This window comes from Nitrospiraceae bacterium (genome assembly GCA_020632595.1).
Lineage (GTDB): Bacteria > Nitrospirota > Nitrospiria > Nitrospirales > UBA8639 > Nitrospira_E.
This window is the reverse complement of the sequence record JACKFF010000013.1, coordinates 57,672-104,145: the sequence shown is the minus strand read 5'-3', so window position 1 is coordinate 104,145 and position 46,474 is coordinate 57,672. Positions and strand designations below refer to the sequence as shown.

41 protein-coding genes and 2 tRNA genes are annotated in these 46,474 nt (G+C 50.5%); 15 read left to right on the top strand and 28 right to left on the bottom strand.

What is annotated here, in order from left to right:
* Positions 1 to 315: 315 nt before the first annotated feature.
* The 7 genes from H6750_18115 to H6750_18085 all read left to right on the top strand — a co-directional run bounded on the left by H6750_18115 (position 316) and on the right by H6750_18085 (position 8,300).
* Positions 316 to 1,290, top strand: a complete 975-nt coding sequence (locus H6750_18115) for a PhoH family protein (GenBank protein ID MCB9776222.1) — start codon at positions 316 to 318, stop codon at positions 1,288 to 1,290.
* A 6-nt stretch (positions 1,291 to 1,296) separates the two neighbouring features.
* Positions 1,297 to 1,749 carry an rRNA maturation RNase YbeY gene (gene ybeY, locus H6750_18110; GenBank protein MCB9776221.1) on the top strand — a complete coding sequence of 151 codons (453 nt, stop codon included), beginning with the start codon at positions 1,297 to 1,299 and terminating at the stop codon, positions 1,747 to 1,749.
* A 49-nt stretch (positions 1,750 to 1,798) separates the two neighbouring features.
* Positions 1,799 to 2,725 (top strand): signal recognition particle-docking protein FtsY, encoded by a 927-nt coding sequence (gene ftsY / locus H6750_18105; protein ID MCB9776220.1) that lies wholly within the window; start codon positions 1,799 to 1,801, stop codon positions 2,723 to 2,725.
* A gap of 78 nt (positions 2,726 to 2,803) precedes the next feature.
* Positions 2,804 to 4,972: a hypothetical protein gene (locus tag H6750_18100; protein ID MCB9776219.1), complete on the top strand. Its 2,169-nt coding sequence runs from the start codon at positions 2,804 to 2,806 to the stop codon at positions 4,970 to 4,972.
* 9 nt (positions 4,973 to 4,981) lie between these two features.
* Entirely contained in the window at positions 4,982 to 6,091 is a 1,110-nt protein-coding gene (locus H6750_18095) for a PD40 domain-containing protein (protein MCB9776218.1), read from the top strand.
* Between the two features lie 142 nt (positions 6,092 to 6,233).
* On the top strand, positions 6,234 to 7,346 hold the full coding sequence (locus H6750_18090; protein ID MCB9776217.1) for a phosphatase PAP2 family protein: 1,113 nt from the start codon (positions 6,234 to 6,236) through the stop codon (positions 7,344 to 7,346).
* A gap of 240 nt (positions 7,347 to 7,586) precedes the next feature.
* Positions 7,587 to 8,300 (top strand): class I SAM-dependent methyltransferase, encoded by a 714-nt coding sequence (locus H6750_18085; GenBank protein MCB9776216.1) that lies wholly within the window; start codon positions 7,587 to 7,589, stop codon positions 8,298 to 8,300.
* A gap of 403 nt (positions 8,301 to 8,703) precedes the next feature.
* Here H6750_18085 and H6750_18080 read toward each other — a convergent pair whose 3' ends face one another.
* Complete coding sequence (locus tag H6750_18080; protein MCB9776215.1) at positions 8,704 to 9,399, bottom strand: FRG domain-containing protein; 696 nt, start codon at positions 9,397 to 9,399, stop codon at positions 8,704 to 8,706.
* A gap of 398 nt (positions 9,400 to 9,797) precedes the next feature.
* Positions 9,798 to 10,097, bottom strand: coding sequence for a hypothetical protein (locus H6750_18075; GenBank protein ID MCB9776214.1), 300 nt, complete (start codon positions 10,095 to 10,097; stop codon positions 9,798 to 9,800).
* Between the two features lie 447 nt (positions 10,098 to 10,544).
* On the opposite strand from H6750_18075, the gene H6750_18070 reads away from it, so the two are divergent.
* Positions 10,545 to 11,084: a hypothetical protein gene (locus tag H6750_18070; GenBank protein ID MCB9776213.1), complete on the top strand. Its 540-nt coding sequence runs from the start codon at positions 10,545 to 10,547 to the stop codon at positions 11,082 to 11,084.
* 125 nt (positions 11,085 to 11,209) lie between these two features.
* Here the strand turns inward: H6750_18070 and H6750_18065 are convergent, their stop codons facing one another.
* The 3 genes from H6750_18065 to H6750_18055 all read right to left on the bottom strand — a co-directional run bounded on the left by H6750_18065 (position 11,210) and on the right by H6750_18055 (position 14,128).
* On the bottom strand, positions 11,210 to 12,865 hold the full coding sequence (locus H6750_18065; protein ID MCB9776212.1) for a glycosyltransferase family 39 protein: 1,656 nt from the start codon (positions 12,863 to 12,865) through the stop codon (positions 11,210 to 11,212).
* 76 nt (positions 12,866 to 12,941) lie between these two features.
* Positions 12,942 to 13,256, bottom strand: a complete 315-nt coding sequence (locus H6750_18060) for a lipid-A-disaccharide synthase N-terminal domain-containing protein (GenBank protein MCB9776211.1) — start codon at positions 13,254 to 13,256, stop codon at positions 12,942 to 12,944.
* A 113-nt stretch (positions 13,257 to 13,369) separates the two neighbouring features.
* Positions 13,370 to 14,128 carry a glycosyltransferase family 2 protein gene (locus tag H6750_18055; protein MCB9776210.1) on the bottom strand — a complete coding sequence of 253 codons (759 nt, stop codon included), beginning with the start codon at positions 14,126 to 14,128 and terminating at the stop codon, positions 13,370 to 13,372.
* Positions 14,129 to 14,366: 238 nt separating this feature from the next.
* Between H6750_18055 and H6750_18050 the strand changes: the two genes are divergently transcribed.
* Complete coding sequence (locus tag H6750_18050) at positions 14,367 to 14,621, top strand: hypothetical protein (GenBank protein ID MCB9776209.1); 255 nt, start codon at positions 14,367 to 14,369, stop codon at positions 14,619 to 14,621.
* Positions 14,622 to 14,710: 89 nt separating this feature from the next.
* On the opposite strand, the gene H6750_18045 is transcribed toward H6750_18050, so the two are convergent.
* The 9 genes from H6750_18045 to H6750_18005 form a co-directional block, all read right to left on the bottom strand.
* Positions 14,711 to 14,787: transfer RNA gene (locus H6750_18045), tRNA-Pro, on the bottom strand.
* A 49-nt stretch (positions 14,788 to 14,836) separates the two neighbouring features.
* Entirely contained in the window at positions 14,837 to 15,187 is a 351-nt protein-coding gene (locus H6750_18040) for a MerR family transcriptional regulator (protein ID MCB9776208.1), read from the bottom strand.
* A 67-nt stretch (positions 15,188 to 15,254) separates the two neighbouring features.
* Positions 15,255 to 15,530, bottom strand: coding sequence for an integration host factor subunit alpha (locus tag H6750_18035; protein ID MCB9776207.1), 276 nt, complete (start codon positions 15,528 to 15,530; stop codon positions 15,255 to 15,257).
* A 174-nt stretch (positions 15,531 to 15,704) separates the two neighbouring features.
* Positions 15,705 to 17,285 (bottom strand): citramalate synthase, encoded by a 1,581-nt coding sequence (locus tag H6750_18030; protein MCB9776206.1) that lies wholly within the window; start codon positions 17,283 to 17,285, stop codon positions 15,705 to 15,707.
* A 41-nt stretch (positions 17,286 to 17,326) separates the two neighbouring features.
* Positions 17,327 to 18,562, bottom strand: a complete 1,236-nt coding sequence (locus H6750_18025) for an aspartate kinase (protein ID MCB9776205.1) — start codon at positions 18,560 to 18,562, stop codon at positions 17,327 to 17,329.
* Positions 18,563 to 18,567: 5 nt separating this feature from the next.
* Positions 18,568 to 19,803 (bottom strand): hypothetical protein, encoded by a 1,236-nt coding sequence (locus tag H6750_18020; protein ID MCB9776204.1) that lies wholly within the window; start codon positions 19,801 to 19,803, stop codon positions 18,568 to 18,570.
* Between the two features lie 72 nt (positions 19,804 to 19,875).
* Entirely contained in the window at positions 19,876 to 20,937 is a 1,062-nt protein-coding gene (locus H6750_18015; protein MCB9776203.1) for a threonine synthase, read from the bottom strand.
* Between the two features lie 41 nt (positions 20,938 to 20,978).
* Positions 20,979 to 22,289: a homoserine dehydrogenase gene (locus H6750_18010; GenBank protein MCB9776202.1), complete on the bottom strand. Its 1,311-nt coding sequence runs from the start codon at positions 22,287 to 22,289 to the stop codon at positions 20,979 to 20,981.
* The gene (locus tag H6750_18005; protein MCB9776201.1) at positions 22,289 to 23,473 is read right to left on the bottom strand and encodes an aminotransferase class I/II-fold pyridoxal phosphate-dependent enzyme; all 1,185 of its coding nucleotides are present in this window, start codon (positions 23,471 to 23,473) and stop codon (positions 22,289 to 22,291) included. The genes H6750_18010 and H6750_18005 overlap by 1 nt, the downstream gene beginning before the upstream one ends.
* A 251-nt stretch (positions 23,474 to 23,724) precedes the next feature.
* On the opposite strand from H6750_18005, the gene H6750_18000 reads away from it, so the two are divergent.
* The 4 genes from H6750_18000 (at position 23,725) to mutS (ending at position 29,519) form a co-directional block, all read left to right on the top strand.
* A complete protein-coding gene (locus H6750_18000; GenBank protein ID MCB9776200.1) occupies positions 23,725 to 24,438 on the top strand; it encodes a pyridoxine 5'-phosphate synthase in 714 nt (237 codons plus the stop codon).
* A gap of 173 nt (positions 24,439 to 24,611) precedes the next feature.
* On the top strand, positions 24,612 to 26,165 hold the full coding sequence (locus H6750_17995; GenBank protein ID MCB9776199.1) for an NAD(P)H-hydrate dehydratase: 1,554 nt from the start codon (positions 24,612 to 24,614) through the stop codon (positions 26,163 to 26,165).
* A gap of 6 nt (positions 26,166 to 26,171) precedes the next feature.
* Entirely contained in the window at positions 26,172 to 26,702 is a 531-nt protein-coding gene (tsaE, locus tag H6750_17990) for a tRNA (adenosine(37)-N6)-threonylcarbamoyltransferase complex ATPase subunit type 1 TsaE (GenBank protein MCB9776198.1), read from the top strand.
* A 168-nt stretch (positions 26,703 to 26,870) separates the two neighbouring features.
* Entirely contained in the window at positions 26,871 to 29,519 is a 2,649-nt protein-coding gene (mutS, locus tag H6750_17985) for a DNA mismatch repair protein MutS (GenBank protein MCB9776197.1), read from the top strand.
* Positions 29,520 to 29,582: 63 nt separating this feature from the next.
* Here mutS and H6750_17980 read toward each other — a convergent pair whose 3' ends face one another.
* From H6750_17980 to H6750_17930, 11 genes are all read right to left on the bottom strand, one after another.
* Complete coding sequence (locus H6750_17980) at positions 29,583 to 30,236, bottom strand: hypothetical protein (GenBank protein ID MCB9776196.1); 654 nt, start codon at positions 30,234 to 30,236, stop codon at positions 29,583 to 29,585.
* A 45-nt stretch (positions 30,237 to 30,281) separates the two neighbouring features.
* Entirely contained in the window at positions 30,282 to 30,818 is a 537-nt protein-coding gene (locus tag H6750_17975; protein ID MCB9776195.1) for a hypothetical protein, read from the bottom strand.
* A gap of 188 nt (positions 30,819 to 31,006) precedes the next feature.
* Entirely contained in the window at positions 31,007 to 32,233 is a 1,227-nt protein-coding gene (locus H6750_17970) for an insulinase family protein (protein ID MCB9776194.1), read from the bottom strand.
* 62 nt (positions 32,234 to 32,295) lie between these two features.
* Positions 32,296 to 34,401 (bottom strand): polyribonucleotide nucleotidyltransferase, encoded by a 2,106-nt coding sequence (gene pnp, locus H6750_17965; GenBank protein MCB9776193.1) that lies wholly within the window; start codon positions 34,399 to 34,401, stop codon positions 32,296 to 32,298.
* 126 nt (positions 34,402 to 34,527) lie between these two features.
* Positions 34,528 to 34,797: a 30S ribosomal protein S15 gene (gene rpsO / locus H6750_17960; protein ID MCB9776192.1), complete on the bottom strand. Its 270-nt coding sequence runs from the start codon at positions 34,795 to 34,797 to the stop codon at positions 34,528 to 34,530.
* A 99-nt stretch (positions 34,798 to 34,896) separates the two neighbouring features.
* Positions 34,897 to 35,877 carry a tRNA pseudouridine(55) synthase TruB gene (truB, locus tag H6750_17955; protein ID MCB9776191.1) on the bottom strand — a complete coding sequence of 327 codons (981 nt, stop codon included), beginning with the start codon at positions 35,875 to 35,877 and terminating at the stop codon, positions 34,897 to 34,899.
* A 7-nt stretch (positions 35,878 to 35,884) separates the two neighbouring features.
* Positions 35,885 to 36,304, bottom strand: coding sequence for a 30S ribosome-binding factor RbfA (rbfA, locus tag H6750_17950; GenBank protein ID MCB9776190.1), 420 nt, complete (start codon positions 36,302 to 36,304; stop codon positions 35,885 to 35,887).
* Positions 36,305 to 36,326: 22 nt separating this feature from the next.
* The gene (locus H6750_17945) at positions 36,327 to 36,608 is read right to left on the bottom strand and encodes a DUF503 domain-containing protein (protein ID MCB9776189.1); all 282 of its coding nucleotides are present in this window, start codon (positions 36,606 to 36,608) and stop codon (positions 36,327 to 36,329) included.
* Positions 36,609 to 36,639: 31 nt separating this feature from the next.
* Positions 36,640 to 39,249 carry a translation initiation factor IF-2 gene (infB, locus tag H6750_17940; protein MCB9776188.1) on the bottom strand — a complete coding sequence of 870 codons (2,610 nt, stop codon included), beginning with the start codon at positions 39,247 to 39,249 and terminating at the stop codon, positions 36,640 to 36,642.
* Between the two features lie 28 nt (positions 39,250 to 39,277).
* Positions 39,278 to 40,486, bottom strand: a complete 1,209-nt coding sequence (gene nusA / locus H6750_17935) for a transcription termination/antitermination protein NusA (protein ID MCB9776187.1) — start codon at positions 40,484 to 40,486, stop codon at positions 39,278 to 39,280.
* Between the two features lie 72 nt (positions 40,487 to 40,558).
* Positions 40,559 to 41,038, bottom strand: coding sequence for a ribosome maturation factor RimP (locus H6750_17930; protein MCB9776186.1), 480 nt, complete (start codon positions 41,036 to 41,038; stop codon positions 40,559 to 40,561).
* 271 nt (positions 41,039 to 41,309) lie between these two features.
* On the opposite strand from H6750_17930, the gene H6750_17925 reads away from it, so the two are divergent.
* A complete protein-coding gene (locus tag H6750_17925; protein ID MCB9776185.1) occupies positions 41,310 to 42,239 on the top strand; it encodes a P-loop NTPase in 930 nt (309 codons plus the stop codon).
* A 147-nt stretch (positions 42,240 to 42,386) separates the two neighbouring features.
* Here H6750_17925 and H6750_17920 read toward each other — a convergent pair whose 3' ends face one another.
* Positions 42,387 to 43,148: an SWIM zinc finger family protein gene (locus H6750_17920; GenBank protein ID MCB9776184.1), complete on the bottom strand. Its 762-nt coding sequence runs from the start codon at positions 43,146 to 43,148 to the stop codon at positions 42,387 to 42,389.
* Positions 43,149 to 43,332: 184 nt separating this feature from the next.
* Between H6750_17920 and H6750_17915 the strand changes: the two genes are divergently transcribed.
* Positions 43,333 to 44,901 carry an HDOD domain-containing protein gene (locus tag H6750_17915; GenBank protein MCB9776183.1) on the top strand — a complete coding sequence of 523 codons (1,569 nt, stop codon included), beginning with the start codon at positions 43,333 to 43,335 and terminating at the stop codon, positions 44,899 to 44,901.
* Between the two features lie 187 nt (positions 44,902 to 45,088).
* Here the strand turns inward: H6750_17915 and H6750_17910 are convergent, their stop codons facing one another.
* Both H6750_17910 and H6750_17905 read right to left on the bottom strand, forming a co-directional pair.
* Positions 45,089 to 45,793 (bottom strand): hypothetical protein, encoded by a 705-nt coding sequence (locus H6750_17910; GenBank protein ID MCB9776182.1) that lies wholly within the window; start codon positions 45,791 to 45,793, stop codon positions 45,089 to 45,091.
* 527 nt (positions 45,794 to 46,320) lie between these two features.
* Positions 46,321 to 46,396 (bottom strand) — tRNA-Lys (locus tag H6750_17905).
* Positions 46,397 to 46,474: the final 78 nt, after the last annotated feature.

Below are 46,474 nucleotides of genomic sequence, written 5' to 3'. Positions count from 1 at the left end.
CCGGATGGGTCCTATGGACGGTTTCAGCAAGCACACCAGATATATCAGAAGGCAGGATTGCCTTGCTTGCATGGATGCCCCTCTCTGATCACCCGTCTACAAAGTGAACGTAGCTCGTTCTTTTGTTCAATCTGCCAAAAGAGACGGTAGCCTTTTATTTCATTCCTTGAGCCAAACTGAAACCTTTGCTAGAATCAACTTACGGGGCAATGTCAGCTAACCGGAGGTTAAGTCGAATACGACGTGCGAAAAATTAAACTACGAGAAGGGGTCGATTTAGCCAATCTTTTCGGCCCGCACGATCTGCATCTCAAAATGATCGAAGGGGAGCTCCAGGTGCGGATGGCGGCCAGGGGCGATGAAATTACCCTTCATGGTCAACCGGAATCCGTTTTGCGGGCCGAACACATTTTGCGGGAATTAGCCGATTGGACCCGAACCTATTACGAATTGAAACCCGACGATATCTCACGAGCCATTCTGGCGACAGAAGAAAAACGGGATACCCCGCTCAAACCCTATACCGTTTCAGCAAGCGCGATTCCGACCAAAAAAGGGAATGTCAATCCGAAAACTCCCAATCAACAGGCCTATCTAGAAGCCATTAACAAGTCGGATCTGGTCATAGCCATTGGCCCCGCCGGGACCGGGAAAACCTATTTGGCGATGGCCATGGCCCTCGGTGCTCTCACGCATAAACAAGTCAGTCGCATCATTCTCGCACGGCCAGCCGTGGAAGCAGGGGAACATCTCGGCTTTCTTCCGGGCGACCTCTTTGCCAAAGTGCACCCCTACTTACGACCCTTGTACGATGCGTTGTACACCATGATGGACATTGATCGGGCTAATCGGCTCATCGAACGAGGCGAAATTGAAATCGCCCCACTGGCGTTCATGCGTGGACGGACGCTTGACGATGCCTTTGTCATTCTGGACGAAGCCCAAAACGCCACCACCGAACAAATGAAAATGTTTTTGACGAGACTCGGACTGAATTCCAAGGCCATTGTGACCGGGGATATCACCCAAATCGACCTTCCCGATTCGCAGAAGTCCGGATTGGCGCAGATTGCTGACATCCTCCTCAATATTGACGGAATACAATTTGTGTATTTTTCCGAGCAAGATGTGGTTCGGCATCGATTGGTCAAAGAAATTATTAAAGCGTACGATCGGTTTGAACACCAACTGCCCAGCAACAGCCCGCACAACATATCATCCGGGCATTCGACCGTATCTCCTGGAATTCATTCGAAATCAGACACCAATGGCCAGAGGCCCACGCCGTAACACCCGATGGCTGTGTGGCTCCGTTCTCACCTCCGACGAGTATCCGTTCGTCCCCGAACTGTGTGCCGCCTGACCCAAGCCGTGTTACAACAGGCAGGGTATCCTTCAGCTAATCTGAGTCTCACCTTTGTCGGCAAGACCCGCATGCGGACACTCAACCGGACCTACCGGCAGCGGGACTATGCGACCGATGTGCTAGCCTTCCCCATGCAGGATGGCTTACAGTCGCCACTGGCATTCGTGGGAGATGTCGTGATTTGTATTCCCGTGGCACTGGCTCAAGCTCCACGCTTTGGCAATACCGCCGATAAAGAAATCCTGCGTTTACTCATTCATGGTACCCTTCATTTGCTGGGGTATGACCATGAAACAACCGATCGGGAAGCCAAACGGATGAAGCGAAAAGAACGCACGATCTTCGGTCGCCTTTCTTCGCCGGCACTCCGTCTTCTTGCATAACAAAAAACCATGCATCACTTATTTGCCGTAATCGTCGGGAACATCAGCTATGAAATGGGTTGAACGTCTTCAGAAGGGGTTAGCAAAAACACGTCAGACCGTGCAAAAGTCATTACGTCGCCTGGGGCGGGGGCACCTGGATCCCGTCGCCCTGGAAGATGTCGAATCCAGTCTCCTGGAAGCCGATGTCGGCATACACACGGTCGAGCGGTTTCTTGAGATGCTGAAAGATAAAACACGGTTATTCAGTGGGACTGATCCAACAGCGGTCCTCCATACTCTCCTGACGGACATTCTCCGAAAGGGCGAGACCGAACCGCTGGAACAACTTATTCGACGCGGCCCTCGTCCATTTGTGATCTTGATCATCGGCATCAACGGTGTCGGCAAAACCACGACCATTGCCAAACTCGGGCATCGCTTGAAGCAACAAGGATTACACACACTCTTTGTCGCCGGCGACACTTTCCGGGCTGCTGCGATTGAACAATTGGACATTTGGGGAAAGCGCACGGGTATCGAAGTGATTAAGCAGAAGCAGGGCTCCGATCCTGCCGCCGTGGTGTTTGATGGCATGGTCGCGGCGAAAGCTCGAAATGTGGACGTCGTCCTCATTGATACCGCCGGTCGTCTGCACACCAAAATTAATTTGATGGATGAGTTGAAAAAGATCAAACGAATTATTGCACGGGAAATGCCTGACGCCCCACATGAAACTCTCCTTGTCCTGGATGGCACGCTGGGGCAGAATGCTATTGCACAGGCCCGACAATTCCATGAGTCACTCGGCGTCACGGGCTTAGCCTTGACCAAACTGGATGGAACCGCAAAAGGCGGAGTGGTCGTGGCGATCGTCGACGAACTCAATCTTCCCATTCGTTTGATAGGTGTAGGGGAAGGGGAAGCGGACCTTCAGGATTTTCACGCTTCAGCATTTGTCGAGGCCTTGCTCCCGGCAGAAAATCCAGAGGACTGACACCTCCCAGCTTTCTTCCACACAGCATTCCAGCGGAGACAAACATGGTGTTCGGAAATTAACCAAGGAAATCGTCTTGTGAGTGTTATTCACCAAATCTTCCGGAAAGCCATACGTGTCCCACCGATTGTCCTCGGGGTATTGATGTGCCTGGCGATGGCGAATCCTCTCCAAGCCAAGGCGTTGATGCCTATTCACCATGAATTACATATTGAACTGAATCCTGACACCCATGCCATTGCCGGATCGGACACCCTTCATCTTTCTCCATCTCATCGTGCCAACTCGTCCGTCTCCTTCATCCTGCACCCTCAGCTCACGATCGATCGGATCGAATTCAATGGCACATTCCTTCCCATCCCCCATCCCTCAGAAGCCGTGACTCCGCCGCCATCAACCCGCCGGGTTATTGAAATTCCCTTACCTCCCCTTGACGGCCCGGACCAACCGGCTGTCCTCAACCTGACCTATCACGGGCAGATTGATGATTCTCCAAAAGCTTCAGGTGGACTTCGCTTTGTCAAACCGGATGACACCAACGGACATATTGGACCCAACGGCGTGTATTTAACATACGAAACATTCTGGCATCCCACATGGGAACAGACCCTCTCGACATATGATCTCACCCTCAGCCTCCCTTCAGAGTGGGAAGCGATCACCCAAGGCCGGGAAGTCTCCAATACCGTGACTGACCGGCGCCGAACCACCCAGTGGAAGGTGAGCCTGCCGAGTGAAGCGCTGACGCTGGCAGCCAATCATTTTGTGGTGCAAAAGCAGGAATGGAAAGGCATTCAACTTGCCACCTATCTTTTCCCGGAAGAGGCACACCTGGCTCCCCAATATATAGAAGCGACCATCGACTACCTTCACATGTATACCGATCTTTTGGGTCCATACCCGTTTACAAAATTTGCCGTCGTGGAAAACTTTTTTCCAAGCGGACTTGGGCTCCCCTCATTCACCCTCTTAGGTGAGGGGGTTATTCGGCGCGGATATACCCAACCCTATTCTCTCGGTCATGAAATCGTCCATTCCTGGTTCGGAAATTCCGTTTTCAATGACTTTGCCCAAGGCAATTGGGTAGAAGGGCTCACCACCTATCTCGCCAATTACTATTTTGACGAGGCTAAAGGGAATCGGCAGGAGGCCTTCAATACCCGACGGCGGATGGTCTACGAATATAATCTGTATGCCGAGCCGGACAAGGAATATCCCGTACGGGCATTTCACCACAAAGAATCCCGGTTGGATAATGCCATTGGCTACCAGAAAACAGCCATGGTATTTCACATGCTCAGACAAGAAATGGGAGAGGTGGCTTTTTTTAACGGGGTTCGCAGTATTATTCAGGAAGGGACGGGCACCTATCTGGAGTGGAACGATCTTCTCCGGATCTTTTCAAAGGCGGCTGAAAGAGACCTCAGTTGGTTTTTCCATCAATGGATCGATCAACCCGGCGCACCAAATTTGGACATCCAGGACATCTTGGTCCAGGAAGATCCCACGGTACAGGGACAGTTCACCCTGACCGGAACAATCCGACAGGCGGACCCGATGTTCACCATCCGCCTTCCCCTCCACCTTGATCTCCAAGGAGGACTCATGCATGACGCCGTCCTCAACGTGGCTCAGGACACACAACCGTTCACGCTGCATCTCCCGGCAAGTCCGACGACACTCGCCATTGATCCCGAGCACGATCTTCTGCTCCACCTCCTCCGTGCACACATTCCACCCATGTTAAATAGGTGGGAAACCGACACCCGTCGGATTCTCATCAGACCTCAGACCCTGACACAAGAGGAAGCTCAAAGCCTAGAAACTCTGTTTCAACGTCTTGAGGGACAACCCGGCATCGAAACGATCCAAACCGATGATCCGGTCATTTCTGAATCGGCCTCCTATCTGATCATCGGACCCTCTGCCCGTCGTCTGTTGGAATCCGGTTCCTTCCCTAGTTGCGAAAGGTTTATGGACATGCATCCGGGACACCTCTCCATCGGGGAACAGAAATTCGAGGGCCCGGAGATGGCCTTCCTGATTTCGTGCGCCCATCCCCGGGATGCAAACCATACCGTCACATTCTTTTTCGGATGGTCTCCGGAAGCCGTCAAGCCCGTTGCACGGCTGTTATTTTTCTACGGGTGGGATAGCTATCTGGTCTTCAAGCAAGGAAAAGTGATTGCCCGGGGAATGTTTCAACCCGTACACTCTACACGAGAAATTATTCGCCATTCACCGTGAGGTTCATGAATGCATCCGACCTTTCCTATCCTTCGATCCACATGTTCGATACGACACATTCTCCCGTTAACCCTGCTGCCCTTGTTGCTAGTGTGCAATACCGCCCTGGCTGCCGAACCATCCGCGAATCAGGATCAACCGGAACCTCATTTGGCCAATATCCGGCAGCTCACATTTTCGGGGAAAAATGCCGAAGCCTATTTTTCGGATGAGGGTAACCGGTTGGTATACCAGTCAACTCTGGAACCGGATGGTAAGACGCTCAGGTCCTGTTATCAAATCTATATCATGGACCTCGATGGCACAAATGTCCGGCGGGTCAGCCTGGGACTGGGCGGCACCACGTGCGGATATTTTTTCCCCGGAGGTCGGCGTGTCCTTTTTTCCTCCACACATATCAACAGTCAATTTTGTCCACCCGTCCCCGAAAAGACCGAACGTTACCGGTGGGCACTCGATGATTACGACATCTTCTCCATGAATATCGGTGGCCGGGACGTCCAACGGTTGACCTCCGCCCATGGGTACGATGCCGAAGCCACCATTTCTCCGGATGGAAAAACCATTGTCTTCACCTCCATACGCGATGGAGATTTAGATGTGTACACCATGGATATCGATGGAAAGAATCTGAAGCGACTGACGCACGAAGTCGGATATGATGGCGGGGCCTTTTTTTCTCCCGACAATAAAAGAATCGTCTATCGAGCCCATCATCCGAAAACTGACGAGGACGTGAAAGCCTACCGTGACCTGCTCAGTCAAAACCTTGTGGAACCCTCAAACCTGGAAATCTTCATCATGAATGCTGATGGCTCCAACAAGATACAGGTCACGCACAACGGGCGTTCGAATTTTGCTCCCTTCTTTGCTCACGATGGGAAACGCATCATCTATTCCTCTAACTTGTCGACACCGCCTGATCATCAGGGGCGCCCCTCTTTTCACTTGCATATGATCAATGACGATGGCACGCACCCCGAACAAATTACCTTCAAAGGGCACTTTAATAGCTTCCCGATGTTCTCCCCTGACGGAAAACAGGTGGTATGGTCATCCGATCGGAATGCCGCCAACCCAAAAGAATTCAACATCTTTCTGGCTGACTGGGTGCCCTAATCCGACGAATATTATGTCAACCGGGCCCTCCTCGTCCCCTTTACCGGCCCTGGTCCGGAGGGAGCATGGAGGAGGAGGAGATGTTCCATAAACGGAAGAAAAATTCGGCCAAGGCTGTTGATGAATCCTATTTTCCAATCCTGTGACTGACCAATCACCCGCAGCTCCTTCACCTCGACGTCCGCAGCTTCTCCTCCGCCAGAATCCCCTCCTGATATTCGGGCTATCCGGAGTCCTCCTCCTTGGCTTATTTGCTTTTCTTGCCCAGGTAGATGGTCCAACTCTCCAGATCGTTCACAGCTTCACGCATCCTGCCATCGACCACATCGGCAATGTGGGAAACCGATTAGGTGACGGGCTGACTCTGGTGCTCATATCATTGACCATTGGGGCCATAGGATTCCGATTCGGTTGGCCTACCTGGAAGTCCGCCTGCATTCATACCTTACTCGCACACGGAGTCGCCGGACTCTTTACCCAAATATTGAAACACACCATCGGCCGCCCCAGGCCAAGACTCAGACAAGGACAGGACTGGCAGATCGCCCCTTCATTTGAAAGCGGATGGGACTCTTTTCCCTCCGGTCATGCCACCGCTTCCTTTGCCGTAGCCACAGTCCTGGCCTATCATTTCCCAAAAGGCAAAATGTTGTGGTTCGGGTTAGCCGCGTTTATTGGAACCTGCCGTGTCGTCACCGGTTCCCATTTCCCTACAGATGTGCTTGGCGGTGTTCTGGTGGGAATCGGAACCGCGCTCATCATCATTCATCCTCCAGACAAGTGGAAGGAATTCTTTCAGCACACACTCACTCATGGTCTCGTCTGGATGGTCACGGCCTTTAGCATCGTATGGATCATTGTTCCCCATCCAGGTATTGAATTGGAACCATCCCTCTCACTCTTTCTCGGACTGATAGTCATAGGTGTAGGATTAGGGCTAAGACTCTGGTGGATACGGGAAATTACTTCCGGAAGCCCTTTATCTCCCGAACGATGGCTCCCTCAATGGCCGCGATTACTTATGGGCCTTGGCCTAGCAACCACCACGGGAAGTGTTGTGGTGCTGGGAGCAAGTCTGGTGGCTGGAGTCGTCTGGTGGATAGGGAATCCCCTCAATGAGTCGACTCAAAGCAAGCCAGGGGTAGAGCCGTGGCTTATTCAACACTCCATCTGGACCGAAGCAGCCCTGGGAGCCGCTATGCTCTTTATGGCTTTTCTCACGTTCGCCATCCGCTCGCAGAATCTCGTCCTTTAGTCTATTTCGCCTCAAGAAATTGTGACGTCTACAGAGGAAAATAGGAGTGCTCCCCTAGCGTTGCGGCAGATGCGGTAGTCCTCACGATTCACCAAAAACACAGGAAAACTGCAGCATTTCCCCAAGCCATGCGTTCACCTTTTACTTGAAACTTCGTCTCTTCAATCGTTATAAGAGTAAAATGTTTGCCGTTTATCCCCTATCCAAAAAAAATCAGGCATGAATGTAAGGATAATACAAATGAACGAACGATCGACGCCTCCAGTAGAACCGTCCAAAAGACCAACGATGTTCTACCTCCTGATTCTTGCAGTTCTCGCAGGCCTGACTGCAAGCTGTGCCCAAAAAACATGGGATATCAACAGATACATTCACGCTCTTGAACGCCCGGAACGTGATCAGCACCAACAGCCCGAAAAAGTCATTGAGGCTCTGAATCTCGCGCCTGGCATGATGGTGATCGATATGGGGGCAGGATCGGGTTATTTCACCCGCCGCCTGGCAAAAGCCGTGGGGGAGAAGGGACAGATCATCGCTATCGATGTCGAACAGAAAATGTTGAATTACAACAAACGCGAGTTGGAAAAACTTGGGCTCGCCGACAGAGTCCGTTTTATTTTGGCTGAAAAAGAAGGTCCCACATTTTCGGGGAACAACGCAGACATGGTGTTCCTGTGCGACGTCTATCACCACCTGGAAGACCAGATTGACTATCTGGCCAACACCAAACCCGCGCTCAAGCCAAACGGGCGTGTGGTCATCATCGACTATTACGCCGACGCGCGGTCCGGCACACTCGGCTTCTCAAAACGCCATTTGGTTCCCAAAGAACAAGTCATCAAGGATATGAAACAAGCCGGCTTTACCTTCGTCAAAGAACACACCTTTCTCCCCCGCCAATATTTCCTGGAATTTGTCCCCCAAAAAGGTGGCAGCAAGTCCGGTTCGATGTGAGGGGCTCAACTCTCAGATAACACCAGAAGGTGCGATCTCCTCCAAATATGAAATCTTTGGCTCTTGTCAGAATAAAAAATTTTCCGAATGTCCACGGCACTGACCCATTCAAGAAAGATAGCGCTTGTCTGTGCTATCAATTATCTTCCCATTTAACTTACTCTTTGTTCACTAGCCACCGGTCAGCCAAGCCTTTTCTTCGGCTTATCGGACCCGTCTAGCAAACTTGTCATAGCAGTTCGAAGTACTTCTGAATCTATATTTGCCTGTTCCGCTGCACCTTGCAAATCTGGAAACATAGTAGCTAGATCAATGTTCATCAAATCCAAATCCCGTAAGGCAGTCACTGCATCTTCATACCGAAGTTGGTAGCATTCAAGATAGTGGGCTTTTCCTCGGCTTTTTAAGTAAGCTTCAATATCAAGATGTTTACTACTGTCGAGCCTCGTAAATAGCCCGGACTGTGCCCAAAGCCTTGAACCCTTCTCTCTATTAAGTTGAACAAGTTTAAAAACTCCAGCTTCGTCCAAATTATCCCATAGACGGAGGGCCCAGACATGCACAAAACCGTCCTTAAAAGAAAAGGGAATTCCAGCCTTAAATTCAAGTTTTTTATAAAGTTCGATGAATGCAAAAAAGCAGCGACATACGGACTCATTGTCCAATCGAGCAATGGTGTCAGAAGACCATAGTGTCGTCCTAATGCAAATAGCTCATCATCTTCACGAGTAATATCGACATTGGGTATACCGGATGCATTCTGTCTGAACTTTTTCAGAATCTCAGTACACAGACTCACATACCAACCTTGACCGTTTATTTCCCTCAACCCACCTTCGACAACTTCCCCATTATTGTGTCTCCCATTAAAAACAATTGATCGTTCAAGACGAGACGATAGCTTCCATTCAGGTGAGGAATGCCCACGGTAAATAGCCCACCTACCGATAAGATTGGATCCTTCATTCTGTTCAATTGATGGAGTCTTTCGGACTTCTTGTATAAAATCGTCCCAAGTAGAGCATGGAATCTGCCTTACCTGGTTCTCTTCATAAAGCTGCCCATCTATATTGATCATAAAAATTTTTGTCAGGTCCATCACATTTTGGATGGTAGGTAAGGCACAGACCAGACAAGAATCCTTGGCATAGCCTTTAAACAGTCCATGAAACAATCGGATAAGGCAAACAAATCAGTTAACAGATATCTGTAAAAAGCCCAATTATTCTTCGTCAATCGAAAATATATGTCAAGGAGACATTCGCATTCATTGTTGAAGGTAACCCTCTTATTAAGAGGCAACGGGCGGCGAGATTGGAAAAAGGGAACATACAGCATATATGGCTTCCCGCTCTTTCATGTGAGTCCCTGAAAAGGTGGTCACCTATTGTCCGACGCTTACCGTCCGGCTCCAGGGTCGGACGCTCTTATCAACGGGCGGACCTTGTTTGAGCCCTTCGAAAACTCAGGACAGGCTCCGCGAGTTGGTCCGACCATTCAAAGATTGCGTCTGCCCCATCCGATCAAGCCAGACGGGGCGTCCATCGACATAGGTAGGCGATCACCCGCTTTCCCTGTCACACCACCGTACATACGGGTCCGTATACGGCGGTTCGGCGGGTTAAGCGACCGGCTAACCAGGAGAGACTTCTCGCAACTGATCACCTCTCGCCGGGCTTTCGACTGCGCGGTTCGCCGCAAGCGATTCGACACTTCCTCGTCAGCCCTTAGGGCTTCACCCATATCCTCTGTCGGGAAGGCCAGAGTTAACTGGTTATTCAGCCATTTGTCCCTCATGAGTTCCGCTGCCGACTCGCCACTCCTCTTACCCTGCTCATGCAGGACCGTTCAGGCCTTCATCCCACCTGGGACTACTATGCCCTCTGCTGACTCCTCCCGCCCGGTCTGGATGAATCACTCCATCCTCAGTCTTGCCGTCAAGACAGACGAGAGGCCTCCCAAGGTAAGTTCAACCGCCTTCAGCGAACGACCGCCAGATTTACAACCCGCGCCCTTGATGGAGACGGACTTCGCGAATCCAGGCTCCGACACTAGAAAGCAAATTGAGGAGATTTTCTCCTACACCCTCTTCAGTTTTTCCCATACCAACCGAAAAATTATCAAGGATTACGTGTGGCCTTGGATAAGCTTGGCGTGTCGCGAGTCCGTTTGCTGTCCAATGAATACTAATCTGGATTCCCCATTTGGCACGACTGGGGTATTTACCCAAACAGGAGAAACTCCATGTATCAAGAAAAAGTCAAACAGGGCGTTCAACAGGCGATGACCCAATGTCCCACCATCAACCACAATACGACCATCACCGCGCTTCAACAACTGAACCAGACCTTTACGACTCTCTATAATGACCTACGAGAAGGCATTCAAGAATCTACCAAAGATGAGATGGCCTCACTAATGAGGAAGCTTCATAACAATGAAGACATTACGTCTCAAGAAATCGAATTGATTCGTCTGTGGATTATTGGAGATGCCCACTCCTATATCAAAATGGAAAATAACTATGAGGAATGGATTCAGGAAGCCCAACGGTTGGTTGAGGTGGTCAAATCCCTTTCCACCAAGAAATTAACGCCAAGCCTGATGGGTGACTTACAGGGTGTGGCACGAGATGCAACGCGCACATTGTCCGACATTGCATTTTATAAGGAAAACCTGGAGCGGGCCAAAAATTTTGAAGATTCGGTCAAAAACCTCACTGCAGACAACAAATTGTTTCTTGCCGAGATGTTGAAAGCGAAAATGACCTCGGACAATGTCTAATCAATCTTTGCCCTTTTTCTTTGAAACTCCACCTTCTCATTCAATATGATTTGCCTCGACTCACTCTCCCCAAAAAATCGGGAGAGTGAAACGATCTCGTTATTTCCAACACAAGACCCTGTCGATTACAACAGCGGTTCGCTGGTGAGGAGAGAAAAACCGCCGTGGTCCAGAACGACGATCCAATGGGCCATGGCTTCGGGAAGTTGTCCTCGAAGCTGAGTTTGGATAATGGCCATTTTTCGGCCGGGAGCCGCGAGGTGTTGGGAAAGCTCTTCGTCATTCACCCCGAGAAAGTACACTTTGCGTTTGGCATAAAAACTGAGGGATGGGCGCTTCCGGCCAAATTGAATCAATCGGTCATCCGGGCCTAAGTTATAACCGGCGATGACGGCTAATTCCTGCGGTGGTCCAATGAAATACTGTTGGTAAATCGAGAGTCCTCCTCGCGCGATTAATAGGGTAAAGATCAGCATCATCCCGCACCCTACCCCAAAGGCCAGATGGCGTTTGGTGTCAGATCGCATACACTGACGCATGAGCATGGTTCCTAGGACCATGACGAGCCCGACCAGCGAGGGGAGCCACGCCAGATCCACCTGGATCGCAGCCGGAAATTCTTTGGCAATTTGCTTCATGAACAACTGAAAGACCGCCGGCACAAACATCATCGCAATGCCCAGGAGGTATCCCACCCCAATGAGGACACGAGTGGATGCGGTCAGTCCACCTGGACTTTCTTCTGTCAAGAAACGCTTCCACCACTGGGCGACCAGCAAGGCTGCGGCCGGAAACAGAGGATAAATGTAATGAGGCAGACGCGTGGCCGAGAAGGTAAAGAACAGCAACAATCCCACCACCCAGAGGCTCAGGAAACACTCCAAATGTTGCTCTTGCGTGATAGGACCCTGTCCCTGCCAGAACGCTTTCCAGCCCTTGAACGTCTGATACACCACGAAAGGGAGAAAGGCGCTCCATGGGAAAAATCCAACCAATAACACCGGCACATAAAACAAGAGCGTCCCACCATGGCCTTCCATGGGATTCATGAACCGGCCGGTGGTATTGGCCTGCGCTGCGGCCCAATAGGCTTCCCCGTGTATTTGAAACATCATCACATACCAGGGAGCCGCGACAGCGGCGACCAAAAGGATTCCGAGAAGGGGAAAGCCCCGTCGCCAGAAGGTTCCCCATTGGCGCGTGAGGGTGAGATAGGGGATTACACCCACCAGCGGAATGATGAGGCCCACGGGCCCCTTGACCAACATGCCACACCCCATGGCCAGATAAAAGACGGCGAAAAGCCATCGCCTGGTCTGTTCCTGGTGAAGTGCGTGCCAAAAACTATATCCGGCCAATGTGGTGAACACGACCAGTTCAGGATCGGTCAGCACCATCCGGTTGATGCCCAAAAACTCCAAATTCAGGAGCAATATGCAGGAAGCGAAAAGGGCCACCGTAGGACCAGCCCACTTTCGTACAAACACGTATTGGAGCAACAGCAGGCAGAGACCGGACAAAGCCGAAGGCAACCGCGCGGCGAATTCATTGATGCCAAACAGGGAATAGGACCCGCTGATGAGCCAATACACAAAAGCCGGCTTGGCATAGCGCGGTTCATAGTTGAGAGTGGGGGAAATCCAGTCACCGGTCTCCAGCATTTCCCGGGCCGCTTCGGCATTACTCCCCTCATCACGATCCGTCAGCCCCAGCGCGCCCAGATCCGGGCCAAAGAACCATCCACCATCTATGCCCAATAGCCAGGCAGCCAGGAGCAGCACACACACCACCTGAAAAAGAGGAGATTGTGTTATTGAAGAGCGGAGAAAGGACGGAGAGAGTGCTTGAGGGCGAGGGCTATCCACTCATGACTCGCTTATTGGCCTGATGGAGCAGCATGATATTGCGGACATACACCACGGTTCCAACGCTTTGGCCTGCCATGAATACCAGATCGGCGATGTGGATGGCATAGGTCAGCACAATCACACTCCCAACCAGGCTCATGTACCAGAACGACATGGGAATTTGGCTTTCCTCGTTGCGTTCCGACACCACCCATTGCACCAACCATCGTGAGAAAAAAATACCTTGCCCCAAAAAACCAAAGCCGATCCAGAGGAGTTCCTCAAACGACATGGCCAGAAAAGACTGCGTGAAGGATTCGAACATTGTCAGTAACAGGGAATCAATCGCCCAAAGGGGTCCATCAATTCAGATCCCTTCCGGTGCATAAAGGTTTGTGGCACGTCAATCGTTTCCTGCAGGTGGTCACTTCAAGAATGCTACGGTTCGGATTTCTCGGGATGGCTACCCTTCAGGGTGTAGTTCAAACAGCGTTTTTGCATCCATCTGACAGCGAAAAGATCATACAGACCGGCAAAAAGCCTGTTGCCAATTCCGTATTTGGATGTCCCATGGGCTCTTGGAAAATGCTGAACGGGGATTTCAGTCACCGTAAACCCATACATTTGGGCCAGCGCCGGAAAAAACCGGTGCATGTTTTTAAATGGAGGAAGTCGTTTGACCACAGCCTGCTTAAAGACCTTCAAGGAACAGCCGGTATCTGAAATGCCGTCATGCACAGCCCAATTACGAACCTGGTTGGCAATTTTTGACGACCATCGACGGACCAGATTGTCATGTCTGGCTTGCCGTCGCCCACACACTAAATCATACCGTTCCACAAAGGGAAGGAGTTTGGCAAAGTCATTCGGATCATACTGCAGATCACCGTCCATGGTGGCAACGAGTTCTCCTCTCGCCTCCCGAAAGCCCGCATCGAATGCCGCCGTTTGCCCGTGATTCCGGTCTAAATGAATCACCCGTATTGCAGGAAACTGTTTGGATAACTCATCCAGCAAGGGCCCACTCCCGTCCAAACTTCCATCGTCCACAAAGACCAGTTCAAATGCCGCGGAGCCACTTTCAGGCCTTGACTCAAAAAACTTGAGCAATTGGCTCGCTAATAGCGGGATGTTCTCCCGCTCATCTTTAATAGGAATAACAACGGAAATCCAATGGCGCGGCGGGTGGAGACTCATGGATTGCGCGGACTACGCTACAGATTTCAACATCATGTCGGAACACACGTTGTGGACCCTCCTAGGCGGCCACCATTTTACTGAATATCTAAAAAATCGGTCAAACGACTCTTCATCACGGGAGGTTCTCCCCGAGATCCCCTGATCGTCAGGCTACACTCCACACCGACGGTCACGGTAAGTTGACCACGGGAACAACCTTTTGTAAGGTGGAGGACATTTTGAAGGAGGAACATTCATGCAAGAAGACATTCTGCAAGCCTATTTGGAAATAGAGCAGGCCATGCAGCGCTATTCCATGTTATTACAAGAGCATGTTCGCCAGCTCGAAACACAGACCGATCCGGAATCCAAAAACCGATTCCATAGAATGAAGGCTGGCTCAAAGGCCATGAGAGACAGCAGCCAGATTTATCTCTCCTATGCGAAGTATGTGGCGTATGGAATGCCCGAGGGTGAGGAGCTGGCTGAAGAAGAGGACTTACAAGCCTAGCGAGCCTTCGTACTACCTACTACCCAATCAACTCTCCTCTTTGAACTGACCGAGGAGGCGACAAAACCCTTTCTGCTGAAAAGAAAACATGGTCGGGGCGAGAGGATTTGAACCTCCGACCTCTCGCACCCCAAGCGAGTGCGCTACCGGGCTGCGCTACGCCCCGACATTAATCTGATCTGTCGTATTCTCATTCGTCGTCATTGGTCGAAAACCTACACCGTCGTTCGCCCCAAAATTTTCAGAATACCTTGCAGTTCCACCTTTGCTTTTTCCACTCGGTCTTTTGGGACTTGGACGGCTTTTTCCGACCGTTTTTTGCGATACCAATATCGCTTCAGGCCCGCAATCGTATACCCTTCATCATAGAGCATGCGTTTTATTTCAAAGACCGTTTCAATGTCGGCTTTCGAATAGACCCGGTGTTTGCCCTGACTTTTCTTAGGTTTAAGAAAAATGAATTCCGACTCCCAAAACCGCAGGACATACGCGGGAAGATTCGTCAAATCGGCGACTTCCCCTATTTTATAAAAGGCCTTATCCTCGTATTTGGTGCCAACCCCCATACCTGCAATCACCCCACGGTGTGTCTAGCAAGAGAGTGAACGAGACCGAATGCGAGATTTTCGCCAATCAAGAATTGACATATTTCTTAAAGAGTTGGCTCGGTCGGAAGGTCACCACGCGTCTGGGCGTAATGGCAATTTCTTCTCCGGTTCTTGGGTTCCTGCCCTTCCGCTCCCCCTTGTTCCGGACAACAAAGTTTCCAAACCCCGCAATTTTGACGACTTCCCCCTGTTGAAGCATCGACTTGATCAAATCCAAGACGTGCTCCACCATTTCCATTGAGTCGGTTTTTTGGATAGCAGCAGTCTCTGTGATGATTTCGGCAATGTCAGCCTTGCGCATAAATCAAAACCCCCTCACCAGTGGTCTCCAAGACCGTACATACGGATTGTGAATTCACGCCTCCGACCGTTGTTGCTGGCAGCAACGTAACGGGCAACGGAGATGATGTCAAGAACCGGGCTCTGCAGAAGATTCCCCTTTGTCAGCCTATACTCGGAGAGACCGCTAGCACTTTTATGGCTTCTCCTTCATGAGCTTATACTCAATACTGTCGGCCAGGGCCTGCCAACTGGCTTCAATGATGTTCTCCGATACCCCGACCGTACCCCATTTTTCCTTGTGATCTCCCGACTCAATCAGGACTCGCACACGAGAACCCGTTCCATGTCGCCCCGTCAACACACGGACCTTATAATCTAGAAGTTTAACTTCCTTTAACTGCGGATAGAAATGCTCCAGCGCTTTCCGAAGGGCATGATCGAGCGCATTCACCGGCCCATTACCGACGGCCGCGGTGTGTTCAATCACTTCCCCGACTTTGACCATAATCGTGGCTTCGCAAATAGCGTCTTCATTCGTTTTCCGTTTTTCCACAATGATCCGGCACCCCAGGAATTCGAAGGATGGGGTATAGGTCCCCATGGCTTTCCGCACTAATAATTCAAAAGACCCTTCTGCGCCTTCGAATTGGTAGCCCTCATATTCCAACGTTTTGAGAGAATCCAGTAATTCGAGGACCTTGGGATTATCCTGAGGAAGATCCAGTCCGAAGGTTTCCATCTTTCCAAACACGGCACTTCGTCCGCTGCTATCGGAAATTAAGACGCGGCGATGATTGCCGACGATATCGGGATTCACATGTTCATAAGTGAGCGGGTTTTTTTGCACCGCATGAATATGCACTCCCCCTTTATGCGCAAACGCCGTATCTCCCACATAAGGCTGCCGTTTATTGGGAGTCAGATTGGCCATTTCGGCCACATAATGAGAAATCGTACGAAGGTGCGCCAAACGTCCATCCCCCAGCGCTGTTGCCTCCATTTTTAATTCCAAATTGGCCATCACGGAACACAGGTTGGCATTCCCGCACCGCTCTCCGATGCCATTGATCGTTCCCTGGACCTGGATCGCTCCCGCTTGCACGGCAATCAATGAATTGGCGACTCCTACCTCCGCATCATTGTGTGCATGGATGCCTAACGGCACAGAACAGTTCCTGCGGATTTCGGCAAAGATCTCCCCGATATCCCATGGCATCGTTCCCCCATTGGTATCACACAACACGATCCGCTCCGCCCCCGCTTCTGCCGCAACTTGAATGGTTTTCATGGCGTAGGCGGGATCCGTTTTATAACCATCGAAAAAATGTTCGGCATCGTAAAAAACCTGCCGTCCCCTCGACCGGAGATAGGAGATGGAATCGGCAATCAGTTCTAAATTGATGGCCAACGTCGTTTCCAAGGCTTCCGTCACATGGAGAGTCCAACTTTTCCCAAAGATGGTCACAATATCCGTTTCAGCGGATAAGAGGGCTTCCAGCGTCGGATCGGCCTTGGCCGTATTTTTGGCTTTTCGCGTCGAACCAAATGCCACAATTTTGGCGTGCTGCAAGGGAGTCGATTTCATGATTTGGAAAAACTCAATGTCCTTCGGGTTGGCTCCGGGCCACCCTCCTTCTATGAAATGGACCCCCAGCTCATCTAATTTAAGGGCGATGCGAACCTTATCCTCCACCGAAAAGCTGACATCTTCGGCCTGAGCTCCATCCCGGAGGGTCGTATCGTAGATTTCGATGACCGGAAATTTGGAATTCATATCACGCCTTCGTCCCATTGGTGTCGACACACATCCCCACGCTAGGCCTTTCTGCTCCCCGGAGGAACTTCTAATTCAAACTCCTGGTGCAAGGCCCGAACCGCCAACTCCATATATTTTTCTTCCACCACACAAGAGATTTTTATCTCCGAGGTACTGATCATCATGATATTAATGCCCTCACGTGAGAGGGTCTGAAACATTCTGGCTGCGACCCCGGAATGCGAACGCATGCCTACTCCCACCAACGAAACTTTGGCAATGGATTCGTTCACCTCCACCGTCCGCGCTTCCACTGATTTGGCAATGTCTCTGATGAGGCTCATGCCTCGAGGAAGGTCGGCTCTCGGCACGGTAAAGGAAATATCGGTCAGGGAATCCTGACTCACATTTTGAATAATCATATCCACATTAATGGCGGCGTCGGCAATAGAGCAGAACAACGTGGCCGCAATTCCAGGGTGATCCGGAACCCCGACCACCGTGACCTTGGCTTGATTCCGATCGCCCGTGACTCCAGAGACTAAGACTTGTTCCATATCGACATCCTCTTTGACCACGCAGGTTCCAGGCCCATCTTGAAAACTGGATCGCACTTCCACAGGGACCTGATATTTCGCCGCTAACTCCACCGAACGGGATTGTAGGACCTTTGCCCCCAGACTCGCTAACTCTAACATTTCTTCATAGGAGATTTTATCCAATCGTCTCGCGCCTGGCACAATATTGGGATCGGCCGTGTACACCCCATCTACATCGGTATAAATAAAGCAGGTGTCGGCCTTGAGCGCCGCCGCCAAGACCACTGCCGTCAAATCAGAGCCGCCGCGCCCTAACGTGGTGACATCGGATGCGGCGTTGATACCTTGAAACCCGGCTACGATGGGAACAATCCCGTCACGCAAGGCTCCCAGCACCCGGTCCGTATCAACACGGGAGACTCGGGCTTTGGTATGCGTGCTATCGGTCACAATCCCAACCTGGCGTCCCGTAAAGGATTGCGCCTTGATCCCAAGACTTTTGAGGGTCATCGCCATCAGGGCAATCGTGACCCGTTCTCCAGAAGAAAGGAGCACATCCAGCTCCCGATCATCCGGATCAATGCTCAAGGTCTTGGCCATTTTCATGAGGCGATCCGTTTCCCCGCTCATCGCGGACAATACGACCACCAGTTGATGCCCCTCCCGGTAAGTGTGTTGAATAAGCCGAGCCACGTTTTGGATCCGTTCCAGGCTCCCCACTGATGTCCCGCCGAATTTCTGAATATACAGTGCCATAGGCTTTAGTGAGTGACCATAAATCGCTCAAACAGCTTGGTAGCATCACGGAGTGGACGGTTGGCTACCTCACGTTCATTCATTGGTCCCGCATGATTTTCGGATTTTTCCCCTGGCCCCTCAAACACCAGATAAGGCGATATGGAAGACCCGCCATTCTTCTGCCAATTCGGACATGGAGTCACCAGGACGACGATGCGTATGGAGTCGGTGCTGCCGACAGACTGATGGATGGCTCCAAAGACCTGCTCGTCCACTTGCCCAAGATATTCCACTAATTGTGAGGGTGGCACCGCTTGGCCATCCTTCAAGCCCCACTCGTAAAAGGGAATGTGCAGACAAACCAGGTCATGCCTGTCCAACGCCGTCGAAGCCTGATCAGCTGCGGCCTGCAACCATGCGATATCTCCCCCTTCCACATGTTCGGCCTTGACCGTCTGGAGTCCAGCAGCCATTCCAACACCGATATACGGCCCATCGGACGAAATCACCAGACCGTTGACTGGCCACCGCTCATGTAAATGAGGTAATTCCACAGGCTTTCCCGACCCCCACAACCATAAACAATTGGCCGGTTTCAACCCGACACTCAGGCGCTCTTGATTCACAGGATGATGGCAGAGGATCACCCTGGACGCCGCCATAAGTTCACGTAAGATTTGCGATCCATCGCCGGTCGGCAGATACGCTTCGATTGACTGCCCTAAGGCCTCGTAGGGGTTGCGACAGACCACTTTCCCGCTCGCACCCACCCAGACCATAAGATGCCGATGATGGCTGCCCATGTAAAATTGAATATTTTCAGAAATCAATTGTTCGTTAACGGCATCAATAAGTTCTCGAGCCTCTTCAGTCCCGATTCCTCCGCCATAGGGATCGGCCATGAATAGATGAGGACCAAATTTTTTTTCATCCCCCCATCCATCCTGACCCCGGAGAGTCACCAAATGACAAAGATAGGCCACATCATGGGCATCCAGAACAACCTCTAATCCCCCTGCCTCAAAGGCACCAGGACCGGTATACCATTTGTGTGGGTCGTATCCCAATAAAGCCAGCAGGGCCATTTCTCCGCAAAAGGGACGGGTTTCCCGGGGAACCCCTAAGCGCCCCAGTTCGCCATGCTCCGCCAATGCATCCAGGTGCGGTGTCCGAGCCGATTCTAAGACGGTTTGGCCTCCTAATTCCTGATACGACTGTCCTGTCAATCCATCGACGTGAATCACGATCGTTTTTCGCACGACCTGAGCCTCACTGTGTTGAGTTCATGAGTAGGTGAACGAACAATCCGGGTTTTCAGAAGACCATGGGGATTATTGATTCGTTAATTGCGCCCTGACCGCTTCATGTGTTGCAGGAACCGTCACCGGTCGATAGGAAACCGAGATGGCCGTATCTGGATCCTTTAACCCGTGTCCCGTTAAGGTACACACAATATCCCCCTCTTTCGGCAACAATCCGGCGCGATGCATTTTGTCAATCCCAGCCAGAGACGCAGCGGAAGCGGGCTCGCAAAAGACCCCTTCTTCACTCGCCACCATTTGATAGGCTCGGAGAATTTCTTCGTCCGACACCATGTCCAGGTAACCGTGAGATTCCTCCACTGCTTCCAGTGCCAGGCACCAACTGGCCGGATTGCCAATCCGAATAGCTGAAGCAACGGTTTTCGGCTCCTCCACGACATGCCCCCTGACCAAGGGCGCGGCTCCTTCCGCTTGAAACCCGAACATACGAGGCACCCCTTGGGTTTGTCCGGCCTTGTGGTACTCCCGATATCCTTGCCAATACGCCGTAATATTCCCGGCGTTCCCAACCGGGAGGGCATGAATGACCGGGGCATACCCTAACTGTTCACAAATTTCCATGGCCGCCGTTTTCTGGCCCTCCAAACGAAACGGGTTAATTGAATTGACCAGTTCAATGGCGGTTTCCTCGCACAGATCTTTTACGATCGTTAAGGCCTGATCAAAGTTTCCTTCGATCTGAATGACTCGGGCCCCATGCATGAGTGCCTGCGTCAATTTACCCAATGCGATATTCCCTGCCGGCACAACGACGTATACCGGCAACCCCGCCTTCGCCCCATAGGCCGCTGCCGAAGCGGAGGTGTTGCCTGTCGAGGCGCACATGAGGCCCCTGGCCTTGTTTTCTACGGCCTTGGAAACCGCCAGTGTCATCCCCCGGTCCTTAAAGGAACCGGTTGGGTTGGCCCCTTCTATTTTTAGATACAGTCCCAGGCCAGGACAAATTTTACCGGCTAAGCGCTTTGCTGGAATAAGTGGGGTATTCCCCTCCAGTAGTGACACGATCGGAGTCTGCTCTCCCACCGGGAGGAATTTCCGATATTCCTCGATAATGCCACGCCAAGGAATCATAATGGCTTGTCCCCCTTCGTGACGCGATTTGGCCTCATGTATTATTCCACCCCTTCCATCCGTAATAACGTCGTTGGCTCTGATACCATGGGAAGTGCATTAATCTCCTGGAGTGCCGATTGAACCGCCCGCTCCACCGAGCGATGTGTCAAGATGACCAACGGCACCGTTTGTCCTTCCTTCCGCCCTTTTTGCAGGACAGACGAGATGCTGATCTCACGCTGTCCAAGAATTCCCGATATGGACGATAGAACGCCGGGTTGATCTTTGACCATGCACCGCAAATAATACCGGCTTTCAATGTCCTCCATCGGTCGTATGGCAATAGGCTCACGTGATTCCCATTTGAATGAGGTCACAGGAACGCGGCCGGCAACCCCGGCGACACGATTGCGCGCCAAATCGATGATGTCCCCCACCACGGCACTGGCTGTGGGAAGCGAACCGGCCCCTTTGCCGTAGAGCACAACATCTCCCACCGCGTCACCAATCAGATGAATGGCATTGTAGACTCCATTGACCTGTGCAATGGGAGATCCCGCCGGCACCAAGGCGGGATGTACTCGTGCCTCAATGGCATGCTCGTGAAGCTTGGCGATTCCCAGCAATTTAATCGTAAATCCGAGTTCACGGGCAAATTCAATATCTATCGTCGAAATGCGGGAAATGCCCTCAGTATAGATGGCTCCCATGGGCACGGGAGTCCCATACGCAAGATTCACCATGATAGCCAATTTATGTGCGGCGTCCACCCCATCAACATCCAGCGAGGGATCCGCTTCGGCATACCCTTCCCGCTTCGCTTCCTGTAATATTTCATCAAAATCACGGTGTTCATTGGTCATCCGGGTCAGAATATAATTTGACGTGCCATTCATAATCCCCGTAATCGACCAGATTCTGTTTGCCGCTAAGCCTTCGGTAAGCGATCGAATGATGGGAATACCTCCCCCCACACTCGCTTCAAACCCGAGATCAACGCCTGCCTTGAATGCCGCTTCAAATATCTCTTCTCCATGGTCGGCCAACAACGCTTTATTCGCCGTGACCACACACTTTTTTCGTTCAAGCGCCTGAAGAATAAATTGTTTGGCCGGTTCATGCCCGCCAATTAATTCCACCACTATGTCAATAGCCGAATCATCGAGAATGTCCCTGACATCCGTCGTGAGGACCCCTTGAGGTACCGATACTCCGCGATCGGTTTTCACATCCAAGTCCGCAATTCGCACGAGTGCCACCGGAACTCCAACACGCTTCGTGATGAGACCGGCATTTTCCTGGAGAATCTTGACGACTCCTGTTCCCACCGTTCCAAACCCGATCAGCCCAACCTGAATCGTCTTTCGCATTACACGTCTCCATCCAGCTTTAAGGCCTGACGGATTCCGCGAACGGCCTGGAAAATCCGGTGCTCATTTTCGACTAATGCAAAGCGCACATAGTCATCGCCGCCTTCGCCAAATCCTATTCCCGGGGAAACCGCCACTTTGGCATCTCGCAACAATAACTTGGAAAACTCCAACGACCCCATTCCAAGATAGGGTTGTGGGATTTTTGCCCAGGCAAACATAGTAGCGCGCGGATAGTCGATCGGCCAACCAATGCGATTGAGCCCGCGGACCAGAGCATTCCGCCGTCGCTCATATCGTCCCACAATTTCCTTTACGCAATCCTGCGGACCGTTCAGGGCAATAATACTGGCAATTTGAATAGGCTGGAACATGCCATAATCCAGATAACTTTTGATCTTGGTCAAGGCACCAATAACTTCACGATTCCCGACACAAAACCCTACCCGCCACCCCGGCATGTTATAACTCTTCGAGAGGGAGTAAAATTCCACGCCAATTCGTTTGGCCTCAGGAATTTGAAGAAGACTGGGGGCTTTGTACCCATCGAAGACAATATCGGCATAGGCCAAATCATGAATGACCCAGACTTGATGTTCCAGGGCAAACTCTACCACCTTTTTGAAAAACTCCAGATCAACCACGCGAGTGGTTGGATTATGGGGAAAACTGATAATCAACGCCCGTGGAGCCGGTTGCGTCTGCTTAAAGGCCTTTTTCAGATTTTCGAAAAAATCCGAATCCGGCCCTAGTTCAACCCCGCGGACTTCACCACCCGCGATAATCACACTGTACATATGAATCGGATATGTGGGGGTCGGTGCCAGAACCACGTCACCCGGTCCCACCATGGCCAGGGCCAGATGCGCCAACCCTTCCTTCACCCCAAGAGTCACAATCGCTTCCGTCTCCGGATCGAGACTGACCTCGTAATTTCGTTGGTACCAATCGCAAATCGCATGACGCAATTTCGTAATGCCGCGTGAAGCCGAATAGCGATGATTGCGCCCGAGTCGCGCAGTCTCAATCAATTTGTCTACAATATGACGGGGTGTGGGCTGGTCAGGATTGCCCATGCCTAAATCAATAATATCCTCTCCCCGCTTCCGGGCTTGGAGTTTTAACTCTTGAACCTGAGAGAAGACGTATCCTGGCAAACGTTGAATTCGGTAAAAAGGTTCCATTGTTTGTGAAAAATGACGAATCGTCCTTGATGGTTTGGGAAGGAAATGGATAGATAATCGTACGATTTAATAGAGTTTTTATTCTAGATGAGGTAACGCGACCAGTCAATTTCAGAGTATGGGAATTTTGAGGCAATTTTTCCCGGTTCACTCCCCCTGAACTGAAAATCCCTTTATTGCAGGAAGATTTTCCCTTTTGCCATAATGAAATCTCGTTGCTTCATCACTCGCCCGGACCTTAAAGGACTTCAATGGCACGACTCGGCGTGAATATCGACCATGTGGCGACTCTTCGCCAAGCTCGTGGAGGACATGAACCTGACCCCATTGTCGCGGCTTCGCTAGTTCACCTTGCCGGGGCCGATGGCATTGTCGTGCACCTCCGGGAGGACCGGCGGCATATTCAGGATCGGGATCTGACCATTTTGCGTGAAACCGTGCAGACGCATCTCAACTTGGAGATGGCGGCTGACGATGCCGTGGCCAAAATTGCCTTGAACATTAAACCCGATCTGGTGACCCTCGTGCCAGAACGACGCCAGGAACTCACCACAGAGGGTGGGTTGGACGTGATCGAACATCGGGACCGTATCCAGGCCATGGTGCAATTACTCCATGAAGGCGGCATTCCCGTCAGTCTGTTTATCGATCCAGATGTCAATCAACTTCGCGCCGCCCACAAGGTCCAAGCAGACTGCATAGAAATCCATACCGGTCGCTACGCGAATACCCGCCGTCAGCAAGAAGAAGATGTTGAGCTTGACGCGTTGGTTCAAACGGCCAAACTTGCGTCAAAATTGGGATTGCGTGTAAGTGCGGGACATGGGCTGAATTACCGGAATATCAGGCGACTGACCGGAATTTCAGAAATTGAAGAATTCAACATCGGCCATAGCATTATTGCTCATGCCCTCTTTGTCGGACTTGAACGAGCGGTCCGTGACATGAAACACCTCCTGGGTTAACGTCTACGAGGAGAAGCAGGTTCCCATCAGTGTGCACGGGACATGATCCGGAGACACCCGCAAGCCAATTGAAAAACAGTGCAGAACCCGGATGTCGTCCTAACCCGTTTACGCATGGCTTGCTGTGGCTCATGCATTAACCAACCATTTTTCCTTGTTCTTATGATTTGCCTATGTGGGTTGTGACTGCTGAACAGATGCAAACACTTGATCGGCGAACGATTCAAGAAACCAAGGTTCCCGCCATCACCTTAATGGAGCGGGCGGGCACCGGTGCGATGACCCACCTTATCGAAGCTTATGGTTCCCCTAAAGGCAAAAAGGTCGTCATTTTTTGTGGCAAGGGGAACAATGGTGGAGACGGTTTCGTTGTTGCCAGGCTCTTGGCAAAAAGAGGTGCAAAGTTGAAGGTAGCCTTGATGGCTCCACTCAAGGCACTCAGTCCCGATGCGAAGATTATGTATCGACGACTTAGCAAAATCATCAGACCATCCCTGTTCACCGTCAATCCCTCGGAGGAATCCCTGCATTCCCTCACTCAAGACGCAGATATTCTTATCGATGCGCTCCTTGGTACGGGTCTCTCTTCAGCAGTTCGCCCACCCTACTCATCCGCCATCGAAGCCATGAATGCCTCGCAGGCCTTTACCCTAGCCATAGATATACCGTCCGGCCTGGATAGCAACACCGGGGCCATACTGGGGACCGCGGTTCAGTCCGATCTCACCGTAACGTTCGGATGCCCGAAACTCGGCCTGTATGTGGGTTCAGCCATCGACAAAGTCGGAACCATCCAAGTCGTCGATATTGGGATTCCCCAGGAATTTGTGATGGATCTGAAGCCCCAGATTCATCTTCTGTCTCAAAAGATGGTTCGCCCCCTTATTCCTCTTCGCCCCCGGTCCTCTCATAAGGGGACCTTTGGACATGCAGGAATTGTTGGAGGTTCACAGGGGAAAACGGGGGCTCCGGCTATGGCAGGATTAGGGGCACTTCGAATTGGTGCCGGCCTGGCAACCGTGGCTACTCCTCAAAGCATCTCCCCCATTTTGGAGTCAAAGCTTCTGGAGGTGATGACTGAGCCCATGCCGGAATCATCCCAACACCTGCTGGGAATGGAAGCCTACCCGGGCCTTCTTGCTTTCGCCGCTAAAAAATCGGCTCTGGCTTTCGGACCCGGCCTGGGGACCTCTCCGGAAACAACCGAGGTCTTGCGCCATCTCCTTCCTCAACTGGAGGCACCCTGTATTCTCGATGCCGATGCTCTCAACGGATTAGCCCAACATCACCAAATATTTTCAGCCTTGAAACGACCGCCCATCCTGACCCCACATCCTGGAGAGATGGCCAGGCTTCTCGGAGCCTCCTCCAAACACGTCAATGAGGATCGCATCGGCGTCAGCAGACGGTTTGCCATGCAACATCAGGTAATCTTGGTATTAAAAGGCGCTCGAACGATCATCGCCGACCCCCAGGGACAAGTGGCCATTTGTCCGACAGGGAATCCTGGAATGGCTTCCGCCGGAATGGGAGATGTCCTGACCGGAATCATTACCGGTTTATTAGCTCAGGGCTTGAACGGTTGGGATGCGGCCCGGGCCGGCGTCTATCTGCATGGATTGGCAGGTGATCTGGCTGCCGCCACCATCGGAGAACCTGGCCTGATCGCGGGGGATGTGTTAACCACTATTCCTCATGCATTGACCCATACTCTGTCTCATTCGTAGGAGCTCATGAATCTGAATCCCTCTCACGCCACACCTCATCAGGCCTCAACCGGAAATGCGCTTCAACTACGGACGGCATCTGCCCAGGAAACCATCCGATTCGGTGAGCGGTTAGGGCAACAGTTAACAGGAGGAGACGTCCTGGCTCTGACGGGTGACCTGGGAGCAGGAAAAACCGTTCTCACCTGTGGTATCGCCCTTGGGCTAGGAATTCCAATGGATCAAGTCAGCAGTCCCACGTTTACCCTTATTCAAGAATATCCAGGGACTCTTCCGCTAATTCATGTGGATTTATATCGTCTTGAAGGGCCATCCGATATATCCACATTAGGATTAGAGGAATATTTCACTCCAAACACCATTGTCCTCATTGAATGGGCGGAGCGGTTCCCTCAGATATTACCCTCCGACCACATGGCCATTTGCTTGGAATACGGGGAGGAAGAAAACATCCGCTCCATAACCCTGTCCGGAACCGGACCCAAAACTATCCGCATAGTGACCAACATACAAAGAAACTTATCAACCCCGCATTGACTCAACTAATCGGTTCCGCATACAAATGAACCGACATATTCGTCCGGCCATCCGATCCGAATTCAATAACGGAGACACGGGATCGATCCACAAATGACATAACCTGCACTCTCATTTCAGACGATTCCTACCACACCCGAGAATTTTCAAAACGAAACAGCTCACCTGATGAAAGACCAAGAACTCTCCCCGCTCATGCGCCAATTTCAGGATGTAAAGGCTCAACATCCTGATGCCATCGTATTTTTTCGTGTTGGGGATTTTTATGAAATGTTTTTTGAGGATGCCGAAGAGGCCTCGAAACTCCTTGGCATCGTCTTAACAGCACGGGGCAAGGCTAAAGGGGAGGCCATCCCTCTTTGCGGGGTCCCCTATCACACTTCAACCGGGTATATCGCAAAGCTCTTAAAGGCTGGAAAAATAGTGGCCTTATGTGAACAAGTCGAAGACCCCAAACTGGCCAAAGGGCTCGTCCGTCGTGAAGTCGTGCGTGTCTATACCCCTGGAACCTTATACGATCATGAGTTGCTTCCTGCAGGTGAGGCCAATTTCCTGTCAGCACTGTGCTACACCCCGTTCTCCTCATCCGAGGATACGACTCTAGCCAATCGCTTCGGCCTGGCCTCACTAGACCTTTCAACCGGCGAGTTTTGGATCTCGGAGTCCTGGATGAAGCATTCGTTACAAAGCGTCATCGATGAACTGGTCCGCCTTGAGCCCAAAGAAGTCATCTTTCCTGCTGGAATACAGGAGGCCATGACATCCGCACTCCAATCCTTGCCTATCGCCCGTATCGTGCCCCGTGATGCCTCAACCTTCGACCTTGAGGAAAGCAAAGCCATCCTTACAAAAATTTTTCAGGTCAATCATATCGAAGACCTCCAGCTACCCGGCCTCCATTCCGGACTTCAGGCTGCGGGTGGCCTTTTACATTACCTGGCTGACACTCAGCCCACGCTCGTGCATGCCCATATACGGCGGCCATGGATTCGACTCCTCGAACATGAAATGCAATTGGATCAGACCACCCTGCGAAATTTAGAAATCCTCAAGCCCGTATCCGAACAACGGCAAAGCCCTACCTTACTCACGACCTTGGACATGACTAAAACTCCCATGGGCACAAGACTTTTGCGGGAGTGGATTGTCCGTCCCCTGACCCAGGTCACGGCCATACAACTGCGCCAGGAAGCCGTGAAGGAATTAGTCCTTCATCTTGGAATTCGCATGACGATTCGTGAGCATCTGAAAATGATACAAGACCTTGAACGACTGAATAGTCGAATTGTCCTGGAAGTGGCCAATCCTCGAGACCTCATGAATCTCCATCGCTCTCTGGAAAACTTGCCCGTACTGCAACAACTCTTACCGTCTCTCCAGTCTTCCATGCTGCAAACCATCCATGAGGCGTGGGATCCCCTTCAGGATGTCTCATCCTGGATTGCCGACACCATTATTCCCAATCCACCCCTTTCGGCCAAGGAAGGAGGCATCATTCAAGCAGGGGTGAATGCCGAACTGGATGAGTTGCGAATTCTGGCCAAAGAAGGCACACGGTTACTGGCCGAAATGGAAACTCGGGAACGCAACCGGACCGGAATCGACTCTCTCAAAGTGAAATTCAATCAGATCTTTGGCTATTACATAGAAGTGACGAAAGCGAATTTGTCGCGGGTTCCTGCCGATTACCACCGAAAGCAAACCCTGGTTAATGCCGAACGGTTTACCACCGGAGAGCTACAAGACCTCGAAGGTCGACTCTCGAGCGCAGACCAAAAAATGAAAAATCTGGAATGGCAGTTATTTGGTGAAATCCGTCTCCGTGTCGCATCCGCCACCATCAGAATCCAGGGAATGGCCCAGCAACTGGCCAGGCTGGACGTCCTGACGGGTTTAGCAGAGGCAGCTGCCGTCAACCGGTATCATCAGCCGACAGTCCATGAAGGGGGAACAATCCAGATCACAGAAGGTCGACATCCGGTCATTGAGCACATCCAACAGACTGAAGGATTTATTCCCAACGATACGATACTAGACTTGGACACCAACAGACTTTTATTAATAACCGGCCCCAATATGGCAGGAAAGAGTACTTACTTGCGCCAGGTTGCCCTTATCGTATTAATGGCTCAAATAGGAAGCTTTGTGCCGGCTGACTCAGCCAGAATAGGAATCGTGGACCGGATTTTTACCAGAGTGGGTGCAGCAGACGACCTCAGCGCCGGACAAAGCACATTCATGGTGGAAATGAGTGAAACAGCAAGAATTTTGGACACCGCAACTTCGCGAAGCTTATTGTTACTGGATGAAGTTGGCAGAGGAACCAGCACCTATGACGGACTGAGTATCGCATGGGCATTGGCCGAATATATCTTAGACCGTGGACATCTTGGAGCACGAACCCTTTTTGCCACCCATTACCATGAAATGACCCAATTAGAGGCCCTCCGGGAAGGAGTCAAGAACTATACGGTTCTCGTCCAGGAAAAAGGGCAGGATGTTCTATTCTTGAGAAAAATCGTCCAGGGAAAGGCCGATCGAAGCTACGGAATTCAAGTCGCCAAATTGGCAGGGATACCAAAACCGGTACTGGATCGTGCAAAAAATATTCTGGCTCAGCTTGAACAGGATACCTCGTCTACAAATGTGTCAATATGTGCGGAGTCCTTAAATTCCACTCCTCTCGAACACGTCTCACCAAAACCGCATGTTATATTAGATGAAGTCAAACAGATGGACCTCTTTTCGATGACCCCACTTGAAGCCCTCAATAGGCTTGCTGACTTTAAAGCCAGATTGAATGCGGATAATTCATAAAAAAAAAGGGCCTGTGGCTGCCCACAGACCCTTTTAAAATCCCTAATCTTTTTGAGACAGAGATTATTTCGCTGGCTCGAATTCCCCCTTGGCTGGGTCATAAATTTTCCCTAGCCCTTGATCAGAGTAGGGAATGATACCCGCAATGGCCTGCCCGTCTGGTATCAACACATCATAAACCATTTTGCGATTATTTGGCCAACTATCAGCCCGTATTGCTTCTAATACAGGCATTGAACGAAGACTATGTATATTCCGGGGTTTTTCAGGAGTTCCTGCTACTTCTTGAACTGCCTTGGCTGATGAAACCACCCGGTGGTTTTGCTCGGTCTCTTGAACAACAATCTCCACCAACCCATAATTTGATGGCTTCGTGTCTGTCATCACAGCCTGGCTTGAGGAATCTTTCCCTGCCTGGACAAGTGTTTTCCAGACCTCATCGCTTCCTGGATACACCTTAAGGTTTTTTCCAGGGTAGTATTTTTGCCAATAATATCCACTCTCCGCATTCCCACCAAATACGGCAACATTAACCCACACGGCCTTATCGTAAGGATCTACCACAGCCACGCGTCCCTGAAGGGTCGTTGGCTTGCTCAAATCACCCCACTCAAACCGCTCCTGGAAAGCTTCGATTGCCATTGCACTCGAGGCCATAGCCCCAACTAGCGCCACGGCTCCAACAAGGGCCAACCCTTTCTTCTTAGCACTTTTCATAATGGCTTCCCTCCTCGACTAAAATTTTAATTATCAGACAAATGCTTATTCTTGTAACAATTTAAATCCCGTGACCGTACGACCATCTACTTGCACTTCCATGGCCACGAAATCTTGGGCCGCCTTCGTGATTTGATCCATTAACGCTTTGTCCTTGACTGCTAAACGAACTGTCGTTTGTGGGGTATACCATCCTGAATATGGATTGTTCTTTTCGTTCCCGCCCTGATAACCCCAGGCACAACAGGAAAACAGTGAGTCAGGAAGCGTTTGAATTCGATCATCGGAAGCCCGGCCTGGAGGATTGCCTGTTTCTGCCGGTGCAGAGGTGTTCCAATACTGAATTCCGAATAAAATTTCTCCCTCAGGGTTGTCCGCCCAATGGCCAAAAACCCGACCCTTTAAACTGGTAGCTGGCACACCTTTAAAAGAAATATCACCCTGGTGAGTGATATCATTTGGGTCACCCTTTGACTTGTCAGGACCAGGACCAGCTGCATACCCAACGCTTACTAATCCAAGACTCAACAGGCCAAAGGCACAGAGAGCTACCAATTCCTGACGTAGAGATGACTTCTTCATCTGCTCCCTCCTTACAGTGTTAGAATGACAGAAAATTAAAAACGACTTACCCTTTGTTTATCTTCAAAACCACTTTTCCTCAGTGCTTTATACCCCTAATCCAAAAAGGGAAACAAGGTATTCGAGAGGGTCCAATGCTACTCATCCAGGGCATGGTTGTCAAGCGAAAAAATAGGCGGTTTTGATGATCATCCCCACCTCGGAAGTCCTCTTTTTGGGATAGGTCCCAATGCTGTGACCACAAACTGCTGTAGATCAAATAATTTCTGGCTTAAATGACGAATTTGTTCAGGGGTAATCCGATCAATGGCTTTCACCATCTCCTGGAGGGTGACATGACGCCCCTGGTACATCTCGTCTTTTGCCAATTTATTCATTCGCCCGTATGTGCCTTCCAAGCCCAACATTAAACTTCCTTTTAATTGAGTTTTGGTTCGCTCTAATTCATTGGTGGCCACTTCCCGACGACACAATTTCTTGGTTTCTTGACAAATTCGGTCAATGACGGCCGCCATTTCATTCGGGCGGGTGGCAGCATAAACGGTAAGCGTCCCACCATCCAAAAACCCAGAAAGATGCGAATAAATGGTATAGGCCAATCCGCGTTTTTCCCGGATTTCCTGGAATAATCGCGAGCTGACTCCGCCTCCGAGAATTGTGCTTAAGACATGCGCCGCATACCGATCCGGATGCCCCACCGGCAATCCCTTGAACCCAACACACACATGAACCTGCTCCAAGGGTTTAACGTGAAGACTTTGGCGTTCCTGCGGCTGATCGGGCCATGGTGCTTTCTGGATGGTTGAGGAACGCCTGCCGTCTCCACTCTGTTTCCAATTGCCGAAATATGTGTTGACAGTATCAATGATTTCTGGAAAGGCAAAGTTCCCGGCCACCGCGACAATCGTGTGTTCAGGGCGATAATGCTGTTGCCTATACTGCATCAGCACTTGACGGCTAAGCCTCTTCATCACCTCAGGCTCTCCCAGAATCGGACGTCCCAAGGGGTGAGAGCCGAAGATATCCTTGGCATGCAATTCATGAATATAATCCTCCGGGTCATCCTGGACCGTACGGATCTCCTCAAGGACAATTTGTTTTTCTTTTGCAATGTCTTTGGCCGAAAACCTTGAATGGTGAAACAGATCAGCGATGAGATCAAACGCCAGCCTCACCTGCTGATCCAGCACCTTGACATAAAAAGCCGTGGCCTCATGAGTGGTAAAGGCATTCATTTCACCACCCAAGGCATCGATCTCATTGGAAATTTGGGATGCAGTCCGTTTTGGAGTGCCCTTGAACATCATATGTTCAATGAAATGGGAGAGGCCACCCTCGCCCTTTCCTTCGTCCCGACTTCCCACTGTGGCCCATACTCCTAAGGCCACGGATTTCAAAGATGACATCCGCTCCAGGACAACCCGGACTCCATTATCCAATATGATTTTTTTATACACGGGTTGCGACTCAGGCAGGCTTAAGAGGTGAGCTGATCCTTGTCCGCCTGTTCAGCCATGGCGTCTTTTCGACTAAGACGGATCTTCCCTTGTCGGTCAATTTCCAGAACTTTCACCAGAATTTGTTCCCCTTCAGAAATTTCGTCCGTGACTGATGCCACGCGGTGAGGGGCCAATTGCGAAATGTGCACAAGCCCATCCATACCGGGGAGAATCTCCACAAATGCCCCAAAATCTACAATCTTTCGCACCGTCCCGAGATAGATTTTTCCAACCTCAGCTTCTTCAACGATCCGCTGAACCATATCCATTGCCTTTTGGGCCGACTCCCCATCAACGGCTGCAATCGTGACCACTCCGGAGTCATCAACATTCACTTTCACTCCACAATCGGCAATGATGCTACGAATCATTTTTCCCCCAGGCCCAATGACATCACGGATTTTATCTTGTTTGATCTGGATGGTGGTGATACGTGGCGCATAGGCTGCCAGTCCGGTACGAGGAACAGCCAGACATTCATCCATTTTCCCAAGGATGTGCAATCGCCCCTCACGGGCCTGCGCTAACGCCTGCCGCATCAGATCGGGGGTAATTCCGGCAATCTTAATATCCATCTGCAGGGCTGTGACTCCATCCCGCGTTCCTGCAACTTTGAAATCCATGTCGCCCAGATGATCTTCCATTCCTAAAATATCTGAAAGAATCGCGACACCACCCTTTTCTAAAATTAAACCCATCGCAATTCCTGCCACCGGCGTTTTAATGGGTACTCCCGCATCCATCATGGCTAATGCCCCGCCACAAATCGTCGCCATTGAAGAAGACCCGTTTGATTCCAAAATATCCGAGACAAGTCGAATGGTATAAGGGAACTCTTCCTTCGTGGGAAGCACTGCTGCTAATGCACGTTCGGCTAATTTTCCATGGCCGACTTCACGTCTTCCCGGACCGCGAAGCATTTTCGCCTCACCCACGCTAAACGGCGGGAAATTGTAATGCAACATAAATGACCGGAAATACTCTCCTTCCAACGCATCAATTCGTTGCTCGTCATCTGAAGTGCCCAAGGTCACGACAGCCAATGCCTGGGTTTCCCCCCTCGTAAATAGGGCAGAGCCATGAGTCCGGGGAAGAATCCCTACCTCAGAAGTTATGGGACGAATGTCGGATAAACCCCGGCCATCAGCTCTCTTCTTTTTTTCCAGGATCATTCTCCGGACCTCGGAATATTCTAAATCTGCAAACACTTTTTTAACCTTGGCTTTTCGGTCCGCATCGTCTCCGGCAACAGTCTCAATGGCTTCTTGGAGAATTTGGGCAAACCGATCCTGCCGTTCGGCTTTGGCGGCAATATACATGGCCTCACAAATGGGAGCTGCCGCGACCTGACGTACGGCTTGCTCAAGTTCAGGGTCAATGGCTTCCACCTGCAATACCCGCTTGGCTTTGCCTGCCTTCGCTTGTAATTCTTCAATTTTGGCGACGATATTCTTTATTTCACAATGAGCCAGTTCGATCGCATCAATCATCGTGTCTTCCGAAAGCCCATCCGCACCAGCCTCGACCATCATCACTGCGTCCTTCGTTCCGGCTACCACGAGATTTAACTCGCTTTCCTCCTGTGCCTTCTTATCGGGATTGACTACGAACTGGCCGTTCACTCTTCCAATTCGTACCCCCGCTAATAATCCGGATCCGGGAATATCAGAAACGGCAAGTGCAGCCGACGCGGCCACAATGCCGATAACGTCCGAAGACATGGTCTGATCGATAGAGAGCACCGATACAATGATCTGGGTTTCATAAAAGTAGCCTTCGGGCATTAATGGCCGAATCGGACGGTCAATCAGTCGGCTGGTCAACACCTCTTTTTCGCTGGGGGCTCCTTCCCGTTTAAAAAACCCGCCAGGTATTTTCCCTGCTGAGTAAGCTTTTTCTTGATAGTTCACGGTCAGAGGCAAGAAATCCGCGTCAGGCTTCAACGTCTTTGAGGCTACCGCCGTGGCTAGCACTACGGTATCGGCATAGGTCGCCAACACGGCACCATCCGCTTGCTTTGCCATGCGACCGGTTTCCAAACGAAGCGGGCGGCCACCAACTTCCATTTCAACGAAATGAATCATGTTTCAACCTTTCTGATCCTTGAGTGGATATATTGATATGGAGTGTGAGGCTTCGCTTCGCATTGAGAACCGGGCGTCTATCTCCCATCTCATTGATTCTGCTCACCCTAAAACCCGTATTCCGTCTTATTTTCGTATACCCAGTGCAGCAATCACGGCCTGGTATTTTCCCTCATCTCGACGTCGCAAATAATCTAATAACTTTCTTCGCTTGCTCACCATTCGCAAAAGGCCCCGTCGGGAATGATGGTCTTTTTTGTGTGTCTTGAAATGTTCGGTCAAACTCGTAATTCTATTCGTCAGCAAGGAAATCTGCACTTCAGACGAACCCGTGTCCTTGTCGTGAATTCGATGCGATTCTATTGCCGCGGTTTTTGCTTCTTTCGTTAAGCCCATAACTCCTCCTCCAATTCCTCAAGGTTACCTGCACTCAGTAAAAAATTCCTTCCACGAATGTCGTCTTATCCCAATCATTTAACAACAAATTTTTATGCCCTAGGCAAACACCGTTTCAATTGCTAATACGGGACCTCCCTTGCCTGCCTGAAAAACCGGGCCTCTCCCCAAAGCAAGCAATTGCCCATCTTTCTGTTTCACCCTCACCATATTATCCCCCATGGGTGAAACTGTTGGTTCCAAATACGAGTCGACCACCCGATCCCAGGAAATCGCATTTCCATGGAGCACCTTTCGAGCATCATCTCTATCGACCTCAACTGCGGGAAACCCTTCTAAAGCCTGGTCTAAACCCAAAAATGCCCCATCCAGTCGGGAAAATTCAAGCCCCCCAAGCAGGGATTCTATCTCAAGGGCCTGATCAACATGAATAGGCCCGACCCGTCGTCGTTGAAGCCATTTCAAATGTCCACCCACCTGCAGTATGTTTCCAATATCCTCGCAGAGGGTTCGAACATAGGTTCCCTTAGAACAGACAACCCGAAATGCAACCTCAGGGACATTCAGTTTTTGGATTTCTAAATCATGAATCACCACGGTTTTTGCCGGTCGGTCAACCGTCTCCCCTCTCCTGGCTTTCTTATACAAGGGTTGCCCCCCGATTTTCACCGCCGAGTACATGGGTGGCACTTGTTGGATAGCCCCTTGAAAGGTCGCAAACACTGACCGGATACGGTCCTCCGTCAGAGATTCCAGTGGAAATTCTTCTAATACCCTACCCCAAGCATCTTGGGTATCGGTCCGTTGACCCAATTGAAGCACGGCGCCATATTCTTTTTCCCATCCCAATAGGTATTGGGCAATTTTGGTTCCTTTTCCAATTAGGACCGGCAATACACCGGTCGCATGGGGATCCAAGGTACCGGCATGTCCGACTTTCTGAATACCCAAACCCGACCTGAGGCGTTGCACCACATCATGCGACGTCCACCCATCAGGCTTGTTTACATTCAGGACTCCATGTAGGGCCATCCCCGTCGCCGCCTTCCCGATGTTAGGATGTTCGATACAAGACGCCACGGTGCCCTTACCCCTCTACAATATCACTCTTATTGGGGAGAGAGGAGGATGACTCAGTTTCCCCGGAAGCCCCAGATTCCTCATGAAGGGAATCCAATAACTTTTCAATTCGATTTCCATACTCTGCACTTGTATCACGGTAAAAGACTAATTCCGGTGTATAGCGCAGATTTAACCGACGTCCCAATTCGGTTCGAACAAACCCTACTGCACTCTTTAGACCCGGACCCGTCACCTGATCAAAATGGGCTTGATCCAAAGCGGTCACATATATCCGAGCGATTTTGAGATCAGCCGTCATCTTCACCCCTGTGACGGTCACGAATTGGATACGTGGATCTTTCGTTTTTCTAGAAAGAATCTCTGCCACTTCCATACGAATCTGATCGGCAACCCGTGTTGCCCGACTACTATTAATTTTTGCCATGACGTGAAAAAATAATGGGAGCTTACAAGACTTCAATCTGGGATCGTAAAATCTCGAGGGAGGGATTTGATCGTATAAAGTTGAGGACTTGGTCTAAGACTTGATTGACCCTTCCCGTGTCATTCGCCACACACACCACCCCCAAAATGGCCTTTTGCCAAAGGTCTTGTTCATCGATTTCAGCAACGGAAACATTAAACCGATTTCGCAATCGGGCAATCAAGCTTGAAAGGACCTGACGTTTTCCTTTCAACGATTGGACATCGGGGATATGGAGTTCGAGCGTGCACAACCCCACGATCATCCCCATTCAAGATTCCCTTATCCATTTAACATTATAATTTTGTGGTTTCCTCTTCCAATACGTAGGCCTCTAACACATCGCCGATTTTTAAATCATTAAAATTCTCGACTCCAATTCCGCATTCATAGCCCTGCTGCACTTCCCGCGCATCGTCCTTAAACCGTCTTAATGATCCAATTTTTCCTTCATAGACCATCACCTGATCACGAACAACTCTCACTTTGGTATTCGAACGGGATATCAACCCATCATTCACATAACAGCCGGCAATGGTGCCCATCTTCGGAACGGAGAATAGTTGCCGCACCTCCGCATGCCCCATCACTCGCTCTTTGATCGTTGGAGCCAAGAGCCCCTCTGCAGCCGAACGAATATCATCAAGAATATTATAAATGATGGTGTATAAACGAATTTCCACACCCTCACGCTCCGCAATAGCAGCCGCCTTCGAATCCGGACGCACATGAAATCCAATGATAATTGCTTTTGAAGCAGCCGCTAATAACACATCAGTTTCGTTGATGCCTCCTACTCCACTATGAATGATCTTCAACTTTACCGCGTCGGTAGAAATCTTCAGAAGTGCATCGCCTAACGCCCCCACCGATCCTTGCACATCCGCCTTGATAAGCAGAGGCAATTCCTTAATTTCTCCATCTTTGGATTCTGCATAAAGCTCCTCAAGGGTTCTTCTGGACGTGGATGCAAGACCCACATCTTTTTGCTTTTGCTGCCGGGCCTGGGCAATTTCTCTCGCAGCCCGCTCATCCTTTACCACGACCAGCTGATCCCCGGCCTCAGGAACCCCCAATAGGCCAATGACTTCAATCGGTATTGATAGCCCAGCCTCCTTCAAGCGCTCACCCTTGTCCGATGTTAATCCTCGCACCCGGCCGCTTACCGATCCCACGACAAACGAATCCCCGATTCGTAAGGTTCCGGCTTGAATCAACACAGTGGCAACAGGCCCACGCCCCTTATCCAATTTCGCCTCCAAGACAACTCCTCGAGCAGAACAGGTAGCATCGCCCTTCAATTCCATAATTTCCGCTTGAAGCAATAACATGTCAAGCAACTGGTCCAACCCCTTATTTTGCTTTGCCGATACTTCAACAAAAATGGTTTGGCCTCCCCATGCTTCAGGTTGCAAGCCATGCTCGGCTAAACTTTGCTTGACCCGATCAGGGTTAGCCCCCGGCTTGTCCATTTTATTTACTGCCACAATAATCGGCACATTGGCCGCTTGCGCATGATTAATCGCTTCAATTGTCTGAGGCATCGGCCCATCGTCTGCAGCCACAACCAAGACCACAATATCCGTAACCTGAGCCCCACGAGCCCGCATAGCCGTAAAGGCTTCATGGCCTGGGGTATCTAAGAACGTCACACCACGTTCACCAGCTTTCACAAATGACGCCCCAATGTGTTGAGTAATCCCTCCCGCCTCTTGGTCGGTCACCTGGGTCTGCCGAATCGCATCCAACAACGAGGTTTTTCCATGATCGACATGCCCCATAACAGTCACCACAGGCGCGCGAGGCTCCAAATTTCCTTGCTCTCCTCCCTCAAGCACCTCTTCCAAGAGCGCTTCCCCTCCCTTCGCGGCCACCGCTTCAACTGCGAGGCCATAGCCCTCCGCAATGAGCACTCCCGCTTCCAAATCCATGGGTTGATTGAGGGTTTTTGCAATATTTAAATCCATTAATTTCCGAATAATTTCCGTGGGTTTTTGACCGATCACTTCGGCAAAATCTTTCACGGATATCCCTGCAGTGACCTTCATAACTTTTTTCCGGGGTTTGGTGACTTCACCCACCGAAGGCTGTTGAACCTGACGGGTACGTTCCTCTCGTCGCAACGTCGGTAATGGTCGAAGATCTTGCCAGACCGCAGCATCCTCAAACCGTGCGGCAAAGAGATCTTCGTCTTTCACACGTGCAACCTTTTTGATTTTTTTGCCCTTTTCCTCTATGGGAACTTCTCGCGATAAAACCGCCCCTTTTTTGTCAGGCTTTCCTTCGCCTTTCTTCTCTTTTTCAAGAGATTTACTCGAGGGAGGAGTTGCGACACTTTTCTCCTCAAGAACAGGTGGGGGGGCCACAACACCAGAAATCCCTCCCGATTCAGCAGGCGATACTGCGGGCACCTCTTGATGAGATTCTACGGCCGATACGCCAGGACTCTTAGGCAAAACGGACGCCGTCTCCAATGGAGATTCTGATTCCTCCAGAATGACCGGTGACTCTTCTCCCTCACCTTCCCTGACGGGAGACAATTCCGCCATTTCTTCCAGGATTTCTTCTTCCGTTTTTTTCTTCTTAATCAGTATGTGCTTTTTTTCGGCTTTTTTAGGTTCTTCGGCCACTGCCTCAGACCGATGCCTTCCCGAAGTCGACGATTCTTTTTTCAGTAGGCGCCCCCCCTCGGAGCTTTTTACACCAACAGGCCCTGGAGCGGATGAATCCCCAGGTTTTGGCGTTGTTTCAGGAGTTTTACCAAGAATAATATTCATCGCCCATTTGGCCATATTGTCTTCCACGGTATTACTATGGGAACTAACCTGGATGCCAAGTCGCACCAATTCAGGAATGAGCAAACGGCTCTCCATCCCAATTTTTTTGGCTATCTCATGAACTCTCATGCACGTCCTTTACTGTGAAGCCGTATCCTTACGATCCCGAGCTCTGCCCTGACTCTGTTGGTACCACCGCTGGATTCTCCACGATTTCATCTTGTGAGGATCTTTCAATTTCTCTGGCATTGTCCGTCGCCGACTCTTCCGTAATTTGGGCAGCCTCTTCAGCCAAAGCCGCTTTAATCTCCTGGTCTCGTTCAAGCTTTTGCTTTTCATACTCTGTAGAACTAATAATATCGATTTTCCAACCTGTTAATTTTGCGGCCAATCGCACGTTTTGCCCATTTTTCCCTATGGCCAAAGAGAGCTGAGAATCGGCCACCACCACCAAGGCAGATTTCTTTTGTTCGTCAATCCCTACTTTTTCAATGGAGGCAGGGTTCAAGGCTTCCCCGATAAAAACCCGAGGATCATTTGTCCATGGAATGATATCTATTTTCTCACCATGCAGCTCCCGAACAATGGCCTGAACACGTGAACCTTTGACGCCAACGCATGCGCCAACCGGATCAACCGCCTTATCCCGTGAAGCCACTGAAATCTTCGTCCTGTCACCCGGCTCACGTACCACCCCTTTGATTTCAACAATTTTCTCTGCAATTTCAGGTACTTCCAGGCCAAACAATTTCACCACGAATTGGGGATGCGCCCGGGAAAGGATCACTTGTACATCCTTTGGAGTTCTTCGAACTTCCAGCAGCAAAGCCCGCACTCGATCTCCCCGTCTATGGGCTTCCCGTGGAATTTGCTCCTGAATGGGTAGAAGGGCCTCCGTTTTTCCAATGTCGACCAGGTAATTTCGACGCTCTTGGCCCAAAACTACCCCATGAACGAGTTCCCCTTCTTTTTTGGAATATTCCCGTTCAATCGATTCCCATTCAGCCTCTCGAACTTTTTGACAAATGACCTGCTTTGCGGCCTGTGCAGCTATTCGCCCGAATTCTTCCAAATCAATGAGTGAACCGATTTCGTCTCCCATTTCAGCTTCATCATCAATTTTCCTGGCATCTTCCAACGAAATTTCTGTCTTAGAATCCATCACGTTCTCGGCAATCGTCTTTTTCTTCACGATAGAAATTTCGCCGGTTTCCGTATCAATATCGACTTGAATGTTTTCACCATGCCCAAACCGTTTCTTCGCAGCCGTGAGAAGCGCCGACTCCAGGGCCAAAATAACTTTGGCCTTGTCGATTCCTTTCTCCCGACCGATTTGATCAATGACCAACATGAGTTCACTTTTCATATGTATTCCTCGCAAGGCACAATGAGCGGTTCAAACGGACATGGGCGGTTGCTGCGAATTTCCAGTAAAACGTTAGAACGAAACCTCTAATCTCGCTTTGGCAATATTTTCCCAGGGTACAACTACTTCCTGTGGATTCTTGCTTTTGTCATCCATCAAATGAATCCCCATGTCTGTAATAGTAATCAATTGCCCCAAAACAACTGATTGCTTGTTGATCGAGGTTTTCAGAGTGACTCGAAGCCGTTCGCCCACCACTCGTTCATAATCTTTGGGATCTCGGAGCGGTCGATCTAGACCAGGCGAAGAAACTTCAAACCGATACGCGGCTTTCTCCGGGTGAAGAACCTCCCAGGTTCGACGCAGGGATTGATGGAATTGTTCACAATCTTCAATTCCAACTCCCCCCTTTTTATCAAGAGTCAATCGAACCAAAAGTTTGGCGGGTCTCCCGGTGCACTGAACCTCGAAGATATCCACTCCCAAGGCTCGAGCAATAGGTTCGCCCACTTGGCGAATAACTTGCTCAAGATTGTCAGCCGTAAAGGCCACCACCATTCCTCACTACGAGCGGCCACAAACCAAGACCAAAAAAAAGTGGGCTCACGCCCACTCTACTCGAAAATAACCTAGCACTTTCCATTTTTAAAGGCAAGAGCTTCCCCGATTCACTGCAACGCCCTAGCTGAGTAGAAAGACTTCATCGCTTTCACCACCCGCATAGTCCCGTGCCATGGGCATAAGGCAGGACCCATGATAAGCTCTTTTTTGAGTAGAGTGGTACTCACTCCAAGGTGAAATCTACGAGAGAGGAGTTTAACCGATGCCTTGTATAATTTCAGTGGCCTCCGGTAAGGGCGGAGTTGGAAAAAGCATGGTCGTCAGCAATCTTGGCCTCCTCCTCGCCAAAAAGGGACTTCGCGTCACGCTGGTCGATATGGACATTGGGGGAGCTAATCTTCATATCTTGTTCGGGATGTTCCAGCCCCCATCCACTCTCACAGATTTTTTGACAAACGCTCTAACTAATTTATATGAGATCGCCCACCCTATTCCCAGCCTCTCCTCCCTGAAGCTCATTCCTGGTACCGGCGAAACACTGATTACCGCAAACTTGCAACATTCCAAAAAAAGGCGCCTTATTCGGCACGTACAGAAGCTGGAGGCAGATATCATTCTGGTTGACGTCGGCGCGGGCACTAGTTACCACGCACTGGACTTTTTTCTCCTCGCGGACTATTACCTGGCTGTGGCCACTCCTGACCCGACCTCGGTTCTAGATCTGTATCGATTCATTAAACTTGCCGCCATTCGAAAGGTTCTTACAGCTTTTTTAGCCCGCGACCCAGTGGCGGACGCCCTTCTGGACAAAGACTTTCATAGTGTTACAGCAGTGCTGAAAGCCGTTGGAAGAACGAGTGAATCAGGTATGGAGATTGCCCAAGAAGCTTTAAAAATGTTTCAACCGGCCCTTATCTTAAATCGCATGACTCCCAAATCAAGGATCAATACTCTGCACTTACAACATCTGCTGAAGCAATATGTCGGAACCGACCTTTCTATCTTAGGTAATATCCCGGAAGACATGCAGGTGCAACAGTCCATTTTAAAATATCTTCCAGTGGTAGAACTGGCTCCCAATTCCCCAGCGACCATTGCGCTGAACCAAATTGCCGACAATGTACTTAGGATGGTGGGGCGAACAGATGGATCAATTGGCCGGATGGAGGAGCCTAGAAAAATCCGAGCATGAACAATATCATGGGTTTGGCTTTTTTAAAAAATCCGTCGGCTCTCTTCCTATGTGAAGAGGGTCGGAAGACTGTCCTCAGGTTTTTACTGACCATTGCCTTAACTTGTAAGTCCGATTGCCCACGACGCCTGCCGCAAATCACCTGGCCTAGTTGGACGCCTTAGATAGTTCTGCCAATGCATCTTGCAATTGCTTGACTTTTCCCTCTAATACCCGGCAATTCTTTTGAGCCGCCGCGGCTTCCTCCTTTAAAACATGCAACTGCTTCGTGAGGTTATCAACCATGCCTTCGGCTGATTGCAGACTCCTCAACGCATCAAGTCGATCTTCCTCTCCCTCCAGGCATTGTGCATTAAGGCGTTCAACCACACCTACCCATTCTCGAGCCACTCCCCCGAGCGAACCAGGAACCGGAGGTAGGGTGGCCTCCTTACCTAAAAGTCCAACAGCTTTCTGTACCCAGTCGATAAACAGGATGGCTTCCCAAAAATTCAAATCACCCGCACCCCCGGATTCCTCCGCATGGGGTGCTTCGGCCCGTCCCCGCAGATCGGAAGCAGGAGCCGGGTCCTTATGGTTTTCCTTGGCACTCGGCTTAAGTGAGGAACCATTATGAAATTGGTGCAGTAATACCGCAACACAGTGACGACAAAAAGGTTGCTCAGTGGATGGACAGGAACACCTGGTCGACAAAGTTCCTGCTCGCAACTTAATGATTTGCGTATACACGCCATAGACGCCATGGACCTCTGCCGTGATTTGCGTCTGGTCCGCATCAAGGATCTTGACTCGTTGGGCAGAAAAATATTGATGGCCTTCCTCGAAGACCGTTCCCCCAACCACGGATTGAATCATATCAGCATCTAATTGGCTCAGCTCCTGAGCCGAGCAGGAAATTCTATTTCTCATACAGGTAACACCCAATCAAAAAAATGAGCCCAGCCTCCCACATCAAAGGGTGAGAACGGTTTAATGTTTCGGAAAATATTACCGAGAGTTAATCTTAGAGCCAATTACCAAGTTCCATTGCCATGATCTAAAACTACCACGTCCTGAAATTACCACCTGTCACTACCCTGCCGGACGTGCCATCATGAAATCCGCCACTTCCACCGGCCACACGACCCCTGCTTCGTTTCTGGAAAGTCTGCTCGCCGAATCCCCGGAAACATTGCCTATCCTCAGGCAAAGTTGCATCCAAGTCCTAAATCTTACTCAGGATAAACGCTCAAATGCCAGCGACATTGGAGAAATTATCATGCGTGATCAAGCCATGATGGCCAATGTCATTAAAATCGCAAACAGCCCTGCCTATCATACCCGCACACCAGTCAAAACCCCAACCTATGCGGTGGCCCTTATCGGATTTGACGTCATTCGGGCCATGGTGGTCTCTGCCCAATTAATTGAACAAGCGGATACCTTTGGAGCCGATACCACCAATCTGAAACACCTACTGGCTCGCGCTCTGGTCGCGGGAACTCAGGCACAGGAACTGGGGAAAGCCATTAATTACGGGGAGACGGGATCGTTATTTACCAATGCCATGCTCTATTCACTGGGAGACCTCATCCTCGCTCTCTGTCGACCCGACGTCGCCGAACAACTAGCAGTCATACGCCGGGAGGATCCAGCCAGGATCCCAAAAGCCGAACTAACTCATTTGGGAAGACCCCTGCATATCATCGCTGCCGCCATGGCCAAGCATTGGAATCTGCCGGACAGCCTGGTTCAACTATTAGAGAAAAAGCCCGTCTGGCCCAAATCCCGCCCCGAAGCAGATCAACAGATCATGGAAGGCATTGTTCGAGCCGCGAATGAATTGAGTTATTGCCTCCTGAACCCATTGGCTGCCGGACAGGGAGAGGTTCTCCAAGGCCTGATCGAACAGTTTCTTCCCCCATTCGGCCTCTCCATGATCCAATTGGAACACACCGTGTCCAAAGCCTTTAGCCAGGCCTCAGAAATCGCCTCGGCCATCAACATTGACCGACAGCACTTTCTGCCCGCATCCGAGGCCGATGGACTATTTCTTCACAATCCACACCTACATCGGCTCACTCAAACCATCCATCAGGCTCTAGACCCCGAAGGGGTTCTTTCCAGAGAATCAGCAACATCGGCTCAGCAAGCATCCCCTTCCCTCCAGCCCTCTCCGGCCTCCGATAGGCCATTGCTGGATTTCACCATTCAGTCTATGAAAATATCCGAACCCTCCTCGCTGCTTACCTTTGTCGCCCGAGCTCTCCACGCTTCATATGGGTTTGAACGGGTCTGGCTCGCATTGGTCGTACCAGGAAAAGATATGCTCCAGGCCAAAATCGGTTATGGCCCGCATGTGGAAACCATCCAACCCGTGTTTCATTGCCCTCTTTCCCATGGAAACTTCTGGGATCGACTGATCCATAGGTTTCACCCTATTCAATATTCTTCATTGGTCAAAGAAGGGGAATCCGGAGGCATGCCAACCGCATTTCTAAAATACTGGGGCAATCAACCCGGGTTTGCCGGAACCTTGTACGCACCCAACAGGCCTATCGGAATCATCCTGGTGGATCGAGGTTCTACGGGAAATCCATTGACCGACACGGATTTTGCCGCCTTTGCCTTAGTGTTATCCCAAACCAACGTTAACCTGGCTCGATTAACTCAACACCACTAAGTACTAGACGGCACAACCTGAAGTTCTGCGGTCCAAAAGTGCCCCGGCGTCCTTCTTGGGTAGCGCGCAATGAAGAAATCATAAGAATTGTACCATCACCATTCCACTCAGAACCGCTGGCAGCCAGAAAATTGTTCAGGCCGGGAGAACATAAGAAGATCAGGACCGACGTCTATGGACGAAAGACTCAGGATGAAGAACGAATCTGTTTAAGATGAGGCAGACGGTAGAGGGCATACAGAAGCATGGCAATGGCAATCAACATTTCTTTGTGTTCATTCAGACCCCACAAAAAATCTTCATAAATACGACCTCGGTACCCCAACGGCGTTAGCCAAAAGTAGATACCTTTGAGTTCCCGATAGAGGGTGGCAACCGCAATGGTGAAAATAACCGGCCCTTCCGGTATGGCCGGTTTTAAATTTGCCGGTAACCGAAAAGGTCGTTGAAACTTCCAGACAAGGGGTAACAGAAAAAATATTACGAACAGAAAAATGGCTGCCAATGTTCGAACAGGAAACCGGCTGCTATGGAGATCAGTTGATCCACCAAAATGCGTACTCCACCAGAGGGGAGTTTCCCACCCAAAATGGATCTGTCCCCAACCAACTTCTTCTCCGGCAAAAAGAAGCGTAGCACCGGAAACCGCTCCGATAACACCAGCCGCCAGCCAATTTCCGCTTTTCCAAAATTTCCAGCTTGATGCCAATAACATGCCCCCACCTATTAGTGCAGACCAAAATGTCACAATTTCCACTGCGCCCTGTTCGCGTTGCACCTCTTCCAGGATGTGGGCCAAATAGAATTCTGGGGCTAATACGTAGGCCATAAACAGCCCAAAAACAATGTCAATGGGCGTGGCATACCCAATGCTATGTGAGACCTTTGTCATCTATTCATCCCCAGGAATCTGGCATACAAAAATGCAAAGGCAAAGGGAACGACCATCTTAAAGGCACCATGCAGGGAGCCAGGAAAATGATCATATTTTCACCACACCCTTCTAATTGCCAGAAACTTGAGAATATTATGTCTTATGCCTTTATTTGTGGAAGGTAAAAAGGGATCCCACCTACCCTAATGGCAGAGCCTTCCCCTTGGACAAATCTCCCATTTTTCCTTTTCCCCCAATCAAACCCAAAATGATATTCATCACACAATGTAAGGAGTATGATACTCAGGGAGTGGACTTATTCTTCTCAGAACTTTATGCAGGTCCAGAAATGTAGAAAAGCTTATCAAAGAGGAGAAAGGATTTTTTTTAGATGAACCTAACAGCAGGTCACCCAAGCACATCATGCAGGTTACCCTGGTAAATCTAAAATTCTCTGAGGAAAAATTTTCAATAGAAGCGCGACAACAAACCCTGTCTCTCTCACAGAAGGGGAATGAGATGGAGGGGCAACCTCTTAATACTTATGGTGAGCCGCGTGCGGCTCGAACGCACGACCCTCGCCTTAAAAGGGCGATGCTCTACCAACTGAGCTAGCGGCTCACCGGGTCGCGATGCTAACAATGGATTCTGTTGTTGTCAAACTTACCGCCGAAAAGCCACAAAAAAGCCTGTAAGTCC

Coding starts and splice junctions, on each gene's coding strand:
- H6750_18115 (MCB9776222.1), top strand. CDS start 316: ATGATCGAAGGGGAGCTCCAGGTGCGGATGGCGGCCAGGGGCGATGAA.
- ybeY (MCB9776221.1), top strand. CDS start 1,297: ATGGCTGTGTGGCTCCGTTCTCACCTCCGACGAGTATCCGTTCGTCCC.
- ftsY (MCB9776220.1), top strand. CDS start 1,799: ATGAAATGGGTTGAACGTCTTCAGAAGGGGTTAGCAAAAACACGTCAG.
- H6750_18095 (MCB9776218.1), top strand. CDS start 4,982: ATGCATCCGACCTTTCCTATCCTTCGATCCACATGTTCGATACGACAC.
- H6750_18085 (MCB9776216.1), top strand. CDS start 7,587: ATGAACGAACGATCGACGCCTCCAGTAGAACCGTCCAAAAGACCAACG.
- H6750_18080 (MCB9776215.1), bottom strand. CDS start 9,399: ATGGACCTGACAAAAATTTTTATGATCAATATAGATGGGCAGCTTTAT.
- H6750_18075 (MCB9776214.1), bottom strand. CDS start 10,097: ATGAGGGACAAATGGCTGAATAACCAGTTAACTCTGGCCTTCCCGACA.
- H6750_18070 (MCB9776213.1), top strand. CDS start 10,545: ATGTATCAAGAAAAAGTCAAACAGGGCGTTCAACAGGCGATGACCCAA.
- H6750_18060 (MCB9776211.1), bottom strand. CDS start 13,256: ATGTTCGAATCCTTCACGCAGTCTTTTCTGGCCATGTCGTTTGAGGAA.
- H6750_18055 (MCB9776210.1), bottom strand. CDS start 14,128: ATGAGTCTCCACCCGCCGCGCCATTGGATTTCCGTTGTTATTCCTATT.
- H6750_18050 (MCB9776209.1), top strand. CDS start 14,367: ATGCAAGAAGACATTCTGCAAGCCTATTTGGAAATAGAGCAGGCCATG.
- H6750_18040 (MCB9776208.1), bottom strand. CDS start 15,187: ATGGGGGTTGGCACCAAATACGAGGATAAGGCCTTTTATAAAATAGGG.
- H6750_18035 (MCB9776207.1), bottom strand. CDS start 15,530: ATGCGCAAGGCTGACATTGCCGAAATCATCACAGAGACTGCTGCTATC.
- H6750_18030 (MCB9776206.1), bottom strand. CDS start 17,285: ATGAATTCCAAATTTCCGGTCATCGAAATCTACGATACGACCCTCCGG.
- H6750_18025 (MCB9776205.1), bottom strand. CDS start 18,562: ATGGCACTGTATATTCAGAAATTCGGCGGGACATCAGTGGGGAGCCTG.
- H6750_18015 (MCB9776203.1), bottom strand. CDS start 20,937: ATGATTCCTTGGCGTGGCATTATCGAGGAATATCGGAAATTCCTCCCG.
- H6750_18010 (MCB9776202.1), bottom strand. CDS start 22,289: ATGCGAAAGACGATTCAGGTTGGGCTGATCGGGTTTGGAACGGTGGGA.
- H6750_18005 (MCB9776201.1), bottom strand. CDS start 23,473: ATGGAACCTTTTTACCGAATTCAACGTTTGCCAGGATACGTCTTCTCT.
- H6750_18000 (MCB9776200.1), top strand. CDS start 23,725: ATGGCACGACTCGGCGTGAATATCGACCATGTGGCGACTCTTCGCCAA.
- H6750_17995 (MCB9776199.1), top strand. CDS start 24,612: ATGTGGGTTGTGACTGCTGAACAGATGCAAACACTTGATCGGCGAACG.
- tsaE (MCB9776198.1), top strand. CDS start 26,172: ATGAATCTGAATCCCTCTCACGCCACACCTCATCAGGCCTCAACCGGA.
- mutS (MCB9776197.1), top strand. CDS start 26,871: ATGAAAGACCAAGAACTCTCCCCGCTCATGCGCCAATTTCAGGATGTA.
- H6750_17980 (MCB9776196.1), bottom strand. CDS start 30,236: ATGAAAAGTGCTAAGAAGAAAGGGTTGGCCCTTGTTGGAGCCGTGGCG.
- H6750_17975 (MCB9776195.1), bottom strand. CDS start 30,818: ATGAAGAAGTCATCTCTACGTCAGGAATTGGTAGCTCTCTGTGCCTTT.
- pnp (MCB9776193.1), bottom strand. CDS start 34,401: ATGATTCATTTCGTTGAAATGGAAGTTGGTGGCCGCCCGCTTCGTTTG.
- rpsO (MCB9776192.1), bottom strand. CDS start 34,797: ATGGGCTTAACGAAAGAAGCAAAAACCGCGGCAATAGAATCGCATCGA.
- rbfA (MCB9776190.1), bottom strand. CDS start 36,304: ATGGCAAAAATTAATAGTAGTCGGGCAACACGGGTTGCCGATCAGATT.
- H6750_17945 (MCB9776189.1), bottom strand. CDS start 36,608: ATGATCGTGGGGTTGTGCACGCTCGAACTCCATATCCCCGATGTCCAA.
- infB (MCB9776188.1), bottom strand. CDS start 39,249: ATGAGAGTTCATGAGATAGCCAAAAAAATTGGGATGGAGAGCCGTTTG.
- nusA (MCB9776187.1), bottom strand. CDS start 40,486: ATGAAAAGTGAACTCATGTTGGTCATTGATCAAATCGGTCGGGAGAAA.
- H6750_17925 (MCB9776185.1), top strand. CDS start 41,310: ATGCCTTGTATAATTTCAGTGGCCTCCGGTAAGGGCGGAGTTGGAAAA.
- H6750_17920 (MCB9776184.1), bottom strand. CDS start 43,148: ATGAGAAATAGAATTTCCTGCTCGGCTCAGGAGCTGAGCCAATTAGAT.
- H6750_17915 (MCB9776183.1), top strand. CDS start 43,333: ATGAAATCCGCCACTTCCACCGGCCACACGACCCCTGCTTCGTTTCTG.
- H6750_17910 (MCB9776182.1), bottom strand. CDS start 45,793: ATGACAAAGGTCTCACATAGCATTGGGTATGCCACGCCCATTGACATT.